38 protein-coding genes (2 of these 38 running past the window's edge) are annotated in these 57,671 nt (G+C 65.8%); 17 read left to right on the top strand and 21 right to left on the bottom strand.

The genetic code is table 11. The features are described 5' to 3' along the window. From A0J57_RS11935 to A0J57_RS11910, 6 genes are all read right to left on the bottom strand, one after another. Positions 1 to 1,162: the 5' portion of an NPCBM/NEW2 domain-containing protein gene (locus tag A0J57_RS11935; RefSeq protein ID WP_061935929.1), read on the bottom strand. The gene continues 746 nt to the left of window position 1, outside the view; only the first 1,162 of its 1,908 coding nucleotides appear in the window; the start codon lies at positions 1,160 to 1,162; its stop codon lies beyond the left edge, outside the window. Beyond that, positions 1,159 to 3,492: a glycoside hydrolase N-terminal domain-containing protein gene (locus A0J57_RS11930; RefSeq protein WP_061935927.1), complete on the bottom strand. Its 2,334-nt coding sequence runs from the start codon at positions 3,490 to 3,492 to the stop codon at positions 1,159 to 1,161. Before A0J57_RS11930 ends, A0J57_RS11935 begins: the two co-directional genes overlap by 4 nt. Beyond that, positions 3,489 to 5,048, bottom strand: a complete 1,560-nt coding sequence (locus A0J57_RS11925) for a glycoside hydrolase 43 family protein (RefSeq protein ID WP_061935924.1) — start codon at positions 5,046 to 5,048, stop codon at positions 3,489 to 3,491. Before A0J57_RS11925 ends, A0J57_RS11930 begins: the two co-directional genes overlap by 4 nt. An 11-nt stretch (positions 5,049 to 5,059) precedes the next feature. Next, positions 5,060 to 6,679 carry a glycoside hydrolase family 43 protein gene (locus tag A0J57_RS11920; protein WP_061936188.1) on the bottom strand — a complete coding sequence of 540 codons (1,620 nt, stop codon included), beginning with the start codon at positions 6,677 to 6,679 and terminating at the stop codon, positions 5,060 to 5,062. 147 nt (positions 6,680 to 6,826) lie between these two features. Then, positions 6,827 to 7,819, bottom strand: a complete 993-nt coding sequence (locus tag A0J57_RS11915; RefSeq protein ID WP_061935920.1) for a glycoside hydrolase family 43 protein — start codon at positions 7,817 to 7,819, stop codon at positions 6,827 to 6,829. A gap of 22 nt (positions 7,820 to 7,841) precedes the next feature. After that, on the bottom strand, positions 7,842 to 9,506 hold the full coding sequence (locus A0J57_RS11910) for a carboxylesterase/lipase family protein (protein WP_061935917.1): 1,665 nt from the start codon (positions 9,504 to 9,506) through the stop codon (positions 7,842 to 7,844). A 252-nt stretch (positions 9,507 to 9,758) separates the two neighbouring features. Between A0J57_RS11910 and A0J57_RS11905 the strand changes: the two genes are divergently transcribed. After that, positions 9,759 to 10,802 (top strand): LacI family DNA-binding transcriptional regulator, encoded by a 1,044-nt coding sequence (locus tag A0J57_RS11905; RefSeq protein WP_061935914.1) that lies wholly within the window; start codon positions 9,759 to 9,761, stop codon positions 10,800 to 10,802. On the opposite strand, the gene A0J57_RS11900 is transcribed toward A0J57_RS11905, so the two are convergent. Together A0J57_RS11900 and A0J57_RS11895 are read right to left on the bottom strand one after the other, a co-directional pair. Continuing rightward, positions 10,766 to 12,397 carry a glycoside hydrolase family 43 protein gene (locus A0J57_RS11900; RefSeq protein ID WP_061935911.1) on the bottom strand — a complete coding sequence of 544 codons (1,632 nt, stop codon included), beginning with the start codon at positions 12,395 to 12,397 and terminating at the stop codon, positions 10,766 to 10,768. The two genes, A0J57_RS11905 and A0J57_RS11900, sit on opposite strands and share 37 nt — an antisense overlap. After that, positions 12,394 to 13,638, bottom strand: a complete 1,245-nt coding sequence (locus A0J57_RS11895) for an MFS transporter (protein WP_061936185.1) — start codon at positions 13,636 to 13,638, stop codon at positions 12,394 to 12,396. The genes A0J57_RS11900 and A0J57_RS11895 overlap by 4 nt, the downstream gene beginning before the upstream one ends. Positions 13,639 to 13,976: 338 nt before the next feature. Between A0J57_RS11895 and A0J57_RS11890 the strand changes: the two genes are divergently transcribed. Further along, positions 13,977 to 16,874, top strand: coding sequence for a TonB-dependent siderophore receptor (locus tag A0J57_RS11890; protein WP_235600854.1), 2,898 nt, complete (start codon positions 13,977 to 13,979; stop codon positions 16,872 to 16,874). 307 nt (positions 16,875 to 17,181) lie between these two features. Further along, the gene (locus A0J57_RS11885; protein ID WP_061935908.1) at positions 17,182 to 18,531 is read left to right on the top strand and encodes a cation:proton antiporter; all 1,350 of its coding nucleotides are present in this window, start codon (positions 17,182 to 17,184) and stop codon (positions 18,529 to 18,531) included. Positions 18,532 to 18,773: 242 nt separating this feature from the next. Here the strand turns inward: A0J57_RS11885 and A0J57_RS11880 are convergent, their stop codons facing one another. The 3 genes from A0J57_RS11880 to A0J57_RS11870 form a co-directional block, all read right to left on the bottom strand. Next, a complete protein-coding gene (locus A0J57_RS11880) occupies positions 18,774 to 19,778 on the bottom strand; it encodes an SMP-30/gluconolactonase/LRE family protein (RefSeq protein WP_061935906.1) in 1,005 nt (334 codons plus the stop codon). Further along, a complete protein-coding gene (locus tag A0J57_RS11875; protein WP_061936182.1) occupies positions 19,775 to 20,830 on the bottom strand; it encodes a Gfo/Idh/MocA family protein in 1,056 nt (351 codons plus the stop codon). The genes A0J57_RS11880 and A0J57_RS11875 overlap by 4 nt, the downstream gene beginning before the upstream one ends. An 84-nt stretch (positions 20,831 to 20,914) precedes the next feature. Further along, on the bottom strand, positions 20,915 to 21,211 hold the full coding sequence (locus A0J57_RS11870; RefSeq protein WP_025549227.1) for a response regulator transcription factor: 297 nt from the start codon (positions 21,209 to 21,211) through the stop codon (positions 20,915 to 20,917). A gap of 356 nt (positions 21,212 to 21,567) precedes the next feature. On the opposite strand from A0J57_RS11870, the gene A0J57_RS11865 reads away from it, so the two are divergent. Both A0J57_RS11865 and A0J57_RS11860 read left to right on the top strand, forming a co-directional pair. Further along, on the top strand, positions 21,568 to 22,914 hold the full coding sequence (locus tag A0J57_RS11865) for a gluconate:H+ symporter (protein ID WP_061935903.1): 1,347 nt from the start codon (positions 21,568 to 21,570) through the stop codon (positions 22,912 to 22,914). A gap of 43 nt (positions 22,915 to 22,957) precedes the next feature. Beyond that, positions 22,958 to 23,635: a FadR/GntR family transcriptional regulator gene (locus A0J57_RS11860; RefSeq protein WP_044661134.1), complete on the top strand. Its 678-nt coding sequence runs from the start codon at positions 22,958 to 22,960 to the stop codon at positions 23,633 to 23,635. 6 nt (positions 23,636 to 23,641) lie between these two features. Here the strand turns inward: A0J57_RS11860 and A0J57_RS11855 are convergent, their stop codons facing one another. Further along, the gene (locus A0J57_RS11855; RefSeq protein WP_061935900.1) at positions 23,642 to 24,172 is read right to left on the bottom strand and encodes a gluconokinase; all 531 of its coding nucleotides are present in this window, start codon (positions 24,170 to 24,172) and stop codon (positions 23,642 to 23,644) included. Between the two features lie 172 nt (positions 24,173 to 24,344). Between A0J57_RS11855 and A0J57_RS11850 the strand changes: the two genes are divergently transcribed. The 3 genes from A0J57_RS11850 (at position 24,345) to A0J57_RS11840 (ending at position 33,616) form a co-directional block, all read left to right on the top strand. After that, positions 24,345 to 27,389, top strand: a complete 3,045-nt coding sequence (locus A0J57_RS11850) for a glycosyl hydrolase family 28-related protein (RefSeq protein WP_061935897.1) — start codon at positions 24,345 to 24,347, stop codon at positions 27,387 to 27,389. Between the two features lie 137 nt (positions 27,390 to 27,526). Beyond that, a complete protein-coding gene (locus A0J57_RS11845) occupies positions 27,527 to 30,496 on the top strand; it encodes a TonB-dependent siderophore receptor (RefSeq protein WP_061935894.1) in 2,970 nt (989 codons plus the stop codon). A 69-nt stretch (positions 30,497 to 30,565) separates the two neighbouring features. Then, a complete protein-coding gene (locus tag A0J57_RS11840) occupies positions 30,566 to 33,616 on the top strand; it encodes a glycosyl hydrolase family 28-related protein (RefSeq protein WP_061936179.1) in 3,051 nt (1,016 codons plus the stop codon). Here the strand turns inward: A0J57_RS11840 and A0J57_RS11835 are convergent. After that, positions 33,564 to 34,529 carry an AraC family transcriptional regulator gene (locus tag A0J57_RS11835; protein WP_061935891.1) on the bottom strand — a complete coding sequence of 322 codons (966 nt, stop codon included), beginning with the start codon at positions 34,527 to 34,529 and terminating at the stop codon, positions 33,564 to 33,566. The two genes, A0J57_RS11840 and A0J57_RS11835, sit on opposite strands and share 53 nt — an antisense overlap. 97 nt (positions 34,530 to 34,626) lie before the next feature. On the opposite strand from A0J57_RS11835, the gene A0J57_RS11830 reads away from it, so the two are divergent. Next, the gene (locus tag A0J57_RS11830) at positions 34,627 to 35,376 is read left to right on the top strand and encodes an SDR family oxidoreductase (protein ID WP_061935888.1); all 750 of its coding nucleotides are present in this window, start codon (positions 34,627 to 34,629) and stop codon (positions 35,374 to 35,376) included. Here the strand turns inward: A0J57_RS11830 and A0J57_RS11825 are convergent. Together A0J57_RS11825 and A0J57_RS11820 are read right to left on the bottom strand one after the other, a co-directional pair. Then, positions 35,322 to 36,269, bottom strand: coding sequence for a DMT family transporter (locus tag A0J57_RS11825; protein ID WP_235600853.1), 948 nt, complete (start codon positions 36,267 to 36,269; stop codon positions 35,322 to 35,324). The two genes, A0J57_RS11830 and A0J57_RS11825, sit on opposite strands and share 55 nt — an antisense overlap. Before the next feature lie 485 nt (positions 36,270 to 36,754). Further along, positions 36,755 to 38,014 carry an MFS transporter gene (locus tag A0J57_RS11820; protein WP_061935885.1) on the bottom strand — a complete coding sequence of 420 codons (1,260 nt, stop codon included), beginning with the start codon at positions 38,012 to 38,014 and terminating at the stop codon, positions 36,755 to 36,757. A gap of 309 nt (positions 38,015 to 38,323) precedes the next feature. Here A0J57_RS11820 and A0J57_RS11815 point away from each other — a divergent pair, with 309 nt between their 5' ends. Both A0J57_RS11815 and A0J57_RS11810 read left to right on the top strand, forming a co-directional pair. Next, positions 38,324 to 41,422 carry a TonB-dependent siderophore receptor gene (locus tag A0J57_RS11815; RefSeq protein WP_061935882.1) on the top strand — a complete coding sequence of 1,033 codons (3,099 nt, stop codon included), beginning with the start codon at positions 38,324 to 38,326 and terminating at the stop codon, positions 41,420 to 41,422. A 148-nt stretch (positions 41,423 to 41,570) separates the two neighbouring features. Continuing rightward, positions 41,571 to 42,134 (top strand): hypothetical protein, encoded by a 564-nt coding sequence (locus A0J57_RS11810; protein ID WP_161942146.1) that lies wholly within the window; start codon positions 41,571 to 41,573, stop codon positions 42,132 to 42,134. A 63-nt stretch (positions 42,135 to 42,197) separates the two neighbouring features. Here A0J57_RS11810 and A0J57_RS11805 read toward each other — a convergent pair whose 3' ends face one another. From A0J57_RS11805 to A0J57_RS11795, 3 genes are all read right to left on the bottom strand, one after another. After that, on the bottom strand, positions 42,198 to 42,548 hold the full coding sequence (locus tag A0J57_RS11805; protein WP_061935879.1) for a glycine zipper domain-containing protein: 351 nt from the start codon (positions 42,546 to 42,548) through the stop codon (positions 42,198 to 42,200). 102 nt (positions 42,549 to 42,650) lie between these two features. Then, positions 42,651 to 43,667 carry a LacI family DNA-binding transcriptional regulator gene (locus tag A0J57_RS11800; protein WP_025551035.1) on the bottom strand — a complete coding sequence of 339 codons (1,017 nt, stop codon included), beginning with the start codon at positions 43,665 to 43,667 and terminating at the stop codon, positions 42,651 to 42,653. Next, positions 43,664 to 44,902, bottom strand: a complete 1,239-nt coding sequence (locus tag A0J57_RS11795) for an MFS transporter (RefSeq protein WP_061935876.1) — start codon at positions 44,900 to 44,902, stop codon at positions 43,664 to 43,666. The genes A0J57_RS11800 and A0J57_RS11795 overlap by 4 nt, the downstream gene beginning before the upstream one ends. Before the next feature lie 160 nt (positions 44,903 to 45,062). On the opposite strand from A0J57_RS11795, the gene A0J57_RS11790 reads away from it, so the two are divergent. The 5 genes from A0J57_RS11790 to A0J57_RS11770 all read left to right on the top strand — a co-directional run bounded on the left by A0J57_RS11790 (position 45,063) and on the right by A0J57_RS11770 (position 54,245). Then, the gene (locus tag A0J57_RS11790) at positions 45,063 to 47,507 is read left to right on the top strand and encodes a TonB-dependent receptor (RefSeq protein ID WP_061935874.1); all 2,445 of its coding nucleotides are present in this window, start codon (positions 45,063 to 45,065) and stop codon (positions 47,505 to 47,507) included. 23 nt (positions 47,508 to 47,530) lie between these two features. Then, on the top strand, positions 47,531 to 49,087 hold the full coding sequence (locus tag A0J57_RS11785) for a tryptophan halogenase family protein (RefSeq protein WP_061935871.1): 1,557 nt from the start codon (positions 47,531 to 47,533) through the stop codon (positions 49,085 to 49,087). Next, on the top strand, positions 49,084 to 51,351 hold the full coding sequence (locus tag A0J57_RS11780) for a beta-glucosidase (RefSeq protein WP_061935868.1): 2,268 nt from the start codon (positions 49,084 to 49,086) through the stop codon (positions 51,349 to 51,351). Before A0J57_RS11785 ends, A0J57_RS11780 begins: the two co-directional genes overlap by 4 nt. A gap of 120 nt (positions 51,352 to 51,471) precedes the next feature. Beyond that, the gene (locus A0J57_RS11775) at positions 51,472 to 53,943 is read left to right on the top strand and encodes an exo 1,3/1,4-beta-D-glucan glucohydrolase (RefSeq protein ID WP_061935866.1); all 2,472 of its coding nucleotides are present in this window, start codon (positions 51,472 to 51,474) and stop codon (positions 53,941 to 53,943) included. 104 nt (positions 53,944 to 54,047) lie between these two features. Continuing rightward, a complete protein-coding gene (locus tag A0J57_RS11770) occupies positions 54,048 to 54,245 on the top strand; it encodes a hypothetical protein (protein WP_061935864.1) in 198 nt (65 codons plus the stop codon). A 240-nt stretch (positions 54,246 to 54,485) separates the two neighbouring features. Here A0J57_RS11770 and A0J57_RS11765 read toward each other — a convergent pair whose 3' ends face one another. Continuing rightward, positions 54,486 to 54,713, bottom strand: a complete 228-nt coding sequence (locus A0J57_RS11765; protein WP_025551049.1) for a hypothetical protein — start codon at positions 54,711 to 54,713, stop codon at positions 54,486 to 54,488. After that, positions 54,703 to 54,906, bottom strand: a complete 204-nt coding sequence (locus A0J57_RS11760; RefSeq protein ID WP_048575535.1) for a hypothetical protein — start codon at positions 54,904 to 54,906, stop codon at positions 54,703 to 54,705. The genes A0J57_RS11765 and A0J57_RS11760 overlap by 11 nt, the downstream gene beginning before the upstream one ends. A gap of 195 nt (positions 54,907 to 55,101) precedes the next feature. Between A0J57_RS11760 and A0J57_RS11755 the strand changes: the two genes are divergently transcribed. Then, positions 55,102 to 55,755 (top strand): alpha/beta hydrolase, encoded by a 654-nt coding sequence (locus A0J57_RS11755; protein ID WP_044661142.1) that lies wholly within the window; start codon positions 55,102 to 55,104, stop codon positions 55,753 to 55,755. A 181-nt stretch (positions 55,756 to 55,936) separates the two neighbouring features. Here the strand turns inward: A0J57_RS11755 and A0J57_RS11750 are convergent, their stop codons facing one another. Then, positions 55,937 to 57,671, bottom strand: the 3' portion of a protein-coding gene (locus A0J57_RS11750) for a TonB-dependent receptor (RefSeq protein ID WP_061935857.1). It continues 251 nt past the right edge of the window; 1,735 of the gene's 1,986 nt are visible here — the last part of the coding sequence; its start codon lies off the right edge, out of view — the gene reads right to left on this strand; its stop codon occupies positions 55,937 to 55,939.

Below are 57,671 nucleotides of genomic sequence, written 5' to 3'. Positions count from 1 at the left end.
GGATCTGGAAGCCGTCCGCGTCGAAAGCCATGACCGCCTGATTGCCGGCCGGGTCCTGGTTGAGCGCGATGATGTCGGCATTGCCGAAAATGTCGATCAGCGGCTGCGGCGTGACGCGCAGGTCCGCGCCGATGAGCAGCGGCGCGTTCATCATCGCCCATAGCGAGAAATGCGACTTCGCCTCGATCAGGTGGTTCGTGTCGAAATCACCCTTGCCGATGAAGAGCATGTCGGGATCGTTCCAGCTTCCCGGATGCGCGTATAGGGCACGGCGGGCGGCGCTGTCGTAATTGGTGAGCATTCGTCCCCAGTCCGGCGAAATGTCGTCGCTGGTGCGCGAGATGTTGCCGACATCCTTGCCCCAGCTCCGGACATTGGCGCTGCCCCAGATGCAGAGCGAAAGCATATAGTCGCCATCGGGATTATATCGGGCGAGCGACTGGTTGATGTCGGCGAACAGCGCCTTGACCGCCGGGATGTTCGACCGGCTGATGCTGTGCTGGTCGATCAGCGGCGCCAGGGCGCGATATTGCCCGCTCTTCACCCGCTCGGCGTCGGCGGCGTAGGCGCGGATGCCGCAGCCGTCGACCTTGATCGCGTCGAAGCCCCAGTCGGCGAAGAAGAGGCGGATATCCTGGTCCGTATGCCCGTAAAGGCCGACTTCGCGTTCTGCGACGCTGCCCTCGGGAAGCTGCTCGCTGCCATCGGCATAGGCTTGCGAGCAGATATTGCGGCCGAGGTCGGAATAGATGCCGGCCTTGAACCCCATGGCGTGCAGCCTGTCGGTCAGCGGGCGGAAGCTGGGATCGCCCTTGACCCGCGCGGAGGGGAATTTGTCGGTGCGGATCATCAGCTTGCCGTCGCTCACCCGGCGCCTGATCCACCAGCCATCGTCGATGTTGATGTAACGATAGCCCTTCTGCGCGAGGCCGGTGTCGCGGATACGCTCAGCCGAGCCCATCAGCTTTTCCTCGTCCACATGGGTGAAGAAGGCGTTCCAGCTGTTCCAACCCATGGGCGGCACCTGCGCGCTGCCCGCCCGATAGGCGGACCAGCGGCCGGTGGGGGCGAGCGGGTCAGCGGTCTGCACCGGCGACTGCGCGGAAAGCGCGGTGCCGGCGCACAGCGCCACGGTCGGCAGGAGGAAACGGCGCAGGGTCATGCAAAATCCTTGAGCGTCAATGTGACCGGCAGGCCGGCCTTGAAGGTGAGGGGGCGGCTCTTCGTCCCGAGGCGGATGGTGCGATGCCCGCTGAGTTCGGGGCGCATGATGGCCCGGTCCAGCCGCCCATCGCGCCAGTGGAGATCGATGCCGCAGCGGCCCCGCGCCCGCAGGCCGGTGACGCCGCCGGTGGGCCAGGCCGCGGGCAGCGCGGGCAGCAGGTCGATGACGTCGCCATGGCTGCCCATCAGCATTTCGACGATCCCAGCCGCGCCGCCGAAATTGCCATCGATCTGGAATGGCGGGTGGGCGTCGAACATATTGGGATAGGTGCGCTCCGACCCCAGCAGGAAGCGCAATATCTCATGCGCATGATCGCCCTCGCGTAGGCGCGCCCAGAGGTTGATGCGCCAGGCGGTCGCCCAGCCGGTCGCGCGGTCGCCGCGGATTTCCAGCGTCCGGCGCGCGGCGGCGGCGAGCGCGGGGGTGCCGTCCGGCGTGATCTGGCGCGAGGGGTGCAGGCCGTAAAGATGAGAGACGTGGCGGTGATTCTGTTCGGGCGCGTCGGCGTCCCAATCCTGCTGCCACTCCTGGAGCTGGCCCCGCCGCCCGATCCTGTAGGGGGCGAGCCCGTCGTGCGCGGCCTGCATTTCGCTGACAAGGGCGGCGTCCTGGCCGAGGATCTTCGCGGCCTCCATCGTCCGGGAGAAGAGGTCGCGCAGGATCGCCATGTCCATCGTCGGCCCGGCGCAGACGGTGCCGCCATGGCCGTGCGGGTTTTCGGGGCTCATCGACGGATTGGTGACGAGGAAGCCGGTCGCCGGATCGCGCTGGAGCGTGTCGAGGAAGAAGCGCGCCGCGCCCGTCAGCAGCGGGTAAATGGACGCAAGATAGGCGCGATCGCGGCCATAGTCATAATGATCCCACAAATGGATGCATAGCCACGCCCCGCCGGTCGGCCACAGGCCGAACTGCGCGCCGTCGATCGGCGCGGTGGCGCGCCAGAGGTCCGTATTGTGATGCGCCACCCAGCCGCGCGCGCCATACATGGTCCGGGCGGTGCGCGCGCCCGTGACGGCGAGTTCGCGCACCATCTCCACCAGCGGCTCGACACATTCGCCGAGCGCGACCGGCTCGGCTGGCCAGTAATTCATCTCGGTATTGATGTTGATCGTATATTTGGAGCCCCAGGGAGGATTGAGGCTGTCGTTCCAGAGCCCCTGCAGGTTTGCGGGCTGACCGCCGGGGCGCGACGAACAGATCAGCAGGTAGCGGGCATAGTGGAAATAGAGCGCGGCGAGCGCGGGATCGTCGCTGGTCTGCGATGCGGCGATGCGCTGGTCGGTCGGAAGCTGGGCGGCCGGCGACGTGCCAAGGTCCAGGCTGACGCGGCGGAACAGCCGCCGGTGCGCGGCGGCGGCATCCGCGGCGATGGTCGCGAAGGGGCGGTCTTGCGCACGACCAAGCGTCGCGGCGGTGCCGGCGACGGGATCGCCGCCGACATCGTCGAACCGCCTGAAGCTGGTCGCCATGGCGAGGAACAGAGTGACCGACTTCGCGCCCCGGATGCTGAGGCGGCCGTCTGCGCCGTGGGTGGCGCTGCCGCCCTCCACGCGGGCGGTCAGACGGGCGGCGAAGCGGAGCTTGCCCTCCATCCCCTTGGACGCGCCGTTGCGGCCGGTGAGCAGCAGGCCGGTGGCGCCGTCCGCAGCGACCTGAACGCCGCTCTGGGAGGAGCGGAGGGAAATATCGACGTCGAGCCTGCCGGTCGAGGAGAGGCGGACGGCAATCAGTTTGTCGGCGGGGGAGGCGACCACCTGACGGACATGGGCGGCGGCGCCGGCGGTGAAGCGGGTGGTCGCCATCGCGCTGTCCAGATCGAGTTCGCGGTGATAGGCGGCCGCCTGCCCGACGCCCGGAAAATCGAGGATCAGGTCGCCCAGCGTCTGATAGGGCATTTGCGCCAGCGGCTTTGCCATCAGCGTCTTGTTGGCCAGCGCTTCGGCCTCCGCGATCCTGCCCGCGAAAATGAGTTCGCGCACCTGGGGCAGGTTCGCCTTCGCCTCCGGATTGACCGGATCATAGGGCTGGCCGGCCCAGAGCGTGCCTTCGTTGAGTTGCAGCCTTTCCTGCGCCACCCCGCCGAACACCATCGCGCCAAGGCGTCCGTTCCCGATCGGGAGCGCTTCCGTCCACGTCGCGGCGGGCTGCCGATACCAGAGCGTCAGCGGATGCGGCGCTGCGGGTGCGGCGTCTGCCGGCCGGGCGGCGGCGAGCGCGGCGGTGCCGGCGGCCATCGCCATCATGGTTTCACGGCGGCTGAGGCTCATGGACGCACGCCCTGCGGAAGCGGCATGAGGGTGAAGCTGTCGACATCGAGATAGCCGCCGGCCGGCGCGGGATTGTAGCAGGAAAGCGCGATCTGCTGCCCCTGGAAGGTGCCGGTGCGCCAGTCGAAGGCGAGCGGGAAGCTGCCGCCCACCTCCGCCCATTTCCGGTTGTCGAGGCTGTAGGCGACACGGCCCAGCTTCGCGTCGAAATCCATGTCGGCGCGCAGCCAGAGCGTGCGGCCGGCAATGGACAGGGACGGGACGCGCACCTCTGTCTTCGGCCCGTCCATGGTGCTTTCGGTCAGCATCATGCGCAGCGCCTTCGCACCCCCTGCGCCGCCGACGACCGAGAGTTGGGCGCTATATTTGCCGAAGCTGCCAAGGCCGCAAATGTCGCCCGGCCTGATGCCCGTCGTGTCGAGCTTCGTCACGGCGCGCATCCTTGGCCCCTGCGCCTTCTGCGTCAGCGTGTTGCGCGCGGTCCAGATGCCGTCGGCCTGCGTGGCGTGGAGGCGGAGGAAGCCGGGGCGCTGCGTCAGCGACCATTTGCTGTCGTCAGGATTATGATTCCACTGCCATTGCAGCCCGAGCTTCGATGCGGAGAAATCGTCCGAGGCGGGCGGTTCGGCAAAGGCATGGCCCTTTATCGGCTTGGGCGATCGTTCGGGAACGTGATCGGGCCTGTCGGGCGTGCCCCACCAGGGCCAGTCGTCCTTCCAGAAGATCGGGCTGATGTTGGTCATGCGCCCGATCGCGCCGGCATCCACCATGACGAAGCCGTACCAGCTCCCGTCGGGCATATCCACGATCGCGCCCTGATGACCGCCGGTCCTGTCGTCGATCGATGGCTTGGTTTCCCACGGTCCCCACAGGCTGCGCGAGCGGGAGACGGTCATCGCCAGCTTGCCGGGAATGGCATTGAACAGATAGTACCAGCCATTGTGGCGGATGATCTTCGATCCTTCCGCGCCCTTGTTGTAATAGGTGACCTTCGCGGCGGTGACGGCGCTCAAATCCTTGTTGAGCGTCAACAGCGTAACCGTGCCGTCGCTGCCGATCGAGGTGCCGAGATAGGCCGTTCCGTCGGCATCGATGAACAGCGCGGGGTCGAAGGCTTCGCGGTCGATCTCCCGATAGGTCCACGGACCTTCGATCGTCGCCGATCGATAGATGCGCGTCCTGTGCCCGACCGGCGTGACCGCCAGATAGAACATGCCATTGTGGCGGCGCAGGCTGGCGGCATAGAAACCATGGCGATAGTCGCCGCCGTCCTTCAGGTCATAGCGCGGGTCGCCATCGAGCCGGTCGACCACATGGCTGACGATCCGCCAGTTCACCAGATCCTTCGAGTGAAGGATGGTGACGCCGGGGGAGTTTGCGAAGGTCGTGGAGACGAAATAGAAATCCTTGCCAACGCGGATGATGTCGGGATCGGGATAGTCGGCGAAGAGGACGGGATTGCGATATGTGCCGTCGCCCTGATCGGCGCGCCAGACCTGCGCGGGCGCGGCAAGGGAGAGGCTGGCGGCCAGCGCGACGGCGACGGGGCGGAGCATGGCGCGCTTCCTCATGGGGCGGGCGTGTAGTGATAGGGGCCGACGACCGTGCCCACGAAGCCCCCGGCCTTCCGGGTGCTGAGCAGCGTGGCGTCCACCCCCTTCTTCAGCGTCCGGGTCTTGCCGCCGGCGCCATAGTCGAACGCCATCGTCCCACCGGTCACGCGCATGGTCAGGGTCACGGGTCCGTTCGTGGCGACGGGGGCAGAGGCGACCAGCGTGTCGGCGTCGGCCGCATCGCGGGTGTAGAGCGCGACGACGGGCTGGCCGGCGATGCGGGTCAGGCCGAAGAAGAGGTTGCTGCGGTCGCTCTGCACGGCGGCCAGCCCGGCGCGGTCGCCGTCTTTGACCGGCGTGTAGCGCAGCGTGGTGGAGAAGGTGGCATTGGCATGCTGCTGCCGCCGCCCGATGAAGGCAGGGACGCCGTTCAGGTCCCCGATGGCCGCCCCGCTCTCCAGTTCCAGCGCGCCGTCCCTGATCCGGTAGAAGGGCTTGTGCGGGGTGCGAATGCCGATCCACTGCATGGGCAGGCGCGTGCCGTTGAAATCCTCGACATAGGAAAAGTCGCCGCTCGTCGGGATCGCCGGCCTGGGCTGCGGCGGAAGGTCGGGGCGCTTCGCTGCATGGGGGATCGCCTGACCGCGCGGCAGGATGATCGGCCAGCCGTCCTTCCATGTCACCGGCAGCAGGAAGGTTTCGCGGCCGATATTGTAATGGTCGTCGCCATCATAGGGACGCACGGCGAGGAAGGTCGCCCACCAGTCGCCCCTCTGCGTCTCCACCAGTTGGGCGTGACCGGCCGATCCGATGAAGTTCGACCGCGCGGGGTCAAGATCGCGCTGGGTGAGGATCGGGTTCCCCTCATAGGGCGTGTAGGGGCCGCGCAGATCCTTCGAACGGAACACGACCTGCGAATGGTTGACGCTGGTGCCGCCTTCGGCCGCGGTCAGATAATAATAGCCGTCCTTCCTGAAGATATGCGGCCCTTCGATCCAGACCGGCTTTTTGCTGATGTCGACGCCGCCGTTGATGAGTTGCGTGCTTTCCCCGACCATCTTGCCGGCGCGCCAGTCATATTCCTGAATCCAGATGGCGCGGTGCCCGTCATAGCGGGGCGGTTCGTTGGGCGCGCGGTTGTTGACGATATAGGCCTTGTCCCCCTCCCAGTAGATGGAGGGGTCGATCCCTTCGAACGGCAGCCATATGGGGTTTGACCAGGGACCGGCGGGGTCCTTCGCCGTGATGATGAAATTGCCCCTGCATTCGACGCAGGTGTTGACGATGTAGAAAGTGCCCTCGTGCCAGCTGATGGCCGGCGCGAATACGGCCTGCGAAATGCGGCGACCGTTGAAGTCGAGCTGCTCCGGCCGGTCGATCGCATTGCCGATCTGCGTCCAGTTGACGAGGTCTTTCGACCTGAAGATCGGCAGGCCCGGATAATGGGCGAAGGAGGAGTTGACGAGATAATAGTCGTCCCCCACGCGCATGACCGATGGATCGGGATAATAGCCGGTCAGGATCGGGTTGCGATATTCACCCGGCTTGACCGCGATCTTCTCGATCGACTTTCCTTCATAGGCAAAGCGATCGAACCGGGCGGGCGCCGCCTCGGCGGTGGCGGCGCCCAGCATGAGCAGGGAAAAGGACAGCAGCGCAGAAGGAAGGGGTAAAAGGCCTAAGGTCCGGTGCGTCACGATCAATCTCTCCTGGAAGTGCCGACCATCCCGTGCGGCTCGCTTATTGATAGCGCTACCAATCATATGTGTCGAGCGGGATGCTCAGTTCCGCGCAGGGCGCGCCGTTACTCCGGCCTCGGTCTGCACCACCGGTTTCAGGGTGCCGTCAGGATTATATTCCAGCCGCTCGACGGTGACGGCCCGCCGGCCGATGGCGCCGTTCAGATCGCCGATCGCAAGCGTGGCGTTGTGCAGGAAAATATACCAGTCGCCCTTAAATTCGGCGATGCCCGGATGGATGGTGAAGCTGTACTTGCCAGAGCCGGTGAGTTCGCCGCGATAGGTCCAGCGGCCGTCGAGGGACGTTGCGGTCGCATAGGATATGCGCTCGTCCCGATGCGTCGCCCTGTCGAGGGAGGCATAGGTCAGATAATAGAATCTGCCGCGCTTGTGCAGCCAGGGGCCTTCCTCGAAATGGGGCGGAGTGATCTCCCTGATGGGTCCGTCCAGCTCGATCATGTTGGACTTCAACTTCGCGATATAGGCCTGACGATTGCCCCAGGCGATCCAGCTCGTGCCATCGTCGTCCGTGAAGACTGTGGGATCGATGTCTTCCCAACTGTGAGTGCCCTTTGGCGTCATCTGGTTGGTGATCAGCGCGGAGCCCTTCGCATCGACGAACGGGCCGGTCGGCCTGTCCGAAACGGCGACGGCGATCGCCTTGCCCGGATGCGTGTTGTCATGCTCGACCGCGGCGTAGAACCAGTAGCGGCCGTTCTTTCGGATGGTCTGCGACGCCCATGCATCCTTCTTCGCCCATTTGAAGTCGGACACCTTCATGATCGGGCCATGATCGGTCCAGTGCCGCATGTCCGTGGTGGAATAGACCAGCCATTCCTTCATGTTGAACATCTCGTCCCGCTGCGCCTCGTCATGGCCGACATAGAGGTAGAGGCGGTCGCCATCGACCATCGGCGCGGGATCGGCGGTGAACTTGTCGCGGATGATGGGATTGGACCCCGGCGCCGCGTCCTGCGACAGGGCAGGCGCGGCAATGGCGGCAAGGGTGAGGAAGGGAAGCAGCGACCGGCGCATGGATGGACAGTCCTTTTGATGTTCAGCTCAGGATGATACGGCGCGCCGCGCCCTGCGGATCGTCGACCATGCGGCATTGATTGTCGAAGACCATGGTCGCGCACCGCGTCGCGTCGGTCGGCGTCCAGTTCAGCCCCGGCTGGCTGGGATTGCCGGTGCGGGCGAAATTGGCCCAGGCCGTCGCCATGGTGCGGGCCAGCTTCCGCGCTTCGGGCGTATTGCCGGTGCCCTGATCGCACAGCGCTGTATTGTCGAACACGAAGGCAAGGTCGGCGGTGTGCCATGCGCCAGCGACTCCGTCCAGCTGGGGCGACTGCCACTGGAAGAGATATTGGTACATCGGCGCGGCGCCCGGCTGCTTGTCGCGCAGGCCAACCATGGTCTGGATGCGATTGCGGTAGCCCAGGGAGTCCACGCCGTAGGAGAGGGTGCGGATCGCCTTTTCGGGGTGGTCCCGCTTCATCTGGGCGATAAGCGCGTCCGCCTTCCGTGCGCCATAGCGTTGGCTGAGTTCGGCGCGCCATTCCGCCTCGCCGGGATTCTGGCCGAACCGCATTCCCTCTTCGCTGGTGTTGCCGATCAGCATCGGCACGTCGCGGGAAACATCGGGCGCCACGTCGAAGAAGGACCGCACCGTGATGACCCGGCCGTCCATTGTCGGATTCCAGCCCACGCGTGGGGTGGTGGAGGGGCCGCCCACCCCGCGCGGGCCGTTGACCTGCTCGGCCACCTTGTTGCCCGCGGCGAAAAGCGTCGCCCAGTCCATCCTTTGCAGCGCGCCGATGTCCCGCGCGCCGATACCCAGTTCCTTGACGACCCGGCGCGAGAAATCGCGCGATTGCTCCAGCGTCGGAATATTGCCGCCGCCGCCCGATTGCGCCGCCGCGCGATGGATGAGACCCTTGCCCGACGGCATGCCCATCAGCGTCGTCACCTTGGATGCGCCGCCCGACTGGCCATAGATCATGATCCGGTCGGGATTGCCGCCGAAGGCCGCGATATTTTCCTGCACCCAGCGTAGCGCCGCGATGCAGTCGGTCATGCTGACATTGACCGATTCCTCATAGGGCGCGCCGCCCACCTCGGTCAGGTCCAGAAAGCCCAGCACGTTGAGGCGGTGGTTGATCGACACCTGCACCACATCATGATGCCGCGCCATCTGCGCGCCGTCGTGAGAGGCGAGTTCGTAGGAGGAGCCGAAGGCGAAGCCGCCGCCGTGGAAATAGATCATGACGGGGCGATTGCCCGACAGCGAGGGCGTCCAGATGTTGAGCTTCAGCATGTCCTCGCCAAGGAAGCCGTCGGTCCATTGCTGGAGGAAGGTATGTTCCTTCGCGCGGAAGCTGTGCAGCGTCTGCGGGCAGTTCGCCCCATAGGCGAGCGCGGGATAGGGATCGGCCCAGGGCTTGGGGGGCCTGGCGGGAAGCCAGCGGTTCTCTCCCCCCGTATCGTCGCCATAGGGTATGCCCTTGAAGGTGAAGACGTCTCCGGCGACATAACCGCGCACCGGGCCATAGCGCGTCCTCGCAATGGCGCTGCGCGGCGTGGTGCAGGTTCCCGCACCGCCCGAAATGGCGGTCGAGCGCGGAGCGGCCGCTGCTTCGCCACCCAGCAGCGCCGCCGCGCTGCCCAGGGACGACGCCAACAGCGCCTGACGTCGATCGAAAAGCATGGCCCGCTCGGTCATCCAGCATCCCCTTGTCGATTATGAGGCCGGTGTCCTGCTGATCGACCGGCGCTAAAATCCTATACGATCCAGAGGGCTGGTCAATAACTCACACAAATATTTTATGCGCCGTCGCCCGCCGGGGGATGACCCGGCGAACGCCTCTCGCCGGGCTCCAGCATCTCCGCCGATCCATGTCCTCTTTGCCCCTTTGCCGCAGGTGATCCTTGGCTTAGATCACAGTTTTGGGTTTGTCGAAGACATGGGGTGGGCATGGCGAAACCGGAGCGTCCGGCGCGCGGGGCGACGATCGTCGATGTGGCGGCGCGGGCGGGCGTGTCGTCCATGACGGTGTCGCGCGTCATCAATGGGCGCGCAGGCGTGAGCGCTCAGGCGCGCGCGGTGGTGGAGGAGGCGATCAAGGCGTTGGCTTACACGCCGAACGTCGCGGCCCGCAGCCTGGTGACGTCCAGCGAACTGCGCATCGGCGTGATCTATTCCAATCCCAGCGCCGCGTTCATGAGCGAATTTCTGACAGGGGTGTTCGAGGAAGCGTCGGCCTGCAGCGCGCGGCTCGTGCTGCTGAAGGGGGAGGGGGGGCGCGCTCCGTCCGCCGCCGCGCTGGAAGACTGGATCGAATCGGGGATCAGCGGCGTGCTGCTCGCTCCGCCGCTGGGCGAAGCGCCGGATGTGCTTCGCGTCCTGCGGGCCAGGGGCTGCGTCATGGCGGCGGTGGGCGCATATCAATCCCCCGATACGATTTGCGTGCGGATCGACGATCGGGCCGCGGCCTATCAAATGACCGGGTTGCTGCTGGACATGGGGCATCGCCGACTGGGGTTCATCCTTGGCAATCCCGATCAGGCGGCAAGCGCCGAACGCATGGCTGGCTTCTACGCCGCCGTCCGGGAACGGGGCGGGGTGGAGGTGCAGGTCGCGCAGGGCGATTTCACCTATATGTCCGGCCTCGCCGCTGCCGAGCAGTTGCTGGGCGCGGCCAGTCCGCCCACGGCGATCTTCGCGAGCAATGACGACATGGCGGCGGCCGTCGTGTCCGTGGCGCACCGGCGCCATCTGGACGTTCCGGCGGAACTGACCGTCGTGGGGTTTGACGATACCACAGCCGCCCAGACGCTGTGGCCGCCGCTGACGACCGTGCACCAGCCGGTGCGGGATCTGGCGGCGGAGGCCCTTAACCTGCTGGTGGCTCAGATCGCGGCGGGCGCCCGCCGTTCCCGCGTTCCCCGCGAGAGGATTCTGGAGCATCGGATCGTGCAGCGTCAGTCCACCGGAGCGCCGAACTCTTCCTCCACATAGACGAAGCTGGCGAAATCCGCCGGATGGGCCTGGCCCGACAAGTCCTGGCAGGCCATGCCGATGAAGGCGCCGGTGAAGTTGGGCAGGCCGGGGTGGGTGACTTCGTCCGACAGGATGCTTGCGTCGTGGACATCCGGAAGGATATGCCAGTCCTCCCCATCGGCCCGCCAGGCGAAGCGCAGCCGGTCGCCATCCACGGCGGCGCGCAGATCGATCGCGCCGTCGGGCAGCCGGTCGGCGACGATGTCGAATCTGTTGCCCTCCGGATTTTCGGGCGAAGCGGAGAGGATCTGGAGCTGCCGCCGGCCTTCCTCGGCGCTGACGCACAGATAATAGAATTTGGTGCTGTTATAATAATAGATAAGGCCCGCCGCCTGCTGGAAGCTGCGGGGCTCGAAGGAGAGCGAGGTCGTCGCGGTGAAGCGGAAGGCGGTCTGCCGCCGCGCCACCAGCGCCTGCTCGAACAGGCTGCCGACCGTTTCACGCCCGTAAAGACGCAGGAAGCCGGGCCGGGCCGTCAGGCTGAACAGCCGTTCCGGGGCGGGGCTGCGCAGCCATTGCAGGTCCCGCGGCAGTTGGGGAAGGTCGAAGCGCCCGTCCCAGCGTTCGATGTCCCATGGGGCGGGCGGCAGGTCCGGCGCAGGCGGCGTCCTGTCGGGCCGCGCGTCCCCGTTGACGGTGCGCAGCCAGCCATCCTCGCCCCACAGCATCGGTTGTATCGCGGTTTCGCGGCCCATGATGCAGCGTTCGCGCCCCGGCAGCGGACGGCCGCACAGATAGGCCAGCCAGGTGCTGCCATCCGCCAGTTCCACCAGATCGCCGTGGCCGGCGCGGGCGATGGGCACGTCCTTGCGGCCCGCGCTGGTCAATATGGCTCCATCCGGATGCACTTCATAGGGGCCGAGCAGGTCGGGCGCGCGCGCCATGACGACGGCATGATCCCAGCCCGTGCCCCCTTCGGCGACCAGCAGATGATAGAAGCCGCCACGCTTGTAGAGATGCGGCCCTTCGGTAAAGCCGCGCTCCGTGCCCCTGAAGATCAGCGTCGGTTCGCCGACCAGCTTCAGCGTCGCGCGGTCCAGTTCCTGCGCCTGTATGCCGGCGAACCGGCCATGGCCGGGCCGGTGGTCCCACAGCATGTTGAGCATCCAGCTGCGCCCGTCATCGTCATGGAATAGCGCCGGGTCGAAACCGCTGCTGTTGAGGTGCACCGCGTCCGACCATATGCCGTCGACCGTTTCGCAGGTGACGACATAATTGGGGAAGTCGCGCAACGACATGCCCTTCGCCCCCTGGACGGTAGTGGCGCCGTAACGCTTGACGTCCGTGAAGACCAGCCAGAAGCGGCCGTCCGCATGGCTGAGGTCCGGGGCCCACACGCCGCAGCCGTCGGGATCGCCACGCATGTCGAGCTGCCCCGCGCGGTCGAGCGGGCGGGCGACGAGCCGCCAGTTCACCAGGTCGCGGCTGTGGTGGATCTGCACGCCCGGATACCATTCGAAGGTGGATGTCGCGATGTAGAAATCGTCGCCCACGCGCACGATCGACGGATCAGGATTGAAGCCCCGCAAAATGGGGTTGGAAATGTTTGTCATCGAGGCTTGCGCACCAGCGTCCACAAAATGGCGGCGCCGACCAGGTCGAGCACGCCGAGCAGGATGAAAAAGGGCTCATAGCCGACCCGGTCGACCATCTGCCCAAGGGAAAGGGAAAAGACCAGCACCCCCAGATTCCCGGCCAGGCCCGCCATGCCGGCGGCGGTCGCCACCTCATTCCTGGCGAACAGGTCGGACGCCATGGTGATGACCGTCACCGACAGGGTCTGATGGGCGAAGCCGCCAAGGCAGAGCAGGGCGATCGCCGCATAGGGATTGGTGGCAAAGCCGACAAAGGCCATGCCGGTCATCAACAGGGCGCCAAGCGTGAAGGCCCAGCGCCGCGCATCGACAAGGTCGATCCCCCTGCGCTGGAGGAAGGCGACGACGGCCGGGCCGAACAGGCATCCAAGGTCGGCGGCCAGGAAGGGCAGCCAGGCGAACAGCGCGATTTGCCCAAGATCGAAGCCGCGCACGCGCGCGAGGTAGAGGGGCATCCAGAAGGACAGCATGCCCCAGACCGGATCGGCCAGCAGGCGGGGAAGCGCTATGCCCCAAAGGTCGCGCCGCCGCGCAAGGGCGAGCACAGCGGGTTTTTCGGCGCGAGCGGCCAGGCGCTGTTCCTGGTTGTTCAGGATATGGTCGCGCTCCGCCTGACTCAGCCGCCGGTGCCTCATCGGGCTGTTGTAATGGAGGAACCAGAGGACCGACCAGATGAGGCCTATGCCCCCCGCCACGACGAAGGCCAGCCGCCAGCTATGCACCATGACGGCCCAGGCGACGAGCGGCGGGGCGAAGACCGCGCCGAAGGAAGCGCCGATATTGTAGATGCCGCCGGCGATGCCGCGTTCCCTGGAGGGGAACCATTCCGCCACCAGCTTCTGGCCGGCGGGCTGGGCCGATCCTTCCGCCAGGCCGAGCAGCCCGCGCAGCGCGGCGAATCCGAACCAGCCATTCACAAGGCCATGCGCCATGGTGACCAGCGACCAGACCGCGACGCATATGGCGAAGCCAATGCGCAGCCCTACGCTGTCGAGGAAATAGCCGGCCGCCGGCTGGAGCATCACGCCCAGTTGGAAGGCGCCGGTTATCCAGCCATATTCGACGTTGCTGATCTTCTGTTCGGCAAGGATCACGGGCGCGGCAACGCCCAGCACGGAACGCGACAGATAATTGATGACCATCGCGCCCACAAACAGGCCGATGATCGTCCAGCGGAACTTGCCGACCAGCGTCAACATGGCGGCCTGCTCCAGCGCGAGCCGCGAAATCGCCTGGGCTTTCGGGCGATGGGAGCCGGGCCGCCGTCCTCCACGGACTTGGCATGGCGGCGGCATTTGTGGTTCGAAAGCAACATCCCCTCCCGATAATCTTGTATGAGTATTGACAATAATCCTCCTCCAATCAATAGGCATTGTTAGCGCTAACTAAAAATCAGTCGATTCCTTGTTATCGTTGACGGTGAAGGCGCGCGGCCGGGGCGACAGCCCCGCATTCAGATGCAAAGCATCATTTTATTGGGGAGAGCAGGATGTCGGATTTCCAGTTTCAACGCCGTTTGATGCGCGCGGGTTGCGCCATGGCAAGCATGGTCGCGCTCGGCATCGGCCTTGTCCATGCGCCTGCTTTCGCACAGGCGGCGAGCCAGGCTTCGGCGCCCCAGAATGGGGAAGAGCGCGCCAGCACTTCGGACATCGTGGTCACCGGATCGCGCATCAAGGCCAGCGGCTATACCGCGCCGACGCCCACGACCGTGATCGATGAAACGTCGATCCAGGCCAATGCGCAGCCCAACATCTTCACCACCATTGCCCAGTTGCCGTCGCTTCAGGGCTCAAGCGGCACCACGGTCAACACCTTCAGCACCTCAAGCGGCCAGCAGGGCCTCAGTTCCTTCTCGCTGCGCGGCGTGGGCGCGATCCGTACCCTGACGCTGATCGATGGCCAGCGGGTTGTCGGCGCGAACGTGACCGGCGTTCCCGACGTCAGCCTGTTCCCGCAATTGCTGATCCAGCGCGTCGACGTGGTGAATGGCGGTGCGTCGGCCTCCTACGGATCGGACGCCGTGGGCGGCGTCGTCAACTTCATCACCGACACCCGCTTCAAGGGGCTGAAGGGCAATATCCAGGGCGGCATCAGCAAATATGACGACAATGAACAGGTGCTCGTCCAGCTTGCGGCCGGCACCAGCTTCCTGGACGATCGCGCGCATCTGGTCGTCAGCGGCGAATATGCCAATGAAGACGGCGTGGGCGGCGGCGACTGGGGCATCGGCCTGGCCGGCGGCCGCGACTGGTTCAAGCAGACCAGCCTGATCGACCGTGGCGTCATCAATGACGGATCGCCGCGCTATGTGCTGCGCGATTATGCGCAGGCCTATAACTACACAAAATATGGCCTCATCACCTCCGGCCCGCTGCAGGGCACGGCGTTCGACCAGAACGGCAACCCGTTCCAGTTCAACTATGGATCGAACGGCGTCCCCGCGCGTGACGGCACGACCAATGTGCGCGGCTGCTTTCCCGGCTTCTGCCTTGGCGGAGACCTGTCGGGCAATGTCGATGCGGGCCGTTCGCTCCAGTCGTCCATCGAACGCATCAACACTTATGCACGCCTCGGCTTCGACTTTGCCGACAATGACGAACTCTACTTCACCTTCAACTTCGGCCAGGTGAAGACGCAGAACCAGCCTGTGGGCGGCATGAACAAGCCGGGCCTGACGATCCAGTGCGCCAATCCGTTCGTGCCGGCGTCGATCAAGGCGGCCTGCGCGACGGCGGGCATCACCAGCTTCGGCTATGGCACCAGCAACGCCGCGCTGGGCAACACGCAGGTCAACACCGACCGCCGCCAGTATCGCGCGGTGATCGGCGCCAAGGGTCAGTTCGACTTCCTGGGCACCGAATGGTCGTACGACAATTATTATGAGCGCGGCACGAACTATACCGACATCGATGTGTCGAACATCCTGCTCACCAACCGCTTCAACGACGCGATCAACGCAACCACGCTGAACGGCGCGGTGGTGTGCGCCAGCGCCGCGGCGCGGGCGAACGGATGCCAGCCGCTCAACATCTTCGGCGGCAACCCGTCGGCGGCTGCGCTCGCCTATATCATGCCGGAGAACGGACCCCGCCAGCGGACCCGCCAGACGCAGGACGTGGTCAGCATCAACATCTCCGGTTCGCCGGTGGAACTGTGGGCCGGGCCGCTGTCGATCGCCTTCGGCGGCGAATATCGCCACGAATTCTATCGCGTGAAGGCCGATCCCTATGGCGTCGGCACCAATTTCCAGCCGAGCGAACCCGATTATCCGTTCGATCCCACGCTGCTGCCCGGCGGCAACAACTGGTACGCCGGCAATTACAAGAGCGGCGGCGGCGCCTATGGCGTGAAGGAAGCCTTTTTCGAGGCCGATCTGCCGGTCCTCAACAGCGACGCGCTCGGTCGCGCCAACATCAACGGCGCGGTGCGCGTGACCGACTACAGCACGTCCGGCACCATCTGGGCATGGAAGGTCGGCGGCACATGGAACCTCCCGATCGAAGGATTCCGCCTGCGCGGCGTAACGTCCAAGGACGTCCGCGCGCCCAACCTGTCGGAACTGTTCGCCGCCCCGGTCACCACGACATTGCCCAATTTCTTCGACCCGTTCCGGGGCGTCAATGTGCTCGCGATCCAGAACAGCATCGGCAACCCGAACCTGCGTCCGGAAACGGCGCGCAACACGACGGCGGGCATCGCCTTTTCCGGCGCGTCCTGGCTGCCGGGCCTCAGCGTTTCGTTCGATTATTACAAGATCAAGATCAAGGACGTCATCTCCAGCCTGGGCGCGGGCGACATCGTCAACCTTTGCTTCCAGAATGTCCGTCCCGAAACCTGCAGCGCGTTCAACCTGAACAACCAGCAGGGGCCGAACTTCATCAATGTGCAGGCGTTCAACCTGGCGTCGATCGATACCAGCGGGTTCGACATAGAGGCGAGCTACCAGTGGCGGCAGCCTCTGGGCCTGCCGGGCACCCTGACCCTGCGCGGCCTTGCGACGCATGTCAGCAAGTTCGTGACGGACTCCGGCCTGATCGGCACGATCCCGGTCGACAGCGCGGGCGTCAATACCGGCAACACGCCCGACTGGAAGTTCCTGGCGATCCAGAGCTACGAGAATGAGAAATTCTCGTTCATGATCCAGGAGCGCTGGTTCAGCGACGGCGTGCTGGGCCACCAATATGTGGTTTGCCAGCCGGGCACCTGCCCTGCGTCCACCAACAATCATCCGACCATCGACCAGAATTTCATGCCCGGCGCCTTCTACATGGACATTGGCGGCACCTATAATGTCACGCCGCAGGTGACCGCCTATTTCAAGGTCGACAACCTGTTCGATCGCGATCCGGCCAAGTCGCCATTCTTCGTCAATCCTGCGCTCTACGATGTCGTCGGGCGCATGTATCGGGCAGGCGTTCGTTTCCGTTTCTAGGACATGGTGCGGGAAATCGGGGAACCGGTCTTCCGCTCATGACCAGGTCAACGTCTGAATGAAGACCATGCTGTCGGGGTCGAAGCGACACCGGCAGCATGGCGATGAACTGGGGAGAGGTTTGCGTCCAGAGCTTTGCCTGGGCCAGGGCAGCGGCGGTTTTCCCCTTCCCCCGCCTTGCCCCATGCCTCTCCTCCCTCTTCTTCCGCGGCATCGGGCCGCTTGCGCCGGGCCGTCAAGCGCGCAATCCCTTTCTTCCACCGGGATTATGTGGTAGCGCTCCCAAGATAAGAGGCGAGAGGGTGGGATGGCTGGGGATATTTTTCCGTCGCTGACGAACATATTGGCGCCCCACGGGCCGCCGGTCAGCGCGAAGCTGCTGAGTTTCGCTCCCGGCGACTACAGCATCCATTTCTTCCTGCAACTCGCGCTCATCGTCCTCGCCTGCCGGGGGGTGGGCTGGTTCTGCCGCAAATTCCTGGCGCAGCCCCAGGTGGTCGGGGAAATGATCGCCGGCGTGATCCTGGGGCCCTCGCTGTTCGGCGTCATCGCGCCCGACCTGCAGGCGATGATCTTTCCCAGGGAAACCAACAATGTGCTTTACGCCGGCGCGCAGTTCGGCGTGGCGCTTTACATGTTCCTCGTCGGCCTGACGCTGCGCCTGGATCATTTCCAGTCGAAGGCCCGGAACGCGGCGATGGTGTCGGGCGCGGGGCTGTTCGCGCCTTTCGTCATCGCGATCCTGATCACGCCCTGGCTTGTCACCGTTCCCGGCCTTTTCGCGGAGGGCATAGGTCAGGGCAGCGCGACGCTATTCATGGGCGCATGCATTGCCCTGACCGCCTTTCCGATGCTGGCGCGGATCATCAACGAACGCGGCCTTGCCGACAGCCCGCTCGGAACCCTTTCGCTGACGGCCGGGGCGTTCGACGACGCCGCATCCTGGTGCGTGCTGGCCGTGGTGCTCGCCCTGTTCGGCGGCGGCAGCGGCGTCGCCGTTCTGGCGATCGTCGGCGCCTTCCTCTATGTCGGTTTCCTGCTGCTGTTCGGTCGGCGCCTGCTCGCGCCGCTGGGGCGCGCGGTAGAGGCGCAGGGCGAAATGAGCATGACCGTGCTGGCGATCACGCTGGCGCTGTTCTGTCTGTCCGCCTTCATCATGGACGCGATCGGCATTCACGGCATATTCGGCGGCTTCATCCTGGGCGTATTCATGCCGCGCGGTTTGTTCGTGGAGGAACTGAGGAAGAAGGTCGAACCGCTGGCCGTCGTCATCTTGCTGCCGATGTTCTTCACCTATTCCGGGTTGAACACGCGCCTCGACATGGTGAATTCGCTTTCCTTCCTGCTCATTGCGCTCGGCATATTGGTCGCCTCCATCCTTGCCAAGTTCGGCGCCTGCTATGCGGCGGCGCGCCTGTCGGGCGAGGATAATCGAACCGCGCTGGGAATCGGCGCGCTGATGAACTCGCGCGGACTGATGGAACTCATCATCATCAATATCGGCATTCAGAAGGGCATTATCGAACCCGCCCTGTTCTCGATGCTGGTGCTGATGGCGATCGTCACCACGATGATGGCGGGGCCGCTGTTCGAGATAGTCTATGGAAGGCGCGCGCGGGCGGAGGGGGAATTGGGTCGGCTGGGGGCCGCGGCCTGATCTCCCTGTCGTGAGCCGCCGCTAGAGCCAATCGACATTCAGAAGATGACGAGCCGAAAATGGTGGTTTTCCGTGACCCGGAGCGCAGCCTACTCAAAGTAGGTGAGCACCGGAAGCACGNGATGACGAGCCGAAAATGGTGGTTTTCCGTGACCCGGAGCGCAGCCTACTCAAAGTAGGTGAGCACCGGAAGCACGGAAAAGCGTCATTTGCAGGCCGTCAGAGCTGAATGTCGATTGGCTCTAGACCGGCCGAACCGGCACGACCGCCAGCATATCGGAGGATGTGAGGAAAAGGCGTCGCCCGGCGGCGTCCAGCGCGCAGTTCGCCACCGACTTGCCCGTCCCGACCAGCCCCAGCGCCCTGCCGTCCGGGGCGAGTATGTGGACGCCCCCCGGACCTGTGGCGAAGACATGCCCATTGCGTGAAACCTTGATGCCGTCCGGCAGGCCGGGCAGGCCCTTCTCCTGTTCCGCGCGCATGTCGTGGAACAGGCGCCGACCCGTCGGAAAGCCGCGTTCATCGAGCGAATAGGCCAGAACCTCCGGCTGCTGCTCATCGGACAGCGCAAGATAGAGCGTCCTGCCGTCCGGCGATACCGCAACGCCATTGGGGCGGCGGTGACTGCCGTCCAGCAGCGACAGCGCTCCGTCCGGACCCAGCGCATAGAGGCCGCAATGCTCCAGTTCCCGCAACGCAGACCTATCGCCATCCGTCAGACCATAGGGCGGGTCGGTGAAATAGATCATGCCCGACGGCGCGACGCACAGATCATTGGGGCTGTTGAACCGCTTGCCCTGGAACCGGTCGGCCAAAATGGTCCGGGCGCGCGTGCGCAGGTCGATTCGCACGATGGCGCGCGTGCCGCTGTCCGCGGCGATCAGCGCGCCGGAGGAATCGATCGCCAGACCGTTGAGGCCCGGCTCCCTGATGCCGGGCGGCACGGGGCCTTGCAGGCCGGAAGGCGACAGGAACGGACGCGCCCCATCCTTCGGCCGCCAGCGATACAGGATATTGGACGGCGGATCGTTGAACAGCAGGCAATTGTCCCGCGGCGCCCAGACCGGACCCTCGGCCCATTTATAGCCCCTGGCGAGGACGGTCACGGACGCGGATGGCGCAACGATCCGGTCCAGTTCGGGGTCGAGCCGCCGGATCGCGCCGATGGGGGCGGCCACCGCCGCGCCCAGCCGCGCGCCGACCGGCAGGCTCGCCAGACCGGCCAGGAACATCCGGCGCGACGTCATGCCCTTATGGCGACCTCTCGCCGCTCGGCCGCCGAACGGTAGATCGCTTCGATCACGCGCATGTCGGCAAGGCCTTCCTCGCCCGGCACGATGGGGGTCGTGCCGTTGACGATGCATTCGGCCATATGATCGAGCTGCCCCGCAAACTGGTTCTTGGCCGTGGGCGGGAGCGTGCGCGGGGTCGTGACGCCGTCCTTGCGGATCGACATGCTCTGCCCCTGATAGGGGGTCGCCGGTTCCATGTCGATCCAGCCCTGCGTGCCGATGACGCGATAGCCATTATGGGAGGAACTATAGCTGGAGATGCAGTTGGCGACGATGCCGGATGGAAAGCGCAGCAGGAAGCCGATGCGGTCCTCCACCGTCTTGAAGCGGGGATCGGATTTGTCCGTGGTCTCGACGGCGCTGACTGAAACCGGCTCTTCCCCGGTCAGGTAACGGGCTGCGTTCAGGCTGTAGATGCCGATGTCCATCATCGATCCGCCGCCCGACAACGGCCGGTCGAGCCGCCACTGGTCCGGCCGGGCCGGGAAGCCATGTTCGGCGGTGATGAGGCGGGTGGGGCCGACATGGCCGCCGCGCGCCAGTTCGATGGCAAGCCGGTTATAGGGTTCGAACCGCGAACGATAGCCGATCATCAGCTTCGTCCCCGCCTTGCGGCAGGCGGCGATCATCGCCTCGCACTCCGCGACGGACACGGCCATGGGCTTTTCACACATCACATGCTTGCCCGCCTGCGCCGCGCGGATGCTATATTCGGCATGCATGCTGTTGGGTAGCACCACATAGACGACGTCGATGTCCGGATTGTCCCGGATGCGATCGAAATCGGCATAGCTGTAGCGGTGGGTCGCCGCTATGCCATATTGCGCGCCATATTGGTCCAGCTTGGCCGGCGTGCCGCTGACGAGGGCGACCAGTCTCGCATGCTCGCAACCCGCGAAGTTCGGCATGATCTGGCGCGTGGCGTAGGAACCCAGCCCGACAATGGCATAGCCGATCTTGCGCGCCGGCGCCGCGCCGGCGCGCGTTGCCATGCCGGCCAGAACCATTCCGGCGCCAAGGCCGCCCAGGATTTCACGACGGGAAGTGGTCGCCACGCGAAGCTCCCTTTTTTCTGGAGGATGAATGAGGGGTCAGTCGGCGGCGCGGCCAAGCGCGGGGCGCAGCCAGCCCAGATTGCGCGCGACGATGGCCGCCTGGGTGCGGTTGCGGACGTTCAGCTTCCGCATCAGCGCCGTCATATGAACCTTCACCGTGGCTTCGGCCATGCCCAGTTCATAGGCGATCTGCTTGTTCAGCAGGCCCGAATGAACGCAGCGCAGAACCTTCATCTGGGTGGGGGTGAGCTGGGGCGGTTCGGCCGTCCTGATGCCCTGGGGCCTCTGATCCTGATGACCGAGGCTGTCATGCAGATCCAGCGCGATGTGCATCCTCTCTCTCCCTGTTTTGCCGGGCGCTGTCCTGCCCGGCGCTATTCTACCCGGCCTATTCCGCCAGGCTTGCCGCGGCAGCGCGGTTCGCGCACTGCCATGTCGGATTCGATAACGCTAACATACCGGAATCGGTCAGACAGCTTCAAGCGAAAAATGCGATATACGACCCCATATCTGTGGTTTTGCGCTGAAATCATGGCTATGACCTGTCTAACAGGTTTCAGCAGCGGCTGATCTCCGCATGGCCCGATCACCATATAGAAGAGAGGGGAGAGGATGGCGTTAACATCAGTTATGGCGGCGGTGGCTCCTCATCCGCCGGTCGCCCGCGTCGGCGCAGGAGCAGGCGCCGCATGAGCCCGGCGGACTATCGGCTGATCTTCTCGGCCATTGCCGGCATCGCGCTCTCCATCACGCTCATCATCCGGGGGCGGCTGCATCCGTTCGTGGGCCTGCTCTGCGGCGCCTTCACCGTGGGGCTGCTGGCGGGCCTGCCGATGGAGGAAACCGCAAAGGCGGTGGAGAAGGGCGCGGGCGCCATCCTGGGCGGCACGGGCCTTGTCGTCGCGCTTGGCCTCGGCCTTGGCGCGATGCTCCAACTGTCGGACGGCGCGGGCGGACTCGCGCGCGCTGCGCTGCGCATTTCAGGCATTGGGGGCGCGCCCTGGGCCAGCCTTTTCACCGCCATCGTGATCGGTCTGCCCCTCTTCTTCGAAACGGGGCTGGTGCTGCTGCTGCCGATCGTCGCTTCGGCGGCGGCGGCCTTGCCCAATGGGCAGAACAACGACACGGCCAAGCTCCGCCTGATGCTGCCCGCCCTGTCGGGCCTGTCGGTGGTCCATGCGCTGGTGCCGCCGCACCCCGGCCCGTTGCTGGCGGTGAACGCGCTGGGCGCCAATCTGGGCCTGACGCTGGTCTATGGCCTGATCGTCGGCATCCCCACCGCCATCATCGCCGGCCCGCTGCTGGCCCGCTTCACCGCGCCCGGCGTGAAGCTCAGTCCGCCGCTGCTCGATCCCGTGCGCGTCGATGTCGCGACTCCTTCCGTCGGCCGCGCACTGGCGGCCGTGCTGCTGCCGGTCGTGCTGATCGCGGCGGGGCAGGCGGTCGCGCTGATGCCGCCGGACATGGCGGCGCTGTTCCACTGGCTGAGCTGGATCAGCGATCCGGTCGTCGCGCTGCTCGTGGCGGTGCTTGCCGCATTGCCGCTGCTGTTCGGGCGACGCATCGCCGACCGCAGCATCCAGAACGCCATCTGGACGGAGGCGATGACGCCCGCCGGGGGCATCATCCTGGCCATCGGCGCGGGCGGCGCGCTGAAGCAGGTGCTGGTGACGGCGGGGCTTTCCGACATGCTGGTGCGGCTGGCGCAGGGCGGCGCGATCTCCCCGATCCTGCTCGCCTGGGGCGTGTCCGTCTGCATTCGCCTGGCGACCGGTTCGGCCACGGTGGCGACGATCACCACGGCAGGCGTCATGGAGGGGCTGGTCGCCGCATCCGGCGTGCAACCCGAATGGATGGTCCTTGCCATCGGTGCGGGTTCGCTGTTCTTCTCGCACGTCAACGATCCCGGTTTCTGGCTCGTGAAAAGCTATCTTGGCACCGACATGCCCGGCACTTTCAAGACCTGGTCGATCATGGAGACAGTCGTCGCCGTCGTCGGCCTGCTGCTGGTGCTGGCGGCGAGCAGTATCTTCTAGCAAGGGGAGCAGCCATGACTTCGACAGACAGGCAGGTGCCCCGATGACACAGGCGCGGCTTTCCGACCATGCCTATGCCGGCATTGTAGAGATCATCAAGGCGGAAGGTCTGGAGGTCGGTGAACGCCTGCCCTCCGAATCGCGGCTGGCGGAGATGTTCGGCGTCTCCCGCGCCATCGTGCGGGAAGCTTTGGTGCGGCTGGCGTCGGACGGCATAACGGAGGCGCGGCGGGGCGCCGGCTCCTTCGTCAAGAGCCGCCCGTCGGAACGGCTGACGGCCTTCATGCCGCTCAGCGAACTGCCGACGACGCTCGGCAGCTATGAGGTGCGCTTCGTGCTGGAGGCGGAGGCCGCGCGCCTCGCCGCCACCCGGCGGACGGGGCATGAAATGGCGCATATCGAAGAAGGGCTGGCGCTGTTGAGCCAGGCCCTGCTGTCCAGCGAGCCCGCCCATGCCGAGGATATGGAACTGCACCGCCGCATTGCGGAAGCGACCGGCAATCCGGCCTTCGTCATCACCTTCGATGCGCTATATGGCGATGTAGAGAAGATCATGCGGGCGGGCGTCGACATCTCCCGCTCCCGCCCGCCGGAGGTGATCGCGACCATGTTGCGCGAGCATGAGCTGATCGTCGACGCGATCCGCGCCCAGGACCCGGAGGGCGCCGCGCTCGCGATGCGCTGGCATTTGTGGGAAGGACGCCGCCGCCTGATGCCGTGAAGCCAATCAGCGCAGCCAGTCCAGCGTCAGATCGCGCAGCGCGCCGGGCGGCGTGTCGGTGGTCAGGATCATCGCGCCCTCGTCCGGCTGCGGCCGTTCCAGCGTCGCCAACTGGCTGTCCAGCAGGCTGGCGGGCATATAATGGCCGGGGCGGTTGCAAAGGCGCGCCAGCAACTGGTCCCGGCTGTTTTCCAGCAGGACAAAACGCACAGGCGCGCCGATCGCCGCGCGCAGCCGGTCGCGATAGCTTCTGCGCAGCGCCGAGCAGGCAAGGACCGCCGCGCCGTTCGCCGCTATCGCATCCGCCGCCGCTTGCCCCAGACGGTCGAGCCAGGGCCAGCGATCCTCGTCGGTCAGCGCCCGCCCGCCGCGCATCTTCTCCACCGCATCGGTCGAGTGGAAACTGTCGCCCTCCAGAAAGGGACAGGCCAGCGCTTCGGCCAGCAGGGCGCCCAGCGTCGACTTGCCGCAGCCGCTGACGCCCATGACAATGACGGCGAGCGGCAAGGAGAGGGCAGGATCGGCGGATGATGGCAAAATGGCGTCCCTGGCAGGCGGGCGATGGCGCCCTGATGACGCACCGCCCCGATGTCCCTTCGCTATAGCTTTGCCGGCAGAGGCATGAAAACTACGACCTTTGTCGCAAGTGCCAAGCGCCGGCCCCCGCCTTAGCCATGGGTCGAGGCGACAACTATCTCGGGAGACGGTGATGATCGGACGCGCCATGATGGCGGCTCTGCTGGCGGCGACGGCCCTGGCGGGGGCCGAACAGGCACAGGCGGAGCAGGCATCCTCCGCGGGCCGCTCGGTCTTCCCCCTTGCCCCCGACGAACCCGATGCCGTTACCGTCAGGGCGAAGGGCGACGGCCGCGCGGACGACAGCGCGGCGATCCAGCAGGCGCTCGACAAGGCGCGGGACAGGACCGGCCATGGCATCGTCTTCCTGCCGTCCGGCACCTATCGAATCACGCGCACGCTGGTGATCCCGGCGGGCGTGCGCGTCTATGGCGTGGGGCCGAAGCGCCCCGTGATCCTGCTGGGCGCCAATACGCCCGGGTTCCAGCAGGGCGTGTCGACCATGATCGTCTTCGGCGGCGGCGACCAGTATAATGTCGGCCAGGTGCCCGTGCCGGTGCCGACCGTTGTCCCGCGCGAAAAGGTGGTGCGCGACGCCAATTCAGGCACCTTCTATTCCTCGATGAGCAATGTCGACATAGAGATCGCGCCGGGCAATCCGGCGGCGGCGGGCGTGCGCTTCCGCATGGCGCAGCATGCCTTCCTCAGCCATATGGAATTCCGCCTCGGTACCGCCTTTGCGGGCGTCTATCAGGCGGGCAACGTCATCGAAAATGTCCATTTCCAGGGCGGCCGCTATGGCATCGTGACGGAAAAGACCTCGCCCGCCTGGCAGTTCACCCTGCTCGATTCCACCTTCGACGGCCAGCGCGACGCGGCCATCCGGGAACATGAGGTGGACCTGACGCTGGTCAATGTCGCGATCCGCAACACGCCCGTCGGGATCGAGATCGACCGGGGCTATGGCGACAGCCTGTGGGGCAAGGATGTCCGATTCGAAAATGTGTCGAAGGCGGGCGTCATCATCTCCAATGAGAAGAATGTCTTCACCCAGATCGGCTTCGAAAATGCGCTGGCGGTGAACAGCCCGGTCTTCGCGCGCTTCCGCGACAGCGGGCAGGCGGTGAACGGCAAGGGCAGGGCCTATAGGGTGGCGTCCTTCTCCTACGGCCTCGCCGTGCCCACGCTCGGACGGACGGGCGAGTACAGGACGGAGGCGGAGGTGGAGGCGCTGCCCGCCATGCCCGCGCCCAGGACGCCCGCCATCCGCGACCTTCCGGATATGGCGCAATGGGTCAACGTCCGCACGCTGGGCGCGATGGGCGACGGCAGGGCGGACGACACCGCCGCGATCCAGAAGGCCATCGACAGCCACCGCATCCTCTATTTCCCGACCGGCTTCTACAAGGTCACCGACCGGTTGAAACTGCGCCCGGACAGCGTGCTGATCGGCCTGCACCCGGCGATCACGCAGCTCTATATTCCGGACAACAATCCCGGACATGCCGGCCTCGGCACGGTGCTCCCCATATTGGAAAGCCCCAGGGGCGGCGACAATATCCTGTCCGGCCTCGGCCTCTTCACCGGCCGCGTGAACCCGCGCGCCTCCGCGCTGCTGTGGCGCTCGGGCGAGAACAGCCTGGTGGACGACGTCAAGATCATGGGCGGCGGCGGCACCCCCACCGCAGACGGCACGATGCTCGGCAGCCTGCGGGTCCACACCGGCGATCCCGTCACGGACGACCGGCTGGACGCGCAATATCCCAGCATCTGGGTCACGGACGGGGGCGGCGGCACCTTCGTCGATGTGTGGAGCCCCAACAGCTTCGCGCAGGCGGGCTTCTATGTCACGGACACCCGCACGCCGGGCCATGTCTATGAAATGTCGGTCGAACATCATGCCCGCAATGAATTCGTGCTCGACAATGTGCATAATTGGGAGTTCCTGGCGCCCCAGACCGAACAGGAAGTGGGAGACGGGCCCGACGCCATCTCGCTCGACATCCGCAATTCCAGCAACCTGCTGTTCGCCAATTATCATGGCTATCGGGTCACGCGCACCTATGCGCCGGAGGAAAGCGCGGTGAAGCTCGCCAATTCGGGCGACATCCGCTTCCGCAACGTCCACATCAACGCCGAAAGCGGCTACGCCACCTGCGACGACGAAGGCTGCGGCACCTTCCTGCGGGCGAGCAAATATCCGTTCGACAATGCGATAGAGGATGTGACGCGCAAGCTGTTCGTGCGGGAAAGGGAGTTTGCGAAGCTCGACATCGGACCGGCGGGCAGCACCATCCCCGCCCCGCCGCCCGGCGGCACGAAGGTCGATAAGCTGGAGGACGGCTTCTGGTCGATCTCCGGCGCGGCGGTGGACCCGCAGGGCGCGCTCTATTTCATCGACCGCCGGTTCCAGCGCATCCACCGCTGGAGCGAGGACAAGGGGCTGGAGATCGTGCGCGACCATGCGCTCGACCCGGTGAACCTTGCCATCGACGCATCGGGCCATGTGATGGTGCTGTCCTCCCTGGGGCCGAAGGCGGGCGTCTATTCCTTCGATCCGGCGGGGCCGAAGGATGCGATGACGCTGATCCGGCCGACTCCGGTGCGCAACGGCGGCGGCGCCCGGACATTGCTGCCGGTCAACTGGTGGAACAATGGCGAGTTTCGCGACCAGCTCGACTTCGGGACCTATCGGTTCACCACATTGGCGGAGATGTTCGCACGCGACGTGGGAACGCCCAAGGCGCAGGAATATCTGTCCCCCGACGGCAGCCTGTCGCTGCCCGCCTTCCGCACCTGGCAGCAGGGGCCGGTCGACCATAGCGGCTGGCGCTGGTCCGACAGCCTCAACGCTTATGGTTTCGTGTCGGGCGAGCCGGGCGAGCGCCTGTTCGTCACCAATGCGTCGGAAAATGTCACCTATAGCGGCACGGTGGGCGCGGGCGGCGCGCTGACCGATCTTCGCCGCTTCGCCAATCGCGGCGGGGAAAGCGTGGCCGTGGACGGCCGCGGCCGCGTCTATGTCGCGAACGGGCAGATCTTCGTCTATGGGCCGGACGGCAGGGAAAGCGGCCGGATCGACGTGCCCGATCGTCCGTTGCAGATCCTGTTCGGGGGCCCGGACAGGCGCACGCTGTTCATCCTGACGCACCACGCCCTCTACGCGGCGAAGCCGTAGGAAAACGCCGCCACGGCGCGCCTACGACCTATGTCGTAAGTGCGGCGCGGCGGGCCGGGGGCTAATCTTTGCGGCATCGCCGGGCATGGGCGCAGCCGGCCGGCAACGGGCGGCCAGATATAAAAGGGGAAGGATCAATGAAAGTGACGATCGCAATCCATCGGCATCTGGCCGGCGTCAGCCTCGCGGCGGTGGCGAGCATGGCTCTGGCCGGCGCGGTCCGGGCCCAGGATGCGGCCACGCCCCCGACGGCCGCGCCCCAGGCGCAGACGGAGGATGCGGGCGCGGCGCGCAATGCCGACATCGTCGTCACCGGGTCGCGCATCACGACCAGCGGCTTCAACGCGCCCACGCCAACCACGGTGATCGGTGAGGAGCAGATCGCCAACAATGCGCAGCCCAATATCTTCAACACCGTCGCCCAATTGCCTTCGTTGCAGGGATCGACCGGCGCGTCGACCGGCACCTTCAGCACGTCGAGCGGCCAGCAGGGCCTCAGCTCCTTCTCCCTGCGCGGCCTGGGCCCGATCCGCACCCTGACCCTGCTCGACGGCCAGCGCGTCGTCGGCGCGAACGTCACCGGCGTTCCCGACATCAGCATGTTCCCGCAGCTTCTGGTGAAGCGCGTCGACGTGGTGACGGGGGGCGCGTCGGCCTCCTACGGCTCCGATGCGGTCGGCGGCGTCGTCAACTTCATCACCGACACCCGTTTCGAAGGGTTCAAGGGCAATATCCTTGGCAGCATCACCAAATATGGCGACGATGAAACCGCGCTGGTGCAGGCGGCCTGGGGCAAGTCCTTCCTCGACGATCGCCTGCATGTCGTGCTGAGCGGCGAATATGACCATGAAGGCGGCGTGGGCGCCGGCGACTTCGGCACGGACCTCGCCGGCAGCCGCGACTGGTACCGCGCGACGACGCTGATGAACACCGGCCAGCTCAACAACGGCCTGCCGCAGTTCAACTATCGCGACTATGCACAGCCCTATCAATATGCGCGCTACGGCCTCATCAACAACGGCCCGTTGCAGGGCATCGCCTTCGACCGGAACGGCACGCCCTATAATTTCAACTATGGTTCGGGCGGCCAGCCGCTCGGCAACGGCCAGGTCAGCAACTGCTTCCGCGGCAACAGCTTCTGCCAGGGCGGCGACCTGTCGGGCGCGCCGGGTTCGGGCGCCTCGCTGAAATCGGCGCTGGAGCGCATCAACGGCTACACCCGGATCGGCTACGACTTCGCCGACGACAATGAAGCCTATGTGACGGTCAATGTCGCGCAGGTGAAGACCAGCAACCAGCCCAGCCCCGGCTATAACCGGCCCAGCCTGACCGTCCAGTGCGCCAACCCGTTCCTGCCGCAACTGGTGCGCGACCGCTGCGCCACGGCGGGCATCACGGAATTCAGCTTCGGCAGCAGCAACGGCGCCTTCCCCGATCCCCAGGTGCATACCGACCGCAAGCAATATCGCTTCGTCGGCGGGCTGAAGGGCAAGATCGGCGTCGGCGGAACGGACTGGAACTATGACGCCTATTATGAACATGGCATCACCATTTCCGACATCAGGGTGCGGGACATCGTCCTCCAGAACCGCTATGTCGCCGCGACCAATGCGATCACGCTCAACGGCGCCGTCGTCTGCGCCGATCCGGCGGCGCGGGCGGCGGGTTGCCAGCCGATCAACATCTTCGGCGGCTTCACCCCTTCGGATGCGGCGCTGGCCTATGTCGCGCCGCATGAGAACGGACCGTTCCAGCATACGAAGCTGACGCAGGACGTCGCCAGCCTCAACTTCTCGGGCAATCCGTTCGAACTGTGGGCCGGGCCGGTCTCGGTCGCGTTCGGCGGCGAATATCGCCGCGAATTCTATCGCGTGAACGCCGATCCCTATGGCGCGGGCGTTTCGCCGCTCAGCCCCAACAGCCCCGACTATCCGGCCGATCCGCTGCTCAATTCGACGCTGGGCAGCAACTGGGCGGCCGGCAACTACAAGAACGGGCGCGGCAAATATGAAGTGTGGGAAGGCTATCTCGAAGTCGACCTGCCGCTGATCGACAGCGACGCCATGGGCCGCGCGAACCTCAACGGCGCGGCGCGCGTCACCAACTACAGCACGTCGGGCACGGTCTGGACGTGGAAGGTCGGCGGCACCTGGGACACGCCGCTCGACGGCATCCGCCTGCGCGCCGTGACCTCGCGCGACGTGCGCGCGCCGAACCTGTCGGAACTTTTCGCGGCGCCCACGGTGACGACGCTGCCCAACTTCAACGATCCCTTCCGCAACCAGGCGGTGCAGGTGTTCCAGAACACCATCGGCAACACCAATCTGAAGCCGGAAGTGGCCCGCAACACCGAACTCGGCATCGTGCTGGCGCGGCCGTCATGGCTTCCCGGCCTCAGCCTCTCCTTCGACTATTACAACATCAAGCTCAGCGGCGTGGTCTCCACCCTGTCGGCGGACCAGATCGTCCGCTTCTGCTTCGAGGGCAACCAGGCCTTCTGCGGCGGCTTCCAGCTCGACGGGCCGCAGGGCACCAATTTCGTCAATGTCCAGCCCTTCAACCTCGCCTCCTGGAAGACCAGCGGCTTCGACATAGAGGCAAGCTATCAGTGGCAGCAGCCGCTGGGCCTGCCGGGCAGCTTCACCGTCCGGGCGCTGGGCACGCATATCCGCAAGTTCATCGTCAATGCGGGCATTGCGGGCGTCGACCCGGTCGATCAGGCGGGCGCCAACAACGGCAATACGCCGGACTGGAAATGGCTGGCGGTGCAGACCTACGACAGCGGCCGGTTCAGCTTCACGGTGCAGGAACGCTGGATCAGCGACGGCACCTTCGGCAATCAATATGTCGTCTGCCAGTCGTCCTGCCCGGCCTCGACCACGAACCACCCGACCATCGACTATAACCGGATGAAGGGCGCCTTCTACGTCGACATCGGCGCGACCTTCAAGTTCGGCGAAAACCTGTCGATCTACGGCAAGGTAGACAATCTGTTCGACAAGGACCCGGTCGCGGCGCCGCAGACCAACACCGGCCTGGACATCAACCCGGCGCTCTACGACACGCTGGGCCGCATCTACCGCGCGGGGGTTCGCTTCAACTTCTGATCTGCCACTCTCTCCCCCACCTTGTCCCGGCCTTCACCGGCCGGGACTTCTTGTAACTGGAGTATGTCGATGGTTCGTGGATTGAGCGGGGCCTGCGCGTCGGTGCTGCTGTTGCTGGCGGCGGCTGAACCCGCTCACGCTTCTCCATCCGTCTATACCGTTGCGCCCGACGAGCCGCGCGCCGTCACCGTCAAGGGCGCGGGCGACGGCCGGGCGGACGACAGCGCGGCGATCCAGCGCGCCATCGACGCGGCGGCGGAAAAGGGCGGCGGCGGCATCGTCTTCCTGCCGGCCGGCACCTATCGCATCAGCCGGACGATCTTCCTCTGGCCGGGCGTCCGCATCTTCGGCATCGGGGAAAGGCGCCCGGTCATCCTGCTCGGCCGGAACACGCCGGGCTTCCAGCGCGGCGTCGCCCATATGCTGATGTTCACCGGCAGCAAGCGCCAGACCGACCGGGACACGCCGCCCGCCGCCTTCCCCCCGGCGGGCAGCGTGCCGTTCAACAGGACCATCGCGGACGCCAATCCCGGCACCTTCTATTCTGCGCTCGGCAATATCGACTTCCGCATCATGGACGGCAATCCGGCGGCCACCGCGATCCGCTTCCACTCCGCCCAGCACAGCTTCGTCAGCCATGCCGATTTCGACATCGGCTCGGGCCTCGCCGGCCTCTACCATGTCGCGAATGAAGCGGAAGACCTGCATTTCCGGGGCGGGCGCTACGGCATCATCGCGGAAAAGCCGTCCCCCGCCTGGGGCTTCGCGCTGGTCGACGCGACGTTCGAGGGACAGCGCGACGCCGCCATCCGCGAGCATGAGGCCGGCCTGACGATGGTCAACGTCGCCTTCCGCAACGTGCCGGTCGGGATAGAGATCGACCGGGGCTATGGCGACTGGCTCTGGGGCCAGGACATCCGGTTCGAGAATGTGGCCAAGGCGGGCGTCGTCATCTCGAACGAGAAGAATGTCTATACCCAGATCGGCTTCCAGAATGTGCTGGCGGCCAACACCCCCACCTTCGCGCGTTTCCGCGAAAGCGGCCGCACCGTCGCCGGCAGGGGGCAGAACTACAGGATCGCCTCCTTCACCCACGGCCTGACGCTGCCGGGCGTCGGCCGCATGGGCGAGTACCGGACGGACATGCAGGCGGAAGCCATGGGCGCGCTGCCGGCCCCGTCCGTTCCCGCCATCCGCCCCTTGCCGCCCGTCCCGGAATGGGTGAACGCCCGCACGCTCGGCGCCAAGGGCGACGACAGGACCGACGACACCGCCGCCATCCAGAAGGCGATCGACAGCCACCGCGTCGTCTATCTGCCCGCCGGCTTCTATCATGTCAGCGACACGCTGCGCCTGCGTCCCGATACGGTGCTGCTGGGCCTGCACCCCAGCCTGACGCAGATCGTGCTGCCCGACGGCGCGCCCGGCTGGGCAGGGGTGGGCGCGCCCAGGGCGCTGGTGGAAAGCGCGAAGGGCGGCGATGCGATCGTCGCGGGCCTCGGCCTCAACACCAACGGCGCCAATCCGCGCGCCACGGCGCTCCTGTGGAAGGCCGGCGCCCACTCCATGGTCAACGACGTCAAGTTCCAGGGCGGCCACGGCACCGACCGCTTCGACGGCAGCCGGGTCAATCCCTACAACAACAATGCCACCGGCGATCCCGATTCCGCCCGACGCTGGGCCGGCCAATATGCCAGCCTCTGGGTGACGCAGGGCGGCGGCGGCACCTTCGCCAATATCTGGAGCCCCAGCACCTTCGGCCATCCCGGCATCCTGATCTCCGACACGGAAACGCCCGGCCGCCTCATCCAGGCGTCGGTCGAGCATCATGTCCGCACGGAAATCGGCCTGAACCGCGTCGCCAACTGGGAACTGCTCGCGCCGCAGACGGAGGGTGAAGCGGGAGAGAGCGGCGACGCCGTGGCGCTGGAAATCAGGGACTCGCGCAACATATTGGTCGCCAATTTCCACGGCTATCGCGTCACCCGCACCAGGGAGCCCGCACCCGCCGCCATTACCCTCTATAATTCCCATGACATCCGTTTCCGCAACGTCCATGTGAATGGCGAAAGCGGCCTTGGCACCTGCGACGAAAATGGCTGCGCGACCTTCCTGCGGCTCACCAAATTCCCGTTCGAAAACGCCATTCGCGACGTCACCCATGGGCTGGACGTTCGCGAACGGGAGTTCGCCGTGCTGGACGTCCCCGCCCGGCCGGAGCCGGTGAAGCCCGCCAGCTTCCTGGGCGGCAGGGTGGAGAAACTGGCCGACGGCTTCCATTCGGCGGGCGGCGGCGCGGTGGATGCGCAGGGCCGGCTCTATTTCATCGATCGCCGCTTCCAGCGCATCTGGCGCTGGTCGGACGAAGGCCGGCTGGAGATGGTGCGCGACGCCTCGCTCGATCCGGTCAACCTCAGCATCGACCGTTCCGGCAATCTGCTCGTCCTCTCCTCCTACGGGCGCAACGGCACGGTCTACAGCGTCAGGCCCGGCGCGCCCGACGGCGAGATCAGCGTCATTCCGGCAACGCCCGTCGCGCCCCACGCGGGCAGGGCCACGGTGCTGCCGGTCAACTGGTGGAACAATGGCGAGTTCAGGGACCAGATCGATCCCAGGACCTACGAGTTCACGACGCTTGCCCAGATGTTCGCCCGCGACATGGCGGCGCCCAAGGCGCAGGAATATGTCTCGCCCGACGGCAGCATCGCCCTGCCTGCCTTCCGCACCTTCGCGCAGGGTCCGGCCGACCATCGCGGCCTGCGCTTCTCCGATTCGCTCGACAGCTATGGTTTCATCCAGGGGGAGCCGGGCAGGCGCGTCTTCCTCACCAATGGTTCGGAAAACCGCACCTATAGCGGCCTGGTGGGCGCGGGCGGCGCGATCACCGACCTCAGGCCGTTCGCGGATCGCGGTGGGGAGGGGGTCGCGGTGGACCCGCAGGGCCGGGTCTATGTCGCGAATGGGCAGGTCTTCGTCTATGCGCCCGACGGCAGGGAGGTCGGCCGCATCGACGTGCCGGAACGGCCCTTGCAACTGCTCTTCGGCGGGGAAGGCGGCCGAACCCTCTTCATCCTGTCGCACCACGGCCTCTATGCGGTGAAGCCGGGGCGCGGGGGCTAAGCTCCGGACCGCCGCCACCGTGGAGCCGCGCGAAGCTGCCGGGCGGACAGCCCAGCCGCTTGCGGAACGCGGTGCTGAAGGCGCTGGCGGAATCATAGCCGATTTCCTCCGCGATCCGGCCCAGGGACCTGTCGCCCCGCAGCAAGGCGTGTTTGGCGATCGCCATGCGCCAGCGCGCAAGATATTCGATCGGGCCGCAACCCAGCGCCTCACCGAAGCGCGCGGCGAAGGCCGAACGCGACATGCCCGCCACGCTTGCAAGCTGCGCGACGGTCCAGGGCGCGCGCACATCCTCATGCATGGCCCGCAGCGCGCGGGCCAGCGCGGGATCGCGCATCGCGCCCAGCAGGCCCCGATGGTCCGCTTCCCCACCGCCCGGCCGCCAGCGAAGCGCCTCCACCAGCAGCATCTCCAGCAGGCGCCGGGTGATCAGTTCCTTGCCCGGATGGCTGGACAGGCATTCGTCGGCCAGCATGTCGATCAACTGGCCGAAGCGCGTGGCGCGGCCCTGCGCTGCCGGGATATGGATCAGATCGGGAAGCAATGACAGCAGAAGGGGGGCGTTGGCCCGCTCGAACGCGAAGCTGCCGCCCAATGCGATGAAGTCCGGATCGCCTGGCTGATCCCCGTGCCGCACCGCTTCGCCGCGGGGTTCCACCCAGGTGCAGGGAAGACCCGCTTCGCTGCTCAAGGAAAAGGGCGGGGTGGTCGGCATCAGCAGGAAGTCGCCCTGCGCCAGCCGAAGCGGTGCGCTCCCTTCGAAGGCGACCCAGGCTTCCCCCGCAAGGATGATCGTGAAGCCGGGCGCGTCATGCGCGCGATAGCGCACGCCCCACCGCCCGCGCCCCGTGATCGGCTTGGCGATGGCGGCGCTGGGTCCAAGCAAGGCGATGATGTCGCTAAGGGGATCCATGTTATGGACGATCCGTAATCATATATGGATCATTGATTATAGATCGTCCGAAACGGTCCGTCTATCGGTCATGCATCGACATCGAGCGAGGCAGACGATGAGCAAGACGATCCTGATCACCGGCACTTCTTCGGGCTATGGCAAGGCCACGGCGCTTCATTTCCTCTCGCAGGGATGGAATGTCGTCGCGACCATGCGACGGCCCGACCCGGCCCTGTTCGGCGGCCATTCCGAACGCCTGCGCCTGCTGCCGCTGGACGTCACCAGCGAGGACAGCATAGCCGCGCTGGTCGAGGCCGCCGGCCGGGTCGACATAGTGGTCAACAATGCGGGGATAGGCGGCGTGGGCGCCTTCGAAGCCATGCCGATGAGTCTGGTCCGCCAGCTCTTCGAAACCAACAGCATCGGCACCATGGCGGTGTGCCGCGCATTCATACCGCAGATGCGCGAGCGTGGATCGGGCATGATCGTCAACGTGACGTCCACCGTGGCGCTGGGCGCCTTTCCGCTCGCGGCGGCCTATAGCGCGACCAAGCATGCGATCGAGGGATTCACGGCTTCCCTCGCGCATGAACTCGCCTATTTCGGCGTTCAGGTGAAACTGGTCGAGCCGGGCTATGCGCCCACCACCCGCTTCGGCGCGAACGCCATCATTCCCGTGACCGACCTGCTGCCCGGCCGATATGCGGATTTCGCGCAACCGATCCTTGCGGCCTTCGCGTCGCCCGCCCTGACGACCAGGGAGAGCGACGTCGCGCAAGCCGTCTGGAGCGCCGTTCATGACGGGACGGGTCAGCTCCGCTTTCCGGCCGGCGCCGACGCGGTGGCGCTGGCGGGGGGACGCTGATCCTGTTCCGGCGAACCCACGCCCCAGCTCAGCAACACCCCGCCCAAGATCATGGCCATGCCGGCAAGATGGTATCCGAACAGCGGTTCCCCAAGGATCAGGGCAGCCAGCACGGCCCCGAACAGCGGCAGCAGGCTGATCGTCTGTCCGGCGGCGCTGGCGCCCACATGGCTGACCGCGGCGTTGAACGACATATAGGCGATGATCGAGGGAAAGATCGCGACATAGGCGATGGCGGCCATCACGCTTCCGTTCCAGTGCATCCGCGCGATCGCCTGCGTCTCGCTCAACGCGCCGATGCCCATCGCCAGCGCGCCGATGGCGAAGGTCACGAACAGAAAGACCAACGGGGCGATGGGCGGGCGCAGGCGCAGGCACGCGGTATAGACCGCCCATGCGCCACAGCCGCACAGCACCAGCAGGTCTCCGATGCCCAGGCGCAGCCGCAGGATTTCGGACAGATCGCCCCTGAACACGATGAATGTCACGCCCAGCGTCGACAGCGCAATGCCAGCGACCCGGCGGAGGGGCGCTTTGTCGCCAAAGGCGATGCGGCTCACGATGACGACGAATGTCGGGATCAATCCCTGCAACAACAGGCTGTTGGCCGCCGTCGTGTGGCGAAGGCCCGAATAGAGGAAGCCGTTGAACGCAGCGACGCCCGCCAGCCCCAGGAACAGGATCGTGCGCCAATGGCGGCGGATCAGCGCGCGCTGGGCCATGACGGGACGCCACGCAAAGGGGGCCAGGATCAGCAGCGCCAGCATCCAGCGGCCGAAGGCCAGCGTCAGCGGCGGAATTTCGCCCCGTACCGCGCGGCCGACTATCGCATTGCCCGCCCAGAACGCCATGGTCATGCCCAACATGGCATAGGCCCGCACCTGCAAGTTCAAATCCTGCCGCCCTTTCCTTTGAAGTACGCCGCGTCAAATCGGACGCAGGTCGCGCGCTCCAGTTTTCCGTTGTCGCATCCTTTCAGGCCGAAAACCGGTTCCCACCCTTCGACAGGTTCAGGACAGGCTTTTCTGCACGACGCACGCTAACTTCGGTCAGCCGTTCCTTAGGCGGGCAGGGGCCGAGAGGCCAGCCTGCTTTCGCTCCTGTTTTTCGCGACCGTCTGCTTCGGCTGGCGGCGGGGCAGCGGGCTATGCCAATATCTTGAACGGCTGCAACTGGGCGAACAATGCCTCGCGGCTCCTCACGCCGGTCTTGGAATAGATGCGGCGGATATGGGTTCTGACCGTTTCCAGGGAAAAGCGGGGAAGTATCCGGATTTCGCCAACGCAGTGTATCACTTCGGTTCCGGCAGTTCATCAGTCAAAAACGTAAACCATCCGTTACGGACTTTCGACCTTTTGGGTGATGCCCGATGGAGAGGCTATGCGCTGATCCAGTCCCTGCGCAGCGCCTTGCCCGCGAGCGCCATGAACAGTCCGGCCAGTAGGTAGAAGCCCAGCGCCGCGACGATCGCATAGCGCAGGGCTTCGTGGCCGAATTGCGGGGTCAGCGCATCCGACAGCGCGCCGACGCTCCAGCTGCCAAGGCCCAGGCCCACCAGATTGTTGATCAGCAGGAAGGTTGCCGATGCGCTCGCCCGCATATGGGCGGGCACCAGATGCTGGACGGCGGTCAGCACCGGGCCCAGCCAGACATAGACCAGCGCCTGCGGGATCAGGAACAGGCAGAAGGCGAAGGCCACGCTGTCCGACAGCACGCCGATGACGAACAGCGGCATGCCGACGACATAGCTGGCGGCGGGAACCCAGGCATAGGCGGCCCTGTCGCGTCCGCCGAGCCGATCCCCCAGCCAGCCGCCCAGCAATACGCCCGCGACGCCGCCGACCAGCAGCAGTGCGCCAAGAAACTGTCCCGCACCCATCAGATCAAGGCCGAAGCTGCGCATCAATAGGCTGGGGAGCCAGAAGGCGACGCCATAACCGCAAAGCGACGAGCAGGCCGCGCCCAGGGCAAGCAGCCAGAAGCTGCGCTTGGCCGCCAATATGCCGAAGACGGCGGAAACCGGTATCGCATCGGCCTGCATGTCGGGGCGAGCCGGCTCCCGGACGGTGAGGCGGAAGATGGGCGCGATGATCAGGCCGGCCAGGCCGACGACGATGAAGGCCGTGCGCCATTCGACCGTCTGCGCGATATAGCCGCCCAGCAGCACGCCGCCCGCCGAGCCGAGCGGAATGCCGAGCGAGTAGATGGAAAGGGCGCGGGCGCGCTGGCCTTGCGGGAAATAGTCGGAGATGACGGCATAGGATGGCGCGACGCCGCCTGCTTCCCCCACGCCGACCCCGATGCGGAACAGGAACATCTGCGCGAAGCTGCCCGCCATGCCGCACAGCGCGGTGAAGCCGCTCCAGACCGCAAGGCTGGCGGTGATGACCCATGTGCGGCTGGTGCGGTCCGCCAGCAGCGCCAGCGGGATCGCCAGCGTCGAATAGAGCAGGGCGAAGGCGATGCCGCCCAGCGCGCCGAGCTGCGCGTCGCTAAGGCCCAGTTCCGCCTTGATCGGCCCGGCGAGGATGCCAAGGATCTGCCGGTCGAGGAAGTTGAAGGTATAGACCAGCAGCAGCATGGCGAGGACGATCGCGCGATAGCCTTTGCCTGCCGTTTCCTGCGCGCGTCCGGTCATGCTGCCGCTGGTCCCTTGCAAATTAGAAGCGGAAGCCCGCCGTGATCGTCCAAGTGCGCGGGTCGCCATAATAGACAGTCTGGATGTTGGTCCTGGACGCATTCCACCCATGATCTCATCCGAATTTGCGCGAGATCATCCGGAATAGCCTTAAATTGTAGCAATTGAGCAACTGTCTTCTTCCCACCGAAGTCGATCCTAATCCAGGTTGCATTCCAGCCAGCGTCCCTCACCCCCGATCGCGCGTTCAGCGGCAGCGCCGATCTTATTGCGGTTCGGCGCGACTTCTTCCTGTGAGGGGATCGAGCAATGCGAACCAATTCGGCTATCATCCACCGCGCGCTCTGCAATAGCTCTGCACTGACGGCCTGTCTGGCGAGCCTGAGCCTGATCGCCCCGGCGGCGGCGCAAAGCAGCACTGCGCAGCAGTCCGACACGCAGACCGCGCCCGGGCAGGCCCCGGCCCCCACGACCAACTCCGCCGAACCGAGCGAGGGCGACACGATCGTCGTGACCGGGTCCATCCTGCGCACGACGACGGCAGCGACGCCATCGCCCATCACCGTCGTCAATGCCGAGACGCTGGAACAGCGCGGCATCAACACCACGCAGGAGGCGGTGCAGCGGCTGGCGTCGAACAACGGCCCCGCGCTCACCAACTCCTTTTCCGCCAATGGGGCCTTTGCGGCCGGCGCATCGGCGGTGTCGCTCCGTGGCCTCAGCACCAACTCGACGCTGGTCCTGTTCGACGGCCTGCGCGCGGCCTATTATCCGCTGGCGGACGATGCGACGCGCAATTTCGTCGACCTCAACACCATTCCCGACGACATCGTCGACCGGATCGAAGTGCTGCGCGACGGCGCGTCCTCCACCTATGGCGCGGACGCGATCGCGGGTGTCGTGAACGTCATCACGAAGAAGCAGATCACCGGCATATCCGGCCGGGCGGAAGCGGGCATCAGCCAGCGGGGCGACGGCGCCAATCACCGGCTCAGCCTGACGGCGGGCTGGGGCGATCTCGATGATCAGGGCTTCAACGTCTATATCAGCGGTTTCTACTTCGATCAGGCGGCGCTCTATAACCGCGACCGGCGCTATCCCTATAATTCGCAGAACCAGTCGGGCATCTGCCGCGACGGCGTGTGCGGACCGTCCATCGGGCCGAATGGAGGATCGATCAATCCTTCGACAGGCGGCTATTCCGGTTTTTCGACCACCACCGACGCCAGCCTGTTCGCCACCACCTTCTTCGTGGCGCCGGCCGGTCCGGACAATGCCGCCGAAACCGGCCGCTACCAGTTCCTCAACCCCGCCGCCGGCTGCATCGCCGGGGAGACGCCCTATACGCTGACCCCACAGGAATTCGCGGCGGACGCGCGTGCGCCCGGAACCGTATGCCAGGGCGATCTCGTCAATCAATATGGCGTCATCTCTCCCAATATCGAAAGATGGGGCGGTTCCTTCCGGGCGACGGGACGGATCACCGACGACATAGAGGCTTATTTCCAGGCGAATTTCCTTCAGAGCAATGTGAGCTTCACCGGCCTGCCCGCCAGCATCCGCCGCAACGGCCCGGCCGGCATCAACTTTCCCCGCTTCAGCACGGCGGCCGCCGCTGGCGGCGCCAATTCCGTCGGTTCGCTTGTCCTTGCCCTGCCGGTCTATGTCTGCCCGCTGATCAATAACCTGCCCGATCCCAATTGCACCGCCGCCAATCCGGCTGCCCGGCTCAATCCGAACAATCCTTTCGCGGCGCAGGGGCAGGTGGCGCGCATATTGGGGCGCATACCCAATATCCAGGAATATAATGAGACCCGCAGCCGCACCTATCGCGCCGCTCTGGGCGTTACGGGCAAGTTGTGGGACGACTGGGACTTCGCGGTGAATGGCGTCGCAATGCGCACCGACCTGCGGCGGACGCAGAACGGTTATATCTATATCCAGAATCTTCTGAACGTGATTGCCGACGGCAGCTATAATTTCGTCAACCCTTATGCCAATAGTCAGGCGACGCTCGATTATCTGTCGCCAGACAATGTGACGGATGCCAATTCCCAGCTTTATGCCGTGGAGGCGACGCTCAGCGGCAATCTGTTCGATCTGCCAGGGGGACCGATGCAGATCGGCGGCGGGCTTTCGCTGCGCTATGAATCCATCGATGCGCCAAGCGCCAATTCGGACGTCAACGGGCCGACGCAGCGTTATTTCGTCCTCAACGCCTTCGGCACCAAGGGCCACCGGACGGTCCGTTCGGCCTTTGTCGAGCTGAATGCGCCGGTGCTGGAGTCGCTCGAGATCAACGCTTCGGGCCGCTATGACGATTATTCGAGCGGACAGCACGCCTTCTCTCCGAAGGTCGGGGCGAAGTTCACGCCGATCCGCCAGGTCGCGCTTCGCGGCACCTGGTCACGCGGCTTCCGCATCCCCAGCTTCGCGGAGGCCAACGCCATTCCGACGACCGGCTTCGTCACGGCCGCCCAATCGCTATACAACGACGCCTTCCTGTCGCAATATGGCTGTTCCCTGGCGACCTTCAACAGCTGTCCGGCCTATATCAGCAGCGCCAGCTATGGCCAGACCACTCTGGCCAGCCCCGACCTGAAACCGGAACGGTCGACCAGCTTCACCGCCGGCATCGTCGTGGAGCCGATCCGGAACATTTCCCTCAGCATCGACTATTTCAACATCAAGAAGACCGGCGCGATCACCACGCCCAGCAACCGCCCGGCGCTACTCGCTTATTATGCGGGCCAGGTGGTGCCATCCGGCTATAATATCATCGCGGATGCGCCCGCGCCCGACTTTCCCGGCGCGACGCCGCGCGTGGCCTTCGTGCAGTCGCAGCTCATCAACGCCAACACCATCCGTTCGGAAGGACTGGACTTCGCCGCGAGGGCGCAGATCGACCTCGGCCCGGACATTCGCTTCACCTCGGCGCTGGAGGCGAGCTATATCATCAATCTCAGCACGACATTTCCGGACGGCACGACGGAATCCTATGAAGGAACGGCCGGCAACTTCAACCTGACCGCCGGATCGGGCACGCCGGAATGGCACGGAAACTGGCAGAATACGCTGGAATGGGGGAAATGGACGGTCAGCGCGACAGCCGAATATTTTGGCGGCTATAATCTTTCCGCCGCCGACCAGGGGACGGAGCCGGGCGATTGCGGCCTGCTTTCCGCGCCTTTCGTGAAGTGCGACGTGCCTGCCTATATCACGGTCGACCTGACGACCAGCTTCAAGGCGTCGGATCGCTTCACCTTCTACATCAATATACTCAACCTGTTCGACGATCTGCCGCCGATCGATCCCGTCACCTACGGCGCGAACAATTATAATCCGGTCCAGGGTGGACTGGGAATATTCGGGCGCTCCTTCCGGGCCGGCGCGCGGTTCACCTTCTGAGAGTTTGGGAGGACCGGAGGAGGAATTCTCCGGTCCGGGCCCGGCATCTCCATATCGGTCCCTGCGATCATTCAGCTTTGCCGACCCTGCGGCACCGCAATCCATGGTTGCGCGTTGATCCGGTACGAAGAAAAGCAGCGAGGATGCCATGATGAAAATCGGAAAGAAATGGATGCTTGCAACGGGCCTCATGCTTGCGCTTGGCGCCTGCACGACGGCAACCCCCTATCAGCCGGCCGGGCAGAGCCGCGCTGCCCCCGGCGGCTATGCCGACGAGCAGATCGAGGCGAATCGCTTTCGCGTGACCTTTTCCGGCAACAGCATGACATCGCGGGAGACGGTGGAGCGCTATCTGCTCTATCGCGCCGCGGAACTGACGCGCCAGCGCGGCTATGACTGGTTCGTCATGGCCGACCGCAATACCGAGAGGCGCAGCCGGACCTATGTCGACCGGCCGTTCGCGCCGGGCGCCTTCGGCTATTGGGGGCCATCCTGGCGCTATTATGGGCGCGGCTTCGGTTGGCGGAGCTGGGATCCCTATTGGGGCGATCCCTTCTGGGACAGCCGGATCGATGTGCGCACCGTGGACCGCTATGAGGCCAGTGCAGAAATCGTGATGGGCAGGGGCCGCAAGCCCGCGGATAATGTCCGCGCCTTCAGCGCCGAAGAAGTGATGACGAACCTGGGCCCCAATATCGTCCGGCCCAACTGACCGCAGGCGGAATAAAAAGGGGGCGGCAGCGCCATGGCGCTGCCGCCCCTTCTGCGATCCGGCTTAGCAGCTGGAGTTGCGATCGATGGCGCGGCCCGCAAGTGCGCCGGCGCCCGCGCCGATGATCGTGCCGGGAGCCCGGTCGCCGCGGGTGTCGACCGCGCGGCCCAGCAGCGCGCCGGCGACGCCGCCCAGCAGCAGGCCGGTCGTGCCGCCCGACTTGCGGCAGCGATAGCCGCGGTCGTCGCGATAGGAACGGTAGTCGCGATAGTCGCGGCGGTCGGAATAGCGAACCCGCTCGTTGCGATCATGGCGGTGCCAGCCGCCGTCGCGGGCGAAGGAAGTGGCCGGAACCGCCGCGGAAAGGGTCGCGGCAGCGGCAGCGATGGCGAGCATGGTCTTGCGAATGGTCATGACTGGTCTCCTCTTACCTCGTCGTTGACCGCCTTATTCCATGCCGCACATGCGCCAATCCTGAACCGGCTTGTTATCAATGGTTAAGCTGCGGGCCTGACGCTATGCGGCCCCGGTGCTGCCGCGCACGACAAGGGCGTGGGGCAACATCAGGCGGGATTGCGGCCCGGCGCTTTTCTTTCGGAAGGATGGGTCGACCAATATGTCGACGGCGGCGGCCGCCATTTCCGCCTTGGGCTGGCGGATGGTCGTGATCTGCGGCCAGGCCGCGCGCGAGGAGGCCGAATCGTCGAAGCCCGCGACGGACAGCGACTGGGGCACGGCTATGCCGAGTTTCATCGCGGTGATGAGGACGCCGAGCGCCATGTCGTCATTGCAGGCGAAGACGGCGCTTGGGCGGTCCGTCCTGTCCAGCAGCGCTTCCCCCCGTTCCAGTCCGGACCGAAAACTGAAGTCGCCGCGCAGCACCGCATCTTCATCGACCGCAATGCCGGCCTCCGCCATGGCCGCGCGGAAACCTTCCTCCCGCCGGGCGGACGCGCTGTGGCTGAGCGGCCCCTGGACCAGGCCGATATGGCGATGGCCAAGGCCGATCAGATAGGCGGTCATCTCCCGCGCCGCGCCGCGATCGTCCATGCGCACCGCGCCAGAATCGGGCGATTCGCCGGATGGGGCGATCAGCACATGGGGCACGTCGGATTCGCGGAACAGGTCGATCAGCTCAGCCGCATCGCAAATGGGCGGGGCGATGATCGCGCCATCCAACCGGAGGCTCGCTATGCTGGCGCGGACATGATCCTTCCAGTCCGGCCGGTTCAGCTCGACCGGCTCCACCACCAGATGATAGCTGCGTTCCCGGCATCGCAGCAGCGCCCCATGCTGCACATCTGCGGCATAGCCCGAAACGGGATCGTCGATGAACAGGCCAAGCAGATAGGAGCGGGAACTGGACAGGCTGCGGGCAAAGGCGTTGGGCCGGTAATTGAGTTCCGCCACCACGCGCTGCACCGCTTCCCTGATCTCGGGTCGGACATGGTCCTCCCCATTGATGACGCGCGAGACGGTCTTGGGGGAAACGCCGGCGCGGGCCGCGACGTCCTTGATCGTGACGGTACTCATGGGCGGGTCTCCTGCGGCCGCGCGCACAGGGCCGCGAACCGGGCGATGAAGGCATAGCAGGCGGCGGGCAGGATCAGCGCGGGCAGCAATGCCGTCGCATCCGCCAGCGCGCCGGTCAGCAGTGGGACGATGGCCCCGCCGACCACCGCCATGCACAGCCACATGGATGCGACCGGCGCCTGCCGTTCGTCTTCGGGCAGGGCGAGCGCGTAGATCGTCGGGTACATGATGGCGTTGCACAGGCCGACGGCCAGCAGGGCGCAGGCGCCGGTGACGCCCGGCAGGACGATGGCGACGGTCGTCAGGACGGCCGCCCCGAAGGACACGGCCATCAGCAGCCGCGCCTCCGCGATCCGCTGCATCGCCCATGCGCCCAGGAAACGCCCTACCATCGCGCCGCCCCAGTAGAGGCTGACCAGTTGACCGGCGAGAACAGGCGCCGCGTCCAGCCGGTCCGGCCGCATCAGGACGGTGGGCAGCAACGCGCCTATCGCCACCTCCGCGCCGACATAGACGAAGATCGACGCCGTGCCCCAGCGCAACCGGCGGGAGCGCATTACCCGGAACATCTGCCCGATGGAGGCGAATCGGCGCGATTCATCCTGCTCCAGCAAGGCGCGATTGCGGAAATAGGCGAAGGCCAGCAGTCCCGTGACCAGCGCCGTCCCCGCAAAGGGCAGGGCCGCGCCGACATGCCGCGCCGCCTGTGGGTCCAGCTCGCCAAGCAGCAGCGGCGCGCTGAGCAGCGGACCCAGGACGGTGCCGAACGAATTGAAGCCCTGAAGCAGCGTCAGTCGGCGCGCCGCGCCCCGCGAAGGTCCGATCACGGCCACGACGGTGTTGGACGCGATCTGAAGGAAGGTCTGCCCCGCCGAAACGAGCAGCAGCGCCCCCAGCACCATGGCGAAGGACAGGGCGTTCTGGGCCAGGGTCAGGGCCAGGCATCCCGCAGTGATCACCGCCAGGCCGGCGACGATGGCCCGCATGTAGCCAGCGCGCACGATCGACCAGGTGATCGGCAGCGCGAAGAGCATGTAGCTGGAATGAAAGGCAAGCTGGACCAGCAGCGCGCCCTTGTAGTCCAGGTCCAGCATCAGCTTGAGCTGCGGCACCAGCAGGCTGACGGACGATGTCAGGAAGCCCCCGGTGAAGAACACGCCGATGGACAGCCGGAAAAGCCGGCTGGCCACCTGCTCATGATCGGAAAGGGGCGGGGATGACGTGACGGCCACCATGGAAAGAGGCTTTGGTTGAATATTGGAGGATATAGTGAAACCGCAAAGCCGTTCAGGCGCAATATGGCAATATATGACAACGATGTCAAAAATCATGTTGACATCGTTGTCAGGATTGGGTCAATAGGCGCCCACAGACCATGTGGGTCCAGGGAGAGAGATGATGAAAAGCTTTGCGCTGGCCGCGAGCACCGCGCTTGCATCCGCAACCTTGTGGATGACCCCCGCCTTCGCACAGGATGCAGCGCCCCAGACGGCGCAGCCCGATTATGGCAGCGACATCATCGTGACGGCCACCCGTCGCGAAACCACGCTGCAATCCACCCCCATCGCCGTATCCGCCTTCGGCCAGGCGCAGCTCGACCGGCAGCAGGTGAAGGACGTCACCGACCTCGCCCGCTTCGTCCCCTCGTTCCAGTTCAACCAGCAGGGCGACCAGTCGGCGGTGCTGCTGACGCTGCGCGGCATCGGCAACGACAGCGCCTATACCGAAGTGGCGGACCCCGAAGTCGCCATCTATGTCGACGGCATCTACTCGCCGCGCGCGCAGGGGGCGTCGGTGCTGATGTACGACATGGAGCGCGTCGAGGTGCTGCGCGGTCCGCAGGGCACGCTGTTCGGCCGCAACGCGACGGTCGGTGCGCTCAGCCTCATCTCCGCCAAGCCGAAGCTGGGCGAGTTCGGCGGCAATGTGGAGGTCGTCGCTGGCAATTACGACCGTCTGGGCGTGCGCGGCGCGATCAACATCCCGGTCACCGACACGCTGGCCTTTCGGGTCGCCTTCGTCACCGACCGGCATGACGGCTATGCCGATTTCCAGCCCGCGCCGGACGTGCCCGGTATCAACCGCTCGGCCTTCATCACCACCGGCAAGAAATATTATGCCGCCGACCAGCAGTCGGGCCGCGTCTCCATGCTCTGGCAGCCGAGCGAACGCTTTAGCTGGAACCTGTCGGCGGAAGGTTTCCTCGACAATGGCGCGCCGGTCATCGGCCTGCTCCAGACGCCGCGCCCCGGTACGAAGCGCTGGTCGACGCTCAGCGACACCGCGCCCGACACCGACCGCTATTCCGTCGCGGTGCGCAGCACCATGAACTACGATGTCACCGACGGCATCCAATTGAGCTATATCGCGGGCTGGTCGCGCATCGGCGGCTCGACGCAGACCGATGCGGACGCAGGCGCTCTGCCGCCGACGGGGCAGGTCGACGCGGACGGCAACGACCTGCCGCTCGGCGCCTTCGGGGAGAACCGGACGCTCTCCTCGCGCTACGATTTCCAGAGCCATGAGGTCCAGCTCAAGTCGACCGGCGAACAGGCGATCGACTGGATTTTGGGCGCCTATTACAGCCATGAGAAGAACCGCATCCGCTTCGACATCGACCAGCGGAACGGCTATCGCGACGGCACCTTCAGCTGGGCGGGCAGCTTCATCCAGGCGAATCGCCAGATCGACAGCCGCGCCGTCTTCGGCCAGGCGGTCTGGCATGTCAGCGACGCGCTGCGCGTCACGGGCGGCCTGCGCTACACCTCCGACAAGAAGGAGGATATCGGCGGGCGCAACGTGACCTTCTCCGGCTGCCCCGCGACCCTGCCCGCCGACGCGTGCCAGGGCGGCATCTTCGGCGCCTATCCGAACGCCACGGCGGATGAACTGGCCGCGCTGCTGCCCGGTTTCTCCATTTCCAGCAACGATGTGAAGGGCAAGTGGGACAAGCTCACCTATCTCGCCCGCGTCGATGCCGACCTGGCGGAGGATGTGCTGGGCTATGCCAGCATCAGCACCGGCTTCAAGTCGGGCAATATCCAGGACAATGCCGGCCTGACCGATCCGGAAACGCTCACCAACTATGAAGTCGGCCTGAAGTCGCGCTTCCTCGACCGGCGCGTCACGCTGAACCTCGCGGCCTATTATAGCGACTTCAAGGGCTATCAGGTGAACCAGGCCGTCACTTTCCGCGACGATGCGGGCAATGTCGTGCGCAGCCAGATGATCACCCAGAATGCGAAGGGTGCCAAGGCCTATGGTCTGGAGGCGGAAATGGTGGCGAACCTGACCGACAGCGACCGGCTGCAATTCTCCGGCACGCTCCAGAAGACCAAGCTGGAGGAACTGGAGAGCGTCGACGGGCGCCTCTACGACGGCGGCAAGCTGTCCTCCATCGCGCAGCTCAAGGGCAATGAACTGGCGCATGCGCCCCGCTTCTCCGCCACGCTCAGCTATGAGCATGATTTCGAACTGGCGAGCGGCGCGAAGATCACGCCCCGTTTCACCACCCATTATGAGACCAAGAGCTGGCTGAGCTACTTCAACGGCGACGCCAATCCCTTCGTCAATCCCAACGATCCGGCCGACAATATGCCGAACCGCGGCACCAACGGCACCGATTGGGACCGCCAGAAGGCTTATTTCCGTTCCGACGCGTCGATCCGCTTCGTGTCGCCGGACCAGAAATATTCGGTCGAAGCCTTCGTCCAGAATATCGAGAATGGGAAGATCCGCACGGGCGCCGGTTCTTTCGGCGCGCCGCGCTACGACCCGGTATTCCTGTCCAACCTCCAGCCGCCGCGGACCTGGGGCGTGCGCGCCCGGGCGAACTTCTGACCGGCTGACGAGGAGAAGTTGAGATGACGGCCGACATTCCCTCCCCCGGTCGGATCGTCATCGTCGGCGGCGGAACGGCCGGATGGCTGTCCGCCGCCACCTTCTCCCGCACGCTGGGGATGCGCGACGTGACGCTGGTAGAATCCAGCGAGATCGGCATCATCGGCGTGGGGGAAGGGACCTTTCCCACCATCCGCTCGACCCTGGCGGGACTGGGCGTTGGGGAGGGGGAATTCCTCCGCTCCGCCGATGCGACCTTCAAGCAGGGCGTGCTGTTCGACGGCTGGGCCACGGGCGCGGACAGCTATTTCCACCCGTTCAACATGCCCATCGGCGGCGAGGATGAGGCGCTGCTGCCCCATTGGCTGGCGATGGAGGGACAGCGCGCTTCCTGGGCCGACAGCGTCACCGTGCAGGAACGGGTGATCCGCGCCGGGCGAGCGCCCAAGCGGGTGCAGGACCCGGATTTTTCCGGTCCGATGAACTATGCCTATCATTTCGACGCGGCGCGTTTCGCGGACTATCTGCGGACGATCTCGCTCGCCGCCGGTGTCCGGCGGATCGAGGGCATGGTGGCGCATGTCGAACAGCGGGAGGATGGCGACATCGCCGCCCTGACCCTCAGCGACGGGCGGCGGGTCGAGGGGGACATCTTCATCGACTGTTCCGGTTTCCGCGCCCTGCTGATCGGGCAGACGCTGGGCAGCGGCTTCGTCGGCTGCGGCGACACGCTGTTCAACGACCGCGCGCTGGCGATGCAGGTGCCCCATGACCGCCCGGACGCGCCGATCCGTCCCTATACGCTGGCGACCGCGCATGAGGCGGGCTGGACCTGGGACATCGGCCTCCCCGAACGGCGGGGCATCGGCTATGTCTATTCCAGCCGCCATTGCTCCGACGATGAGGCGGAAGCCGTGCTGCGCCGCTATGTCGGGCCGGGCGGGGAGGCGCTGACCCCGCGCCAGCTTCGCTTCGCGACCGGTTATCGCGAGCGGCAGTGGATCGGCAACTGCATCGCCATCGGCCTGTCGGCGGGTTTTTTCGAGCCGCTGGAATCGACCGGCATCATGCTGATCGAGGCGGCGCTGCGCATGGTGGGGGATTTCCTCCTGCCTGCCGGAAGCGCCAGCGACACCGCCGCTCGCAATGCCGCGGCGCGCCGCTTCAACAGGCTGATGACGGCGCGGTTCGAACGGATCGTCCGCTTTCTGAAGCTGCATTATTGCATTACCCGCCGCACCGACACGGCCTATTGGCGCGACAATGCCGATCCGGCCTCTATCCCGGCGGATCTGCAGGACCTGCTCGCCCAATGGCGGCACCGCCCGCCCTCGCGCTTCGATTTCACGGTCGATCTCGAAACCTTCCTGCCGCCCAGCTATCATTATATCCTCTACGGCATGGGTTTCGAAACCCGGCTGGCGGGCGGCATCGGCCGCTATCCCGGCGGGCAGGAGGCGCGGGCCGCCTTCGCCAGGGTGGCCGGGGCCTCCGGCGCCGCCGTCTCCCATCTTCCCGACCATCGTGCGCTGCTCGACCATCTGCGTGGGCGGCAACCCTCTGCAAGAGTATCCCGATGACGCGCAAACCGCTGATCGCTTTCCTGCTTCTTGGCGTCGCCGGCCTGGCCCATGCGCAGCCTTCCCCGCCGGTCCCCGCCGCCAGTGCCGGCAGCAACCGCGCCCTGTCGCCGGAAGCACGCGCCAGGGCGCTGGTCGCCGCCATGACCATCGAGGAGAAGCTGGCGATCATCCACGGCTATTTCCCGCCGCTCGCCCGGCCTTCCCAACCGATCGTCATGATCCCGTCCGCAGGGCACATCCCGGGCATCCCGCGCCTCGGCATCCCGACCCTGCGGGAGAGCGACGCGAGTCTCGGCGTCGCCAACCAGATCGAGCAGCGCAAGGGCGATACGGCGACGGCCCTGCCGGCCAGCCTCGCCACGGCGGCCACCTTCAACCCGGCGCTTGCCTATGCGGGCGGCGCGATGATCGGCGCGGAGGCGCGGGCCAAGACCTTCAACATCCTGCTCGCGGGCGGCGTCAACCTGACCCGCGATCCCTGGAACGGGCGGAATTTCGAATATCTGGGCGAAGATCCGCTGCTGGCCGGGGTGATGGCGGGCGAGCATATCAGGGGCGTGCAGAGTGCCCATATCGTCTCAACCATCAAGCATTTCGCGTTGAATTCGCAGGAAACCGGCCGCACCGTGCTGGACGCCCGGATCGACAGGGCGGCGCTGCGCGAAAGCGACCTGCTGGCCTTCCAGATCGCGACGGAGATCGGCGATCCCGCCTCCGTCATGTGCGCCTATAACAAGGTGAATGGTGATTATGCCTGCGAAAATGACTGGCTGCTCAACCAAGTCCTGAAGAGGGACTGGGGTTATAGGGGCTGGGTCATGTCCGACTGGGGCGCGGTCCATTCCACCGGGAAGGCGGCGCTGGGCGGGCTCGATCAGGAATCGGGGCAGGAACTGGACGATGCGATCCATTTCGGCAAGCCGTTCGAGGAGGCTGTGAAGGCCGGCCGGATTCCCGCGGCCCGGCTGGACGATATGGTGGAGCGCATCCTCCATGGCGTGATCGCCAGCGGCCTGATGGACGATCCCGTCCCGGAAAGCCCGCGCCAGATCGACTATGCCGCCCATGCCGACATCGCCCAGCGCGCGGCGGAGGAGGGCATCATCCTGCTGAAGAATGAGGGCGATCTGCTGCCGCTGGCGAAAAGCGCGCGGCGGATCGTCCTGATCGGCGGCCATGCCGATGTCGGGGTGCTGTCGGGCGGCGGATCGTCGCAGGTCCGCTCCGTCGGCGGGGCTCCGGTCGAAATTCCGCTGACAAAGGGGGCCGCCGCCTCCTTCGCGCGGATGACCTGGCATGCTTCCTCGCCGCTGAAGGCGATCCGCGCACTCGTGCCGCAGGCGGAGGTCAGCTATGTCGACGGCGGCGACCCAAGGGCGGCGGCCGAAGCGGCGCGTCGGGCGGACCTCGCCATCGTCTTCGGCTGGCAATGGCAGACGGAGGCGCAGGACCCTGAGAATATGCGCCTGCCGGACAATCAGGATGCGCTGATCGACGCGGTCGCTACTGCCAACCGGAAGACCATCGTCGTGCTGGAGACGGGCGGCCCTGTGGAAATGCCCTGGATCGCGAAGGTGCCGGCGCTGGTGCAGGCCTGGTATCCCGGCCAGCGCGGCGGCGAAGCCATGGCCAATATCCTCTTCGGGGATGTCGCGCCTTCGGGCCGCCTGCCCATCACCTTCCCGGTGCGCGCCGGTCAGGCGCCGCGTCCGGAACCGGCGGGCCTTGCCGAACTGCACGCGGCCGAGGCCCGCCGGGACGCCGGGGACAAGACCAATTACGGCATGACCGGCGGCGTGGCGCCCTTTGCGGTCGATTATCCCGAAGGCGCGGAGGTCGGCTATCGCTGGTATGCGATGAAGGGCGTGAAACCGCTTTTCCCCTTCGGCCATGGCCTGACCTATACCAGCTTCACCTATGCCAATCTGGCGGTGCAGGACGGCGTGGCCCTGACCGTCAGCTTCGACGTGACCAATGCGGGCAGCCGTGCGGGCGCGGACGTTCCGCAACTTTATGTGGAGGCGAAGGGGAGCGCAGGCATCGCCGCCTGGCGGCTTGCCGGCTTCGACAAGCTCAGCCTGTCGCCCGGCGAGACCCGGCGCGTCACCATGACCGTCGACCCACGCCTGATCGCGCGCTTCGAGGAAGGGAGGGGCTGGCGGCTCGACGGCGGCAACTATGCGCTGGCGGTGGGGCATCATGCGGGCGACGCCGCGCTGAAGGGCGTGGCGAGGCTCGATGCCAAGAGCCTGAAGCCCTGATGGGGGCGGTTGGCCCAAGTGCAGAATGTGCTCCTGCCTACGCGGGAACGCATTGATGCCCGGACAGAAAAAATTCCGCTATTTCGCCAGCATGAAGGCGACCTTATTCCAGGAGACGACATGACCATCGGCCTTTCGCCCGTTTCCCTGACCGCCCTGACGGTCCTGCTCGCGGCATCCGCGGCGGCGCAGCAGCCCGCGGCTTCGGTTGCGCATCCCGAACTCTGGCCCAGGGTCGATGCCCAGCCCAAGCGCGACCCGGCCGTGGAAAGGCGCGTCGACGCATTGCTGAAGGCCATGTCTGTCGAGGACAAGGTCGGCCAGCTCATCCAGGTCGACATCGGCTCCATCACCCCCGCCGACGTGCGGACATACAAGGTCGGATCGGTCCTGAACGGCGGCAATAGCGGCCCTTATGGCGATGAATATGCTTCGCCCGCCAAATGGTTGAAACTGGCGGACGAATTCTATGAAGCCTCCATGTCCCGGAGCGACAGGGGCCCGAAAATCCCGATCATCTGGGGCACCGATTCCGTCCACGGCAACAACAACATCGTCGGCGCGACGCTCTTTCCGCACAATATCGGCCTGGGCGCGGCGCGCGACCGCGATCTCATCCGGGAGATCGGACGCGTGACGGCGCTGGAGACGGCGGCGGCGGGGCTCGACTGGACCTTCGCGCCGACGCTGGCGGTGGTGCAGGACGACCGCTGGGGCCGCACCTATGAAAGCTATTCGGAGGAGCCGCAGATCGCCGCCGACTATGCCGGCGCGATGATCGAGGGCGTGCAGGGCAAGGTCGGCACCAGGGATTTCCTCGCGCCCGACCATCTGATCGCCACCACCAAGCATTTCCTGGGCGATGGCGGCACCGGCGGACGCGACCAGGGCGATACGCGCGTGTCGGAGGAGGTGCTGCGCGACGTGCATCTGGGCGGTTATCCCGCGGCGATCGAGGCGGGCACGCAATCGGTCATGGCGAGCTTTTCAAGCTGGAACGGCGCCAAGATGAGCGGCAACACGTCGCTGCTGACCGGCGTGCTGAAGGATCGCATGGGTTTCGACGGCTTCGTCGTGGGGGACTGGAATAGCCATGGGCAGGTGCCGGGCTGCTCCAATGAGGATTGCCCGCAGGCGATCAATGCCGGGCTCGACATGTTCATGTATTCGGGTCCGGGCTGGAAACAGCTTTACGACAACACGCTGCGGGAGGTGAGGGCGGGCACGATCCCGATGGCGCGGCTGGACGACGCCGTGCGGCGCATCCTGCGGGTGAAGATCCGCGCCGGGACGTTCGAGCGGGGGCGCCCCTCCACCCGCGCCTTTGCCGGCAAGTTCGACGCCATCGGCTCCACCGGCCATCGTGCCGTCGCCCGGCGCGCCGTGCGGGAATCGCTGGTGCTGCTGAAGAATGAGGGCGTCCTGCCGCTCAAGGCCAATGCCGACATCCTCGTCGCGGGCGAGGCGGCCGACAGCATCAGCCAGCAGGCGGGCGGCTGGTCCATCACCTGGCAGGGGATCGACGTGCCCAATTCGGCCTTTCCCAACGCTCAGTCGGTCTGGAAGGGGATAGAAGAGACGGTGAAGGCCGGCGGCGGCACGGCGCGCTACGCCCCCGACGGCCGCTTCACGCAAAAGCCGGACGCCGCCATCGTCGTCTTCGGGGAAAAGCCCTATGCGGAGTTCAAGGGCGACGTTCCCAATCTGGAATACAGCCCCGGCGATAAGCGCGATCTGGAGATGCTGCGCCGCTTCAAGGCGGCGGGCGTGCCGGTGGTGGCGGTTTTCCTTTCCGGTCGGCCGCTTTGGGTGAATGCGGAACTCAACGCATCGGACGCCTTCGTCGCGGCCTTCCTGCCGGGGAGCGAGGGCGGCGGCGTGGCCGATATGCTGTTCGCCGGCGCGGACGGGAAGCCGCGCCATGATTTCCGCGGAAAGCTGAGCTTTTCCTGGCCGAAACGCCCCGACCAATATGTGCTGAACCGCCGCGATCCGGGCTACGATCCGCTTTTCCCCTTCGGCTATGGCCTGAGCTACGCCCGGCCCGGCAAGGTGGGGACGCTGGACGAGAGCCGCCCTGCCGGCATGGCGGCGGCGACGCCCGGCACCTTCTACGGACGCGGCCAGACGCCGCCCGGCTGGGCCATAGAGGCGGAGGGCGTCACCCAGGCCGGCGTCGACCGCCGCGCGCAGGAGGACAGCCGTCGCTTCGTCTGGAAAGGGGCAGGGCAGGTCGCCTTCGTCGCCCCCCGCGCCTTCGACCTCTCGCGCGAGAGCAACGGAGAGATCAGCCTGGTCGTCGAATATCGGGTGGACGCAAAGCCGGCGGGGAAGATGACCGTCGGCCTGCAAAGCGGGCAGAGCACGGTCGAACTGCCGATCGGCGGCGCATTGTCCTCCGCAAAGCCGGGGGAATGGTCTCGGCTCGCCGTCCCGCTGCAATGCTTCGCCAAGCGCGGCGCGGACATGCAGGCGGTCACCGCGCCGCTCGTGCTGCGATCCAGCGGCGCTGCCGACATCAGCATTTCGGACGTGAAGCTGGACTATGTCAGCGTGCCGATGGACGCCTGTGGCGACGCGGCCCCGCACTGAGGGGAAGGAGCGATAAAGCAGGTTAAGCCCTATTCGGTTGTTGCCCTGTGGTGAGGATACCGTCCGGACATGGCACGTTGAGACCCTCGAAGCAGGAGATCGACATGCAGAATGACGGACAGCGCGGCGAATCGACCCAGGACCCGGCGGAGGGCCGCAATGACGTGCCGCCGCCGGAAAAGGGCTCGCCCGGCGGCGATGCGGGCCAGGCCGACGATGAAGCGGCGGAGCGCGTGGAGAAAGCCGCGGACAGCGATCCCAATCCATTGGCGCCGCCCGTCAATACCGAAGCGGGCAGCTAGAGGATTTTCCAGGCAGATGGAGTCATCTGCTGGCTCGGAAAACGCGACAAAACAAAAACCTAGAGCAGTCGGGTCCATGCAATCTGATCGGAATCTGCTCTGGACATGGTGCGGAACGGCCCGTGCTGAGCCTGTCGAAGGGCGGGACCGGTTTTCCGCCTGAAGGGGTGCGATAATGGAAATTCGGATGCGCGTGCCCTGCCTCCGGCCTGACGCAGCACGCTCCAGCCAATGCTTCGGTCAACCGGAGAGCAGCGGGTAACGCATGCGCCAGTCGTCCAGCAGCGCCTCGATCGCGGCGATTTCCTGAAAGCTTCCGGTCGGCGCGGCGGCCCAGTTGCAATGCGGATGCGTCGCGCGGCTATAGAGCCGGATCGGCCCCACCAGCCTGCGCCAATGATGCTTGCTGCGTCCATGATCGCGCACCAGACGGGCGACGATCAGTTCGACGAGTTTGTCAGCCGTCATTCTCTTTTCCCTCGGCGCAAGGCCATTGTCCCGGCAGTTCCAGATAAGCCTCCAGCTCCCGCCAGTGCCGGTCCCATCCGGGTCCGCGCCGTTCTTCCGGCACATGGGCCTCCACCATGCGCCTGGCCCGCGCCACGACATTGCCGGCGGGTGCGCGCAAACGGTCGAGAATGTCCCTGATGCCGTCTGTCATGAAGATCGCCGCCGCATCCATCGCTGATAGGAGCAGGCGTGCCGGCTTTCAACTTTCCCGAACCGCCTGACCTCGATCAGGCAGAGGGAGCGCGCCTTTCGGTTCGTCGCGCAGCGGCAACAGCAGTCCGCAAAACATCCATCCACTATTGTCAATCATAATGATAGAGAATATGTCATGAGCAGGAGGTTTCCCATGCGCCCATATGCCCCTGAACTGACCGCTTCCGCGACGATCCTGACCGTGCCTGGCCTGATGAACAGCGGGCCGGGGCATTGGCAGACGATCTGGGAAGCCGAACTGCCCAATTGCCACCGCGCCGAACTGGGCAGTTGGGACGCCCCGCAACGCAATAGCTGGATCGGCAATCTCAACCATGCGATCGATCGCATCGATGGCCCGGTCATTCTGGCCGCCCATAGCCTGGGCTGCCACGCCGTGACCTGGTGGGCCGCGTTCGAATGCCGCGAATGGAGCGAAAAGATCGTCGGAGCCCTGCTGGTGGCGCCGCCTGAACTCGAATCGGGCGCCGTCGACTCCCGCCTGCGCGGCTTCGCGCCGACGCCCAAGGCGCTGCTGCCTTTCCCCTCGATCCTCGTAGCCAGCCGCAACGATCCCTATATCTCCTTCAGCCGGGCGAGGCTGCTCGCGCAATTCTGGGGCAGCCGTTTTGCCGACGCGGGAGAGGCGGGGCACATCAACGCCGATTCCGCGCTGGGCGATTGGACGTTCGGACGGTTCCTGCTGTCCCGGCTCGGTCAGCCTTTCGAAGATCAGGGAATGGATGGCCAGCGCATCGCCGGCGAGCGGGAACGCAGCGCGGAGGCGACGCTGCTTTACGGCGTCTGACCATCGGCCTTCCTGTTGTTGAATGGCCGCTGGACGGAGGCGAAGCGGCGCGGTTGAGCCCTCCGCCGGCCTTCGCCTGTTCCTCCTCCCCACGCTTCGCGCGGGGAGGATGTCCGTTTGAAACGATGCGGCGACAGAAATGTCGAGCGCACGACCAGCGTCCGCTTCAACGCGGCGCGCCCTAAAACCTGACCTTCATCCCCAGGCGCACGGTCCGGGGCTCCACGACCCGGCTCAACCGCCCTTCCTGCGGACCCGTCATGTCGAAAGCGGGAATATAGGACTCGTAAAAATAAGCGATGTCCTTGTCCCGGCTGTCGAAGATATTCAGCAGCTCCCCATAAAGTTCGATCCGCTTGCCCTTCCACGCGCCGCGGGCATTCACCACCGTGCTCCCCTTGTCCCGCACGCTATTGTCCTCGATCAGCGGATAAGGCCCCAGATGCCGCACCCGCAGGCTCGTCTCCCAGCGCCCCAGCACGACAGCCACGCCCCCGGAAGCGGCATTTTCGAAGGCATTGGGAATCCGGTCCCCATTGTCGTAGCGCGAATGGCTGGCGGTATAATTGCCGTCCAGCGCCAGCCAGGGCAGCGGCCGCCAGAAGGCGACGATCTCATAGCCATGCCGCTTGCTGGCGCCGGTCGGCTCGACCGCGTTGCTATCCCCGACGAAGCGCAATTCGCTGCCCACATTCAGCCACCAATAGGTCGCCGTCAGGCTGGCCGAACCGATCTGGACCCGCCCGCCCAGCTCCTTGCCGGTGCCGCGCACCAGCACCGGGACAGGCGTGTCGACATTCACCGCCCCGCGCACATCGTTGCTGTGGAAACCCCGGCCCCAATTGGCGTAGAGTTCCAGCGCGGGCGCGACCCGATAGGCGAGCGACGCCTTGGGCGACAACAGGCTGTCCGACCCCTTGCCTTCGCCCAGAGCGGCGGCGGCGGCATCCCTTGCCCGCACCGCATAGCGATAATGATCGCCGCGCAGCCCGCCCGTCACGCGCAGGCCGGGCAGCGGCCGCCACGTCACGTCGCCGTAAAGCGCCAGCGACAGTTCCTCGACATGATAGCGCCCCAGCGAGGAGAGGAAGGCCCGGTCGGCGGTGCGCGACACGCCGACATTGCCGATATGATCATAGCGATCCTCCGTCCCGACGCCGAAATCCAGCGTGGACCCCAGCGACCAGCGCTTCTCCGCCGTCGCGCCGATAATCCAGCGGCGGTCATATTGGCGGATCTGCGCGCTGCCGCCGTCCGGATCGGCATAGGTCGGGTTGGAATACATCGACCAGTCATAATATTGCGCATAGCCATTGGCGCGCCAGTCCGCCTGCGTCACCGCGACATTGCCGACGAGGCGCGTCGTCGCCCCCCGCGCCGAAGGATCGGGCGAGCAGAACATATCCGCACAGACCGGCGATCCGACGATCCGTTCCGGAATCTGCTCGGTCGGCCGCCATGTCGCGCGATAGGCATGCAGCGTCGCCTCCACCGCCCCCGCCCGATATTTGGCGAAACCGGCATAATGGCGCAGATGCTCCGGCTCCTCCCACGGCCCGTCATAGGCCTTGGCCTGCGCCACCAGCGTCAGTTCGCCCGGCCCGAAGCCCTTGATCGTGCCCCCCGCCGCGATCCGCCGCGAACCGTAGGAGCCGCCCTCCACCGACATCCACGGCCGGTCGAACCCGTCGATCGTCTTCATATAGGCGGCGCCCGCCAGCGCGAAGTCGCCGCCATCGGCGCGATAGGGGCCTTTCCGGAAATCCTCCCGCGCGATGATCTCCGGGATCAGGCCGTTCAGGTCCAGATAACCCTGCCCATGCCCGTGCGAGCGGAAGTTCATCTGCACCCCGTCAATATAGGTGGTGAAGTCCGACCCATGATCCAGGTTGAAGCCGCGCAGGAAATATTGGTTC

Origin of the sequence: Sphingobium sp. 22B (genome assembly GCF_001580035.1) — a bacterium.
Classification (GTDB): domain Bacteria; phylum Pseudomonadota; class Alphaproteobacteria; order Sphingomonadales; family Sphingomonadaceae; genus Sphingobium; species Sphingobium fuliginis.
The sequence above is the reverse complement of the archived record's forward strand: the minus strand, read 5'-3'. Positions and strand labels throughout refer to the sequence as shown.

Excerpts from the sequence above, each read along its gene's own strand:
- A0J57_RS11930 (WP_061935927.1), bottom strand. The coding sequence starts at position 3,492 with ATGAGCCTCAGCCGCCGTGAAACCATGATGGCGATGGCCGCCGGCACC.
- A0J57_RS11925 (WP_061935924.1), bottom strand. The coding sequence starts at position 5,048 with ATGCTCCGCCCCGTCGCCGTCGCGCTGGCCGCCAGCCTCTCCCTTGCC.
- A0J57_RS11920 (WP_061936188.1), bottom strand. The coding sequence starts at position 6,679 with ATGCTGGGCGCCGCCACCGCCGAGGCGGCGCCCGCCCGGTTCGATCGC.
- A0J57_RS11915 (WP_061935920.1), bottom strand. The coding sequence starts at position 7,819 with ATGCGCCGGTCGCTGCTTCCCTTCCTCACCCTTGCCGCCATTGCCGCG.
- A0J57_RS11910 (WP_061935917.1), bottom strand. The coding sequence starts at position 9,506 with ATGACCGAGCGGGCCATGCTTTTCGATCGACGTCAGGCGCTGTTGGCG.
- A0J57_RS11905 (WP_061935914.1), top strand. The coding sequence starts at position 9,759 with ATGGCGAAACCGGAGCGTCCGGCGCGCGGGGCGACGATCGTCGATGTG.
- A0J57_RS11900 (WP_061935911.1), bottom strand. The coding sequence starts at position 12,397 with ATGACAAACATTTCCAACCCCATTTTGCGGGGCTTCAATCCTGATCCG.
- A0J57_RS11895 (WP_061936185.1), bottom strand. The coding sequence starts at position 13,638 with ATGTTGACGCTGGTCGGCAAGTTCCGCTGGACGATCATCGGCCTGTTT.
- A0J57_RS11890 (WP_235600854.1), top strand. The coding sequence starts at position 13,977 with ATGGCAAGCATGGTCGCGCTCGGCATCGGCCTTGTCCATGCGCCTGCT.
- A0J57_RS11885 (WP_061935908.1), top strand. The coding sequence starts at position 17,182 with ATGGCTGGGGATATTTTTCCGTCGCTGACGAACATATTGGCGCCCCAC.
- A0J57_RS11880 (WP_061935906.1), bottom strand. The coding sequence starts at position 19,778 with ATGACGTCGCGCCGGATGTTCCTGGCCGGTCTGGCGAGCCTGCCGGTC.
- A0J57_RS11875 (WP_061936182.1), bottom strand. The coding sequence starts at position 20,830 with ATGGTTCTGGCCGGCATGGCAACGCGCGCCGGCGCGGCGCCGGCGCGC.
- A0J57_RS11870 (WP_025549227.1), bottom strand. The coding sequence starts at position 21,211 with ATGCACATCGCGCTGGATCTGCATGACAGCCTCGGTCATCAGGATCAG.
- A0J57_RS11865 (WP_061935903.1), top strand. The coding sequence starts at position 21,568 with ATGAGCCCGGCGGACTATCGGCTGATCTTCTCGGCCATTGCCGGCATC.
- A0J57_RS11860 (WP_044661134.1), top strand. The coding sequence starts at position 22,958 with ATGACACAGGCGCGGCTTTCCGACCATGCCTATGCCGGCATTGTAGAG.
- A0J57_RS11850 (WP_061935897.1), top strand. The coding sequence starts at position 24,345 with ATGATCGGACGCGCCATGATGGCGGCTCTGCTGGCGGCGACGGCCCTG.
- A0J57_RS11845 (WP_061935894.1), top strand. The coding sequence starts at position 27,527 with ATGAAAGTGACGATCGCAATCCATCGGCATCTGGCCGGCGTCAGCCTC.
- A0J57_RS11840 (WP_061936179.1), top strand. The coding sequence starts at position 30,566 with ATGGTTCGTGGATTGAGCGGGGCCTGCGCGTCGGTGCTGCTGTTGCTG.
- A0J57_RS11835 (WP_061935891.1), bottom strand. The coding sequence starts at position 34,529 with ATGGATCCCCTTAGCGACATCATCGCCTTGCTTGGACCCAGCGCCGCC.
- A0J57_RS11830 (WP_061935888.1), top strand. The coding sequence starts at position 34,627 with ATGAGCAAGACGATCCTGATCACCGGCACTTCTTCGGGCTATGGCAAG.
- A0J57_RS11820 (WP_061935885.1), bottom strand. The coding sequence starts at position 38,014 with ATGACCGGACGCGCGCAGGAAACGGCAGGCAAAGGCTATCGCGCGATC.
- A0J57_RS11815 (WP_061935882.1), top strand. The coding sequence starts at position 38,324 with ATGCGAACCAATTCGGCTATCATCCACCGCGCGCTCTGCAATAGCTCT.
- A0J57_RS11810 (WP_161942146.1), top strand. The coding sequence starts at position 41,571 with ATGATGAAAATCGGAAAGAAATGGATGCTTGCAACGGGCCTCATGCTT.
- A0J57_RS11805 (WP_061935879.1), bottom strand. The coding sequence starts at position 42,548 with ATGACCATTCGCAAGACCATGCTCGCCATCGCTGCCGCTGCCGCGACC.
- A0J57_RS11800 (WP_025551035.1), bottom strand. The coding sequence starts at position 43,667 with ATGAGTACCGTCACGATCAAGGACGTCGCGGCCCGCGCCGGCGTTTCC.
- A0J57_RS11795 (WP_061935876.1), bottom strand. The coding sequence starts at position 44,902 with ATGGTGGCCGTCACGTCATCCCCGCCCCTTTCCGATCATGAGCAGGTG.
- A0J57_RS11790 (WP_061935874.1), top strand. The coding sequence starts at position 45,063 with ATGATGAAAAGCTTTGCGCTGGCCGCGAGCACCGCGCTTGCATCCGCA.
- A0J57_RS11785 (WP_061935871.1), top strand. The coding sequence starts at position 47,531 with ATGACGGCCGACATTCCCTCCCCCGGTCGGATCGTCATCGTCGGCGGC.
- A0J57_RS11780 (WP_061935868.1), top strand. The coding sequence starts at position 49,084 with ATGACGCGCAAACCGCTGATCGCTTTCCTGCTTCTTGGCGTCGCCGGC.
- A0J57_RS11775 (WP_061935866.1), top strand. The coding sequence starts at position 51,472 with ATGACCATCGGCCTTTCGCCCGTTTCCCTGACCGCCCTGACGGTCCTG.
- A0J57_RS11770 (WP_061935864.1), top strand. The coding sequence starts at position 54,048 with ATGCAGAATGACGGACAGCGCGGCGAATCGACCCAGGACCCGGCGGAG.
- A0J57_RS11765 (WP_025551049.1), bottom strand. The coding sequence starts at position 54,713 with ATGACGGCTGACAAACTCGTCGAACTGATCGTCGCCCGTCTGGTGCGC.
- A0J57_RS11760 (WP_048575535.1), bottom strand. The coding sequence starts at position 54,906 with ATGACAGACGGCATCAGGGACATTCTCGACCGTTTGCGCGCACCCGCC.
- A0J57_RS11755 (WP_044661142.1), top strand. The coding sequence starts at position 55,102 with ATGCGCCCATATGCCCCTGAACTGACCGCTTCCGCGACGATCCTGACC.